The 57,671-nt window shown below is 35.6% G+C and carries 55 protein-coding genes and 1 other annotated feature (2 of these 56 running past the window's edge); of the genes, 40 read left to right on the top strand and 15 right to left on the bottom strand.

The window, feature by feature from the left end; translation table 11 throughout:
• From mutM to MKY04_RS14975, 12 genes are all read left to right on the top strand, one after another.
• Positions 1-716, top strand: the 3' portion of a protein-coding gene (gene mutM / locus MKY04_RS15030; protein ID WP_126295376.1) for a bifunctional DNA-formamidopyrimidine glycosylase/DNA-(apurinic or apyrimidinic site) lyase. The gene continues 157 nt to the left of window position 1, outside the view; the window shows 716 of its 873 coding nt (coding positions 158-873); the start codon falls outside the window, past its left edge; its stop codon occupies positions 714-716.
• A gap of 18 nt (positions 717-734) precedes the next feature.
• A complete protein-coding gene (gene coaE, locus MKY04_RS15025) occupies positions 735-1,328 on the top strand; it encodes a dephospho-CoA kinase (protein ID WP_126295377.1) in 594 nt (197 codons plus the stop codon).
• A 291-nt stretch (positions 1,329-1,619) separates the two neighbouring features.
• Positions 1,620-2,639: a glyceraldehyde-3-phosphate dehydrogenase gene (locus MKY04_RS15020; protein ID WP_126295378.1), complete on the top strand. Its 1,020-nt coding sequence runs from the start codon at positions 1,620-1,622 to the stop codon at positions 2,637-2,639.
• A 216-nt stretch (positions 2,640-2,855) separates the two neighbouring features.
• On the top strand, positions 2,856-3,326 hold the full coding sequence (gene nrdR, locus MKY04_RS15015) for a transcriptional regulator NrdR (RefSeq protein ID WP_126295379.1): 471 nt from the start codon (positions 2,856-2,858) through the stop codon (positions 3,324-3,326).
• 18 nt (positions 3,327-3,344) lie between these two features.
• Complete coding sequence (locus MKY04_RS15010; RefSeq protein ID WP_126295380.1) at positions 3,345-4,715, top strand: replication initiation and membrane attachment family protein; 1,371 nt, start codon at positions 3,345-3,347, stop codon at positions 4,713-4,715.
• Positions 4,716-4,725: 10 nt separating this feature from the next.
• The gene (dnaI, locus tag MKY04_RS15005; RefSeq protein WP_126295381.1) at positions 4,726-5,664 is read left to right on the top strand and encodes a primosomal protein DnaI; all 939 of its coding nucleotides are present in this window, start codon (positions 4,726-4,728) and stop codon (positions 5,662-5,664) included.
• 495 nt (positions 5,665-6,159) lie between these two features.
• Positions 6,160-8,091: a threonine--tRNA ligase gene (thrS, locus tag MKY04_RS15000; protein WP_126295382.1), complete on the top strand. Its 1,932-nt coding sequence runs from the start codon at positions 6,160-6,162 to the stop codon at positions 8,089-8,091.
• 89 nt (positions 8,092-8,180) lie between these two features.
• Complete coding sequence (locus tag MKY04_RS14995) at positions 8,181-9,116, top strand: S-layer homology domain-containing protein (RefSeq protein WP_346234653.1); 936 nt, start codon at positions 8,181-8,183, stop codon at positions 9,114-9,116.
• A 336-nt stretch (positions 9,117-9,452) separates the two neighbouring features.
• Complete coding sequence (gene infC, locus MKY04_RS14990; protein WP_126295384.1) at positions 9,453-9,959, top strand: translation initiation factor IF-3; 507 nt, start codon at positions 9,453-9,455, stop codon at positions 9,957-9,959.
• Positions 9,960-9,990: 31 nt separating this feature from the next.
• Positions 9,991-10,191: a 50S ribosomal protein L35 gene (gene rpmI / locus MKY04_RS14985; protein WP_122971135.1), complete on the top strand. Its 201-nt coding sequence runs from the start codon at positions 9,991-9,993 to the stop codon at positions 10,189-10,191.
• A gap of 69 nt (positions 10,192-10,260) precedes the next feature.
• A complete protein-coding gene (rplT, locus tag MKY04_RS14980; protein WP_126295385.1) occupies positions 10,261-10,620 on the top strand; it encodes a 50S ribosomal protein L20 in 360 nt (119 codons plus the stop codon).
• 205 nt (positions 10,621-10,825) lie between these two features.
• The gene (locus tag MKY04_RS14975; protein ID WP_346234652.1) at positions 10,826-11,095 is read left to right on the top strand and encodes a DUF1294 domain-containing protein; all 270 of its coding nucleotides are present in this window, start codon (positions 10,826-10,828) and stop codon (positions 11,093-11,095) included.
• 197 nt (positions 11,096-11,292) lie between these two features.
• On the opposite strand, the gene MKY04_RS14970 is transcribed toward MKY04_RS14975, so the two are convergent.
• The 3 genes from MKY04_RS14970 to MKY04_RS14960 form a co-directional block, all read right to left on the bottom strand.
• Entirely contained in the window at positions 11,293-12,378 is a 1,086-nt protein-coding gene (locus tag MKY04_RS14970) for a copper resistance D family protein (RefSeq protein WP_346234651.1), read from the bottom strand.
• Positions 12,379-12,384: 6 nt separating this feature from the next.
• The gene (locus MKY04_RS14965; RefSeq protein ID WP_126295388.1) at positions 12,385-12,960 is read right to left on the bottom strand and encodes a copper resistance CopC family protein; all 576 of its coding nucleotides are present in this window, start codon (positions 12,958-12,960) and stop codon (positions 12,385-12,387) included.
• A gap of 142 nt (positions 12,961-13,102) precedes the next feature.
• Entirely contained in the window at positions 13,103-13,648 is a 546-nt protein-coding gene (locus MKY04_RS14960) for a helix-turn-helix domain-containing protein (protein ID WP_126295389.1), read from the bottom strand.
• Positions 13,649-13,759: 111 nt separating this feature from the next.
• On the opposite strand from MKY04_RS14960, the gene MKY04_RS14955 reads away from it, so the two are divergent.
• Entirely contained in the window at positions 13,760-14,377 is a 618-nt protein-coding gene (locus MKY04_RS14955; protein ID WP_346234650.1) for a LysE family translocator, read from the top strand.
• 187 nt (positions 14,378-14,564) lie between these two features.
• Here MKY04_RS14955 and MKY04_RS14950 read toward each other — a convergent pair whose 3' ends face one another.
• Entirely contained in the window at positions 14,565-14,951 is a 387-nt protein-coding gene (locus MKY04_RS14950) for a sigma-w pathway protein ysdB (protein ID WP_126295391.1), read from the bottom strand.
• Positions 14,952-15,043: 92 nt separating this feature from the next.
• Between MKY04_RS14950 and MKY04_RS14945 the strand changes: the two genes are divergently transcribed.
• Positions 15,044-15,526: a dUTP diphosphatase gene (locus MKY04_RS14945; RefSeq protein WP_126295392.1), complete on the top strand. Its 483-nt coding sequence runs from the start codon at positions 15,044-15,046 to the stop codon at positions 15,524-15,526.
• 63 nt (positions 15,527-15,589) lie between these two features.
• Positions 15,590-16,678, top strand: coding sequence for a M42 family metallopeptidase (locus MKY04_RS14940; RefSeq protein ID WP_346234649.1), 1,089 nt, complete (start codon positions 15,590-15,592; stop codon positions 16,676-16,678).
• 84 nt (positions 16,679-16,762) lie between these two features.
• Here the strand turns inward: MKY04_RS14940 and MKY04_RS14935 are convergent, their stop codons facing one another.
• Complete coding sequence (locus MKY04_RS14935; RefSeq protein WP_126295394.1) at positions 16,763-17,008, bottom strand: YkuS family protein; 246 nt, start codon at positions 17,006-17,008, stop codon at positions 16,763-16,765.
• A 381-nt stretch (positions 17,009-17,389) separates the two neighbouring features.
• Between MKY04_RS14935 and argF the strand changes: the two genes are divergently transcribed.
• On the top strand, positions 17,390-18,355 hold the full coding sequence (gene argF / locus MKY04_RS14930) for an ornithine carbamoyltransferase (RefSeq protein WP_126295395.1): 966 nt from the start codon (positions 17,390-17,392) through the stop codon (positions 18,353-18,355).
• Positions 18,356-18,568: 213 nt separating this feature from the next.
• Here the strand turns inward: argF and MKY04_RS14925 are convergent, their stop codons facing one another.
• The 5 genes from MKY04_RS14925 to MKY04_RS14905 all read right to left on the bottom strand — a co-directional run bounded on the left by MKY04_RS14925 (position 18,569) and on the right by MKY04_RS14905 (position 23,387).
• Positions 18,569-18,871 carry a hypothetical protein gene (locus MKY04_RS14925; RefSeq protein WP_126295396.1) on the bottom strand — a complete coding sequence of 101 codons (303 nt, stop codon included), beginning with the start codon at positions 18,869-18,871 and terminating at the stop codon, positions 18,569-18,571.
• A gap of 126 nt (positions 18,872-18,997) precedes the next feature.
• The gene (locus tag MKY04_RS14920) at positions 18,998-20,098 is read right to left on the bottom strand and encodes an S-layer homology domain-containing protein (protein WP_346234647.1); all 1,101 of its coding nucleotides are present in this window, start codon (positions 20,096-20,098) and stop codon (positions 18,998-19,000) included.
• A gap of 80 nt (positions 20,099-20,178) precedes the next feature.
• The gene (locus tag MKY04_RS14915; RefSeq protein ID WP_126293650.1) at positions 20,179-21,558 is read right to left on the bottom strand and encodes an FAD-binding oxidoreductase; all 1,380 of its coding nucleotides are present in this window, start codon (positions 21,556-21,558) and stop codon (positions 20,179-20,181) included.
• A 159-nt stretch (positions 21,559-21,717) separates the two neighbouring features.
• Positions 21,718-21,927, bottom strand: a complete 210-nt coding sequence (sspI, locus tag MKY04_RS14910) for a small acid-soluble spore protein SspI (RefSeq protein WP_126293649.1) — start codon at positions 21,925-21,927, stop codon at positions 21,718-21,720.
• 224 nt (positions 21,928-22,151) lie between these two features.
• Complete coding sequence (locus MKY04_RS14905; RefSeq protein WP_346234646.1) at positions 22,152-23,387, bottom strand: IS110 family transposase; 1,236 nt, start codon at positions 23,385-23,387, stop codon at positions 22,152-22,154.
• Between the two features lie 668 nt (positions 23,388-24,055).
• Here MKY04_RS14905 and MKY04_RS14900 point away from each other — a divergent pair.
• A complete protein-coding gene (locus MKY04_RS14900; protein ID WP_346234645.1) occupies positions 24,056-24,817 on the top strand; it encodes an RNA methyltransferase in 762 nt (253 codons plus the stop codon).
• Between the two features lie 106 nt (positions 24,818-24,923).
• On the opposite strand, the gene MKY04_RS14895 is transcribed toward MKY04_RS14900, so the two are convergent.
• Entirely contained in the window at positions 24,924-26,294 is a 1,371-nt protein-coding gene (locus tag MKY04_RS14895) for a methyl-accepting chemotaxis protein (protein WP_126293647.1), read from the bottom strand.
• A 216-nt stretch (positions 26,295-26,510) separates the two neighbouring features.
• Positions 26,511-26,741: a binding site (T-box leader), on the top strand.
• A gap of 167 nt (positions 26,742-26,908) precedes the next feature.
• Between MKY04_RS14895 and pheS the strand changes: the two genes are divergently transcribed.
• From pheS to MKY04_RS14870, 5 genes are all read left to right on the top strand, one after another.
• Positions 26,909-27,946 (top strand): phenylalanine--tRNA ligase subunit alpha, encoded by a 1,038-nt coding sequence (pheS, locus tag MKY04_RS14890; protein ID WP_126293646.1) that lies wholly within the window; start codon positions 26,909-26,911, stop codon positions 27,944-27,946.
• 12 nt (positions 27,947-27,958) lie between these two features.
• Positions 27,959-30,364 (top strand): phenylalanine--tRNA ligase subunit beta, encoded by a 2,406-nt coding sequence (pheT, locus tag MKY04_RS14885; protein ID WP_346234644.1) that lies wholly within the window; start codon positions 27,959-27,961, stop codon positions 30,362-30,364.
• A gap of 201 nt (positions 30,365-30,565) precedes the next feature.
• Positions 30,566-30,913 (top strand): hypothetical protein, encoded by a 348-nt coding sequence (locus tag MKY04_RS14880; protein WP_246020230.1) that lies wholly within the window; start codon positions 30,566-30,568, stop codon positions 30,911-30,913.
• The gene (locus MKY04_RS14875) at positions 30,914-32,065 is read left to right on the top strand and encodes a sensor histidine kinase (RefSeq protein ID WP_346234643.1); all 1,152 of its coding nucleotides are present in this window, start codon (positions 30,914-30,916) and stop codon (positions 32,063-32,065) included. It begins immediately after the preceding gene.
• Positions 32,066-32,131: 66 nt separating this feature from the next.
• On the top strand, positions 32,132-33,688 hold the full coding sequence (locus MKY04_RS14870) for an ATP-binding protein (protein ID WP_346234642.1): 1,557 nt from the start codon (positions 32,132-32,134) through the stop codon (positions 33,686-33,688).
• 59 nt (positions 33,689-33,747) lie between these two features.
• Here MKY04_RS14870 and MKY04_RS14865 read toward each other — a convergent pair whose 3' ends face one another.
• Positions 33,748-36,723 carry a collagen binding domain-containing protein gene (locus MKY04_RS14865; protein ID WP_246020232.1) on the bottom strand — a complete coding sequence of 992 codons (2,976 nt, stop codon included), beginning with the start codon at positions 36,721-36,723 and terminating at the stop codon, positions 33,748-33,750.
• Between the two features lie 35 nt (positions 36,724-36,758).
• Complete coding sequence (locus MKY04_RS14860; RefSeq protein WP_126293643.1) at positions 36,759-37,880, bottom strand: collagen binding domain-containing protein; 1,122 nt, start codon at positions 37,878-37,880, stop codon at positions 36,759-36,761.
• Positions 37,881-38,252: 372 nt separating this feature from the next.
• Between MKY04_RS14860 and MKY04_RS14855 the strand changes: the two genes are divergently transcribed.
• Together MKY04_RS14855 and MKY04_RS14850 are read left to right on the top strand one after the other, a co-directional pair.
• The gene (locus MKY04_RS14855) at positions 38,253-38,864 is read left to right on the top strand and encodes a class D sortase (protein WP_246020226.1); all 612 of its coding nucleotides are present in this window, start codon (positions 38,253-38,255) and stop codon (positions 38,862-38,864) included.
• A 56-nt stretch (positions 38,865-38,920) separates the two neighbouring features.
• On the top strand, positions 38,921-39,979 hold the full coding sequence (locus MKY04_RS14850; RefSeq protein WP_346234641.1) for a response regulator: 1,059 nt from the start codon (positions 38,921-38,923) through the stop codon (positions 39,977-39,979).
• Between the two features lie 200 nt (positions 39,980-40,179).
• On the opposite strand, the gene MKY04_RS14845 is transcribed toward MKY04_RS14850, so the two are convergent.
• Complete coding sequence (locus tag MKY04_RS14845; protein WP_126293641.1) at positions 40,180-40,635, bottom strand: nucleoside-diphosphate sugar epimerase; 456 nt, start codon at positions 40,633-40,635, stop codon at positions 40,180-40,182.
• Positions 40,636-40,860: 225 nt separating this feature from the next.
• Between MKY04_RS14845 and MKY04_RS14840 the strand changes: the two genes are divergently transcribed.
• The 12 genes from MKY04_RS14840 to MKY04_RS14785 all read left to right on the top strand — a co-directional run bounded on the left by MKY04_RS14840 (position 40,861) and on the right by MKY04_RS14785 (position 53,121).
• Complete coding sequence (locus MKY04_RS14840) at positions 40,861-41,400, top strand: hydrolase (RefSeq protein WP_126293640.1); 540 nt, start codon at positions 40,861-40,863, stop codon at positions 41,398-41,400.
• Positions 41,401-41,532: 132 nt separating this feature from the next.
• Positions 41,533-42,966 carry a sodium:solute symporter family protein gene (locus MKY04_RS14835; protein WP_246020224.1) on the top strand — a complete coding sequence of 478 codons (1,434 nt, stop codon included), beginning with the start codon at positions 41,533-41,535 and terminating at the stop codon, positions 42,964-42,966.
• Between the two features lie 44 nt (positions 42,967-43,010).
• A complete protein-coding gene (locus MKY04_RS14830; RefSeq protein WP_185807665.1) occupies positions 43,011-44,168 on the top strand; it encodes an NAD(P)/FAD-dependent oxidoreductase in 1,158 nt (385 codons plus the stop codon).
• 28 nt (positions 44,169-44,196) lie between these two features.
• On the top strand, positions 44,197-44,460 hold the full coding sequence (locus tag MKY04_RS14825) for a (2Fe-2S)-binding protein (protein ID WP_126293638.1): 264 nt from the start codon (positions 44,197-44,199) through the stop codon (positions 44,458-44,460).
• Between the two features lie 26 nt (positions 44,461-44,486).
• The gene (locus tag MKY04_RS14820) at positions 44,487-45,704 is read left to right on the top strand and encodes an NAD(P)/FAD-dependent oxidoreductase (protein WP_346234640.1); all 1,218 of its coding nucleotides are present in this window, start codon (positions 44,487-44,489) and stop codon (positions 45,702-45,704) included.
• A gap of 1 nt (position 45,705) precedes the next feature.
• The gene (locus MKY04_RS14815) at positions 45,706-45,954 is read left to right on the top strand and encodes a (2Fe-2S)-binding protein (RefSeq protein WP_126293636.1); all 249 of its coding nucleotides are present in this window, start codon (positions 45,706-45,708) and stop codon (positions 45,952-45,954) included.
• A gap of 579 nt (positions 45,955-46,533) precedes the next feature.
• The gene (locus MKY04_RS14810) at positions 46,534-47,745 is read left to right on the top strand and encodes a CaiB/BaiF CoA-transferase family protein (RefSeq protein ID WP_346234639.1); all 1,212 of its coding nucleotides are present in this window, start codon (positions 46,534-46,536) and stop codon (positions 47,743-47,745) included.
• Between the two features lie 81 nt (positions 47,746-47,826).
• The gene (locus MKY04_RS14805) at positions 47,827-49,017 is read left to right on the top strand and encodes a CaiB/BaiF CoA transferase family protein (RefSeq protein WP_126293657.1); all 1,191 of its coding nucleotides are present in this window, start codon (positions 47,827-47,829) and stop codon (positions 49,015-49,017) included.
• The gene (locus tag MKY04_RS14800) at positions 49,014-49,961 is read left to right on the top strand and encodes a hydroxymethylglutaryl-CoA lyase (protein ID WP_126293633.1); all 948 of its coding nucleotides are present in this window, start codon (positions 49,014-49,016) and stop codon (positions 49,959-49,961) included. The genes MKY04_RS14805 and MKY04_RS14800 overlap by 4 nt, the downstream gene beginning before the upstream one ends.
• Positions 49,962-50,006: 45 nt before the next feature.
• Positions 50,007-51,071 (top strand): tripartite tricarboxylate transporter substrate binding protein, encoded by a 1,065-nt coding sequence (locus MKY04_RS14795; protein WP_185807664.1) that lies wholly within the window; start codon positions 50,007-50,009, stop codon positions 51,069-51,071.
• A gap of 46 nt (positions 51,072-51,117) precedes the next feature.
• Positions 51,118-51,606, top strand: coding sequence for a tripartite tricarboxylate transporter TctB family protein (locus MKY04_RS14790; protein ID WP_126293631.1), 489 nt, complete (start codon positions 51,118-51,120; stop codon positions 51,604-51,606).
• A 12-nt stretch (positions 51,607-51,618) separates the two neighbouring features.
• A complete protein-coding gene (locus MKY04_RS14785) occupies positions 51,619-53,121 on the top strand; it encodes a tripartite tricarboxylate transporter permease (protein WP_346234638.1) in 1,503 nt (500 codons plus the stop codon).
• A gap of 246 nt (positions 53,122-53,367) precedes the next feature.
• Here the strand turns inward: MKY04_RS14785 and rnhC are convergent, their stop codons facing one another.
• Positions 53,368-54,324, bottom strand: coding sequence for a ribonuclease HIII (gene rnhC, locus MKY04_RS14780; protein WP_346234637.1), 957 nt, complete (start codon positions 54,322-54,324; stop codon positions 53,368-53,370).
• 184 nt (positions 54,325-54,508) lie between these two features.
• Here rnhC and zapA point away from each other — a divergent pair, with 184 nt between their 5' ends.
• From zapA to MKY04_RS14760, 4 genes are all read left to right on the top strand, one after another.
• Positions 54,509-54,769, top strand: coding sequence for a cell division protein ZapA (gene zapA / locus MKY04_RS14775; RefSeq protein ID WP_126293629.1), 261 nt, complete (start codon positions 54,509-54,511; stop codon positions 54,767-54,769).
• A 5-nt stretch (positions 54,770-54,774) separates the two neighbouring features.
• Positions 54,775-55,314, top strand: coding sequence for a CvpA family protein (locus MKY04_RS14770; protein WP_126293628.1), 540 nt, complete (start codon positions 54,775-54,777; stop codon positions 55,312-55,314).
• 220 nt (positions 55,315-55,534) lie between these two features.
• A complete protein-coding gene (polX, locus tag MKY04_RS14765; RefSeq protein ID WP_126293627.1) occupies positions 55,535-57,244 on the top strand; it encodes a DNA polymerase/3'-5' exonuclease PolX in 1,710 nt (569 codons plus the stop codon).
• Positions 57,245-57,284: 40 nt separating this feature from the next.
• Positions 57,285-57,671, top strand: partial view of an endonuclease MutS2 gene (locus MKY04_RS14760; RefSeq protein ID WP_126293626.1) — the 5' end (the start) only. 1,980 nt of this gene lie beyond the right edge of the window; 387 of the gene's 2,367 nt are visible here — the first part of the coding sequence; the start codon lies at positions 57,285-57,287; its stop codon lies off the right edge, out of view.

Here is a 57,671-nt window from a genome sequence, read left to right as displayed (position 1 = left end):
AAGAAGTATTTCAAGGAATGACTATCGATAAAATTAACCGTCGAGCAAAATACATTTATTTTTATTTAAAAAAGGACGAAGAACATTTTCTTTTTGTCAATCATTTAGGAATGACGGGGGCATGGTTTGTTGTAACAAAAATAAATGAAATAACTGAAGAGAAATTTCGCAAGCATATCCATGCTATTTTTTACTTAAAATCTGGGGAACTTCTTATTTATGCCGACATTCGCCGTTTTGGAGAAATGCGATTCATTTCGAACGAAAACGAGCATCCTCCACTTTTGCAAATGGCGCCAGAACCATTTGATGATGCAGCTTGTCAGTATTTTATTGAAAAATGCGAGCTTCCAAAATATCGCAATAAGGCGATTAAAGAAGTTATTATGGATGGTCAAGTAATCTCAGGATGCGGCAATATTTATGCAACGGAATCTTTATTTAAAATGGGGATTCATCCTGCAAGAAAGGTAAGTCGTATTAGTAAAAAACGTAAAATAGAATTGTTTGAAGTAATCCGCAATATTTTGCAGCAAAGTATTGAAATGGGAGGCTCAACAATTTCTGATTATCGAAACATTAACGGGGAAGCTGGCGGCATGCAGCATCGTTTAAAAATGTACGGCAAAAAAAGCTGTCCACAATGTGGAACTTCTACTAAATCGCTTGTCATTGGCGGGCGGACTTCGGTCTATTGCCCACAATGTCAACATTAAAAGGGTGTGGGATGAAAAGTGATTATTGGGTTAACAGGGAGTATTGCAAGTGGAAAAAGTACAGTTGCAAATATGTTAAAGGAACATGGATTACCGATTGTCGATGCGGATTTAGTAGCTCGCCTCGTTGTTGAGCCTGGAACACCTACTTTAAAAAAAATTGTTGCTGTCTTTGGGGAAGACATTTTAACTGAAGATGGTGCAATGAATCGGCAAAAAGTTGGATCCATTATTTTTCATGATGAAGAAAAACGAAAAGCATTAAATGCAATTATTCACCCCGCTATTCGTCAAGAAATGCTTAGACAGCGAGATGAGTACCTTGAAAATGGTGAAAAAACAGTCGTGATGGATATTCCATTATTATTTGAAAGCAAATTACAGCACTTTGTTGAAAAGATTTTAGTCGTTACGGTAACAGAACAAACACAATTAAAACGCTTAATGGAAAGAAATCAATTAAGTGAAGAAGAAGCGAAAGCTCGAATCAGCTCACAATTGCCTTTAAAAGTAAAAGAACAGGGTGCTGATGCTGTCATTTATAATAACGGTACGATTGAAGAGACAAAAGAGCAGTTAGAGAAAATTCTAAAAAAGTGGAATGTCATTTGAAAGTAACTTATTAAAGAACTCCACCTCTACAAATAATATTTGTAGAGGTGTTTTTTTACTTTTCGATGAGGATAATTTGTTTGACATACGACGTGGCATAACTCGCCGGCAAGCCTATTTGTGACGAAAGTACAGCGTCAGTAATAGGGGGTTTACACAGTTCTTATTTTCAGAAAATAAGAACTTTTTTATTATCGAAAGAATGTGTTCACCTTTTTAATAAATGTGCTATACTATTTGGGAGAATGGATGACATAATTAAACTCTAATTATCAGGAGGATATATATATAATGACAGTTTCTATTGCTATTAACGGTTTTGGCCGCATTGGCCGTATGGTTTTTCGCCAAGCAATCGTTCAAGAAGACTTAAGTATTGTTGCTATTAATGCAAGCTACCCAGCAGAAACGTTAGCACATTTAATAAAGTATGACACAAATCACGGGAAATTTGAAGGAACAATTGAAGTTGAAGAAAACGCTTTAATTGTGAACGGGAAACGCATCGAACTTATTAGCGAACGTGATCCTTTAAAGTTACCGTGGAAACAAATGCGTGTAGATATCGTAATTGAAGCTACTGGTAAATTTAACGAACGCGATAAAGCTGCGATGCATTTAGAGGCTGGTGCTAAAAAGGTTATCTTAACTGCTCCAGGTAAGAATGAGGATATCACAATCGTAATGGGAGTTAATGATGAATTGTTAGATGTTTCAAAACATGATGTAATTTCAAATGCATCTTGTACTACAAACTGTCTAGCACCTGTAGCGAAGGTTTTAAATGATACATTTGGTATTGAAAATGGTTTAATGACAACAGTTCATGCCTATACAAATGATCAAAAAAATATTGATAATCCACATAAAGATTTACGCCGTGCCCGTGCATGTGCGGAAAGCATCATTCCAACATCAACAGGCGCTGCAAAAGCATTATCATTAGTGTTGCCTGAATTAAAAGGCAAGCTGCATGGAATGGCTTTACGTGTACCAACACCAAACGTATCTCTTGTTGACCTTGTTGTTGACTTGAAAAAAGATGTAACTGTTGAAGAAGTAAATGCAGCATTCAAGGCAGCTGCAGAAGGATCCATGAAAGGCATTTTAAACTTCACAGTTGAACCACTAGTTTCAACAGACTATAACACAACGACTTACTCATCAACTGTAGATGGACCATTAACAATGGTTATGGGTTCAAGAAAAGTTAAAGTTTTAGCATGGTATGATAATGAATGGGGTTATTCTGCACGCGTTGTAGATTTAACTAAAAAAGTTGCGAAAGCTTTAGAAGTAGTAGTAGCTTAATCATTTTGAGTTATGCAGGTAGGAGTTTTTACTCCTGCCTTTTTTTATTTGACCGAAAAAACAAAAATTTTGAAAGAGATGTGTTTTTCTAATTTCATTATTTCACGAATTGTATTAAAATGTAGATTTGCATAAACAATAAAGTGCTGTTTTTCTAGTTGAACTAGTTTTGTTATAATAAGATTACCAAATAGAGTGAACCAGGAGAAAATTTTTATGAGATGTCCAGCTTGTCAATTTAATGGAACACGTGTCGTAGATTCTAGACCCGTTGATGATAATAAAGAGATTCGAAGACGTCGTGAATGTGAATCATGCGGCTTTCGTTTTACAACTTTTGAAAAAATAGAAGAAACACCTTTAATCGTTGTTAAGAAAGATGGTTCGAGGGAAGAATTTAGTCGTGAAAAAGTATTGCGCGGTTTAATACGAGCATGTGAGAAACGGCCAGTATCATTAGAAACATTAGAGGGAATAGTTATTTCAATTGAAAAGGATTTAAGGAGAATCGGCAACCCCGAAGTAAGATCTGAGGATGTTGGGGAAATGGTAATGGATCGACTTGCGAAAGAAGATGAAGTTGCCTACGTTCGTTTTGCCTCTGTTTATAGACAATTTAAAGATATTAATGTGTTTATTTCCGAGCTGAAAGAATTGCTTCATCGTCAAACGGATATTAAAAAATAAACAGATGGAGGGATGAAAATGGTTCATTTGTACAAGGAAATACAGCCAGCGGATCATTTTGAAATTAGTCTCCCTCACTTCCTTTCAACGAATGAACGTCAGCTATTAACGCTGTTTTATCAACCGTTAACTGGGGCAGAGCCTATTAGTCTTTATTTAACTTTATGGGCTGAGGGAGAAGACATACATTCAAGCCCAATGACCCACTATCACTTAATGAACGTATTAGATGCACCGATTGGAAAAATATTCGAAGCACGTATAGCGCTTGAAGCAATCGGTCTACTTCGAACGTGGCGAAAAGATGAAGGAGAAAGCCGCCACTTTATTTATGAATTAAATCGACCACTTGATGCGCATACGTTTTTCCAAGATCCATTATTATCAATGTTTCTATTTTCAAAAATTGGCGAACAAGCCTATCGAAAATTACGAAAGCGTTTTGTAAAACAAATAAATAAAGATGCCTATAAAGAAATTTCAAGATCCTTTATTGATGTTTATAAGCCAGTTCATACAAACGTACCAAAAGACTTTTTTCATACTGACGTAAAAAGGTCAAATAAGGAATATCCTTTTTATTATGAACAATTTGATTTTAATCTTCTAATGTCAGGGCTATCAGAACAGCTTATTCCTTCAAGTAGTATTACATTAGAAGTGAAGGAAGTAATTGCAAAGCTTGCGTTTCTCTATCAATTATCTCCTTTAGACATGCAAAAGGTTGTCATTTTAGCATTAGATGATAATATTCACATTTCAAAGGAGCGCTTAAAGAAGGCGGCTGCTGACTATTATAAGTTGACTGTTTCAAAGGATGCACCCAAATTACAAAAGACATTTATACAAACCGATGCACCAATTATTCAAGAAAAGAATTCTAAGGAACAAGAGCTTCAGCATTATCTCGAAACGACTCCGCCGATTCAAGTGTTGCGAGATATAAATAATGGGAAGGAACCTTTGCCATCCTCTGTTCAAATTGCTGAAGATTTAGTTGTTAAACACGGTATGCCTGTAGGGGTAGTTAATGTGCTTCTCGAATATGTTATGCTTACAACTGATATGAAGCTTCCGCAAAAATATGTCGAAAGAATAGCCGACCACTGGATGCGTAAAAATTTAAAAACCGCAAAAGAAGCTATGGAATTAGCTCGAACAGAACGTGATAAGTATACAAAATGGAAAAATGAAAACGAACAAAAAACTACTACATCAACAAGTAGTTATAAAAAGAAAAATGCTGCTAGCAAAGAGATTGTTCCTGAATGGTTTTATAAAAGAAATGAACAAAAAAACGAGAGTACCCAATCAAAAGAAACAACAGCTATTGATTTTGAACAAGAGCGTCTAAAAATATTAAAAAAACTTGGTGTACAAGACGGGTAGGTGACCTAAAATCGAACCGATTAACAATTCATTAAAAAGAACAATTAAAGTTCCATCATTTCAGGAGCGGTATAATTCCATTCGACAAGAAATTTTAGAAAATGGTGCTGTGCAAAGATTTCTAGCTGAGAACGACCAAATAGTAAATTTAGAAATGGTTGAGCGAAGTTTACCAAAGTTATATGAATATATTAGTCAGTCGACTGAATGCTGTAACTGTGGAAATACTGAACAATGCACGAATTACTTAAAAGGATTTGTTCCGAAATTGTATATTTCACAAAATATGATTGATGTGCAGTACGAAAAATGCCAGCAGAAAATTATAGAAGATGAAAGACGTGTTATTGAGTCCATGATATCAAGCATGCATATGCCAAAGGATGTTCTTAGGGCTACTTTAAAAGATTTGCAAATTGATAACACATCACGGGTAAATATTGCGAATAAAGCTGCTGATTTTATTGCACAATATAAAAGTACCGGGGAGCTTCCAACAAAAGGTTTTTATCTATATGGAGAATTTGGAGTCGGTAAATCTTTCGTGCTTGGAGCAATAGCTAACGAATTAGCGAGTTTAAAAATTCAAACAGTTGTAGTATTTGTTCCTGAATTTTTACGGGAAATGAAAAATTCAATTCATGACCAATCATTAAATGAAAAAGTTGACTATGTGAAACGTGCACCAGTGTTAATGCTTGATGATATTGGAGCGGAAACGTTATCCAGCTGGACGAGGGATGAAATATTAGGAACGATTTTACATTATCGTATGAGTGAGCAGCTTCCAACATTTATTACTTCAAATTTCGATTATGATGGATTGGAACATCATTTAGCACAAAGCTCACGAGGGGATGTAGAAGTCGTTAAAGCCGCTCGAATTATGGAACGAATCAAAGCAATCACCACTCCTATTCAAATGGGTGGGAAAAATCGACGCCATTAACTTTTAAAAATTCTGTCGATATTTAGTTGCATTTCGTAATAATCGAGCGTATACTTTCAATGTAAATAATCCAAATAAAAAGCTATGAAGAGGACAACAAGTTTGTGAGACGACTTATAGAGAGGGAAGCCTTGGCTGAAAGTTTCCTAGTACGACGCAATCTTTACTACCTCAGAGCCTTAGCGGGGAATAATCCGCTAACGTTTACCGGTGCGTTAACCGACCTAGAGCTTCGTCTGATAACATTTTATCGGAAGGAAGAAGGGTGGAACCACGAGCATATGCGTCGTCCCTTTTATAGGGACGGCTTTTTTATTTTCTCGAGGGTTTGTATTTTTAGGGATTTAATGGGTTATGTGCGGTTTTTTGAGATTTATGTGCGAATTTTAGAAAGTTATGTGCGGTTTTTTAACTTTTAAGTGCGAATTCTAAAATTTTAAGTGCGAATTTCAAAAAACGTTCAACCCATAAAATAAAAAAGAAGGAGAATTAAACATGTCAGAAGTAATTAAATTAACTTTTCCAGATGGTGCAGTAAAAGAATTTCCACACGGCACATCAACTGAAGAAATAGCAGCTTCGATTAGCCCAGGACTTAAAAAACAGGCTTTAGCTGGTAAAATTAACGGTACACTTATCGATTTAAAAACACCTATTGAAGTTGATGGTGCAATAGAAATTATCACACCAAAATCTGAGGAAGCTCTTGAAATTTTACGCCACTCAACAGCTCATTTAACAGCGCAAGCAGTAAAACGTCTATTCCCAGATGTAAAACTTGGAATCGGTCCAGTTATCGAAGGCGGTTTCTATTATGATATCGATTCACCAACTCCAATTTCGGCTGAGGACCTTCCGAAAATTGAGAAAGAAATGAAAAAAATCATTTCTGAAAATCTTGAAATTGAACGTAAAAACGTAAGCCGTGATGAAGCGCAAGCAATTTACGAAGAAGTTGGCGACGAATATAAATTAGAACTTTTAGAAGCAATTCCTGCTAATGAACAAGTATCTATTTATTATCAAGGAGAATTTTTCGATCTTTGCCGTGGAATTCACGTACCATCAACAGGTAAGTTAAAAGAGTTCAAGCTTTTATCTTTAGCCGGTGCTTACTGGCGCGGTAATTCGGACAACAAAATGCTTCAACGCATTTACGGTACAGCATTCTTTAACAAAGAAGATTTAAAACATCATCTTCAAATGCTAGAAGAAGCAAAGGAGCGTGACCACCGTAAAATTGGTAAAGAGTTAGAACTATTTACTCTATCTCAAACAGTTGGTCAAGGGTTACCACTTTGGTTGCCAAATGGTGCTACAATCCGTCGTATCATCGAACGCTATATCGTTGATAAAGAAGTACGTCTTGGTTACAAACATGTCTATACACCAGTACTAGGATCAAAAAAATTATATGAAACTTCAGGACACTGGGGCCATTACCAAGATGACATGTTCCCGCCAATGGAAATGGATAACGAAACATTAGTGCTTCGTCCAATGAACTGTCCTCATCATATGATGGTATACAAATCATCGATGCACTCATATCGTCAGCTTCCAATTCGTATTGCTGAATTAGGAACACAACACCGTTATGAAAGTTCTGGTGGTTTATCTGGTTTACAACGTGTACGCGGGATGACTTTAAACGATGCACATATTTTCGTACGTCCAGATCAAATCAAGGATGAGTTCAAGCGTGTTGTTAATTTAATTCTTGATGTCTACAAAGACTTTAACTTAAACGAATATAAATTCCGTTTATCTTATCGTGACCCAGCAGACACAGAAAAGTATTATGATGATGATGCAATGTGGGAAAAAGCGCAAGGTATGTTAAAAGAAGCGATGGATGATCTTGGCTTGGAATATTATGAGGCTGAAGGCGAAGCTGCATTCTATGGACCAAAATTAGACGTTCAAGTAAAAACAGCGATTGGTAAGGATGAAACATTATCAACTGTACAACTTGACTTCTTACAACCAGAACGCTTCGATTTAACTTACGTTGGAGAAGATGGAAAGCAACATCGTCCAGTCGTTATTCACCGTGGTGTTGTATCAACAATGGAACGCTTTGTGGCATTCTTAATAGAAGAATATAAAGGGGCATTCCCAACTTGGTTAGCACCTGTTCAAGTTCAAGTTATTCCGGTATCAAATGAAGTTCACTATGACTATGCACAAAAAGTAGTTGCAGAACTTCAAGCAGCAGGAATCCGAGTGGACATGGATGATCGTGAAGAAAAATTAGGCTATAAAATCCGTGAAGCACAAATGCAGAAAATCCCTTACATGCTTGTGCTTGGAGATAAAGAAGTTGAAGATTCAAGTGTGAACGTTCGTCGTTACGGTTCTAAGGACTCTGAAACAGTTGCGTTTGAAGAGTTCTTAAACAACATAAAAGCAGAAATAACAAAATAATTTTAGATGACGCATCGACAAAAAGTCGGTGCGTTTTTTTATAAGGTCGTCTAAGCCGTGAAATGGTAAAATAAAGGGGGGTGAGAAAAATGAAAAAAATTATTTGTAGTGTTGCATTAGGGTTAAGTTTATTAGTTGCTCTACATTCTGCAGAAGCAAGCGTACATTATAAGGATGTTAAGCCGACTGATAATTTTTATCCAGCAGTAGAAAGTATGATTGAGCAAGGAGCAATTAGTAGCACGCTACCTTATTTTAATCCGAATGAAAAGGTAACTCGTGGTCAAGCTGCTAAAATGATTGCTATTGCTGCAGGCTTAGATTACGAGAATGTTTCACAATTTGATAACTTTAAGGACGTACCGAAAACACATCAATTTTATCCCTACATTGATGAAATGCATAGTAAGGGCATAATTAGTGGATATAATTATTATGAATTTGGTGTAAATGATTATTTAACACGTAGTCAGATGGCGAAAATTTTGGTAAATGCTTTTAATGTACCGCTGTTAGCAATTGAGTCACATGAAGACCCGACGCCGCAGTTTAAAGATATTTTTACATATAATTACGGTGACATCCTTTTTAAACAACATGGTTTAGAAATTATGTCTTTAAAATATTTTAATTTGCTCTCGGGGTTATCTGAAAATGAATATGGGATAAATAAGCATGTAACACGTTCTCAACTTGTTCTATTAATTGATAAACTTCAGAAGAACAAAGAAAGTTACTCCAATATACGAAAGCTAACTTTATCTCAATACTTTGAAAATTATATTTCAACTGCTGCACCTATTATTATTGAAGATACGTCTATCGTAAAAGTAATAGCATATATACCTAACAACATATCTATACGTTATCGTCCTAGCAGCCCACAAAAATTGCAATTTGCACTTTTAAAACCTTTAAAAGAAGGAACAACAACAATTACTTCAAATAATGGTGAAAAAATTAGTGTAACAGTCTATAAAAAAGACGGGGTATTAAGAACTTCTTTTGAGAAATTACCACAGTAGAATTTATTTAATAAAAAATTAAATACAAATAATATTGTTGACATCTTATTTTATTGATGATAATATTAACTAGGTTATGAATACAAGTTTGTGGTTGAAGTAGAGGCTGCCCGCTTCTCACCTGTAAAGACGCGCATTTGCTGTTATCAGGTATGACACGTTGAATTATTTAAGCGCTACTTAAGCGTATGCAAATATAGCGGGCGGACATCTTCTAACATGTCCGTCCTTTTTTTATGGACATACTTAGGAAGTGTACCGTTCAACCGGGCGTTTTTGCGAAAAACTCATGTATTCGCGACACAACCTTGGAGGTGGATTCGTATTAGCAAAGACATGTATGTAAACGAAGGCATTCGCGCACGTGAACTTCGTTTAATCGATCATAACGGTGATCAGCTTGGAGTTAAATCTCGTAATGAAGCTTTAGAAATTGCCGCTCGTGTAAACTTGGATCTTGTCCTTGTGGCCCCTCAAGCTAAGCCACCAGTCGCACGTATCATGGACTATGGTAAGTTTAAGTTTGAACAGCAAAAGAAAGATCGTGAAATTCGTAAAAATCAAAAAGTCATTAATATGAAAGAGGTTCGTTTGAGCCCAACAATTGATGAACATGATTTTCAAACGAAATTACGCAATGCTATCAAATTCCTAGAAAAAGGCGACAAAGTGAAATGTACTTTACGTTTCAAAGGTCGTGCAATTACACATAAGGAAATTGGTCAACGCGTGTTAGATCGTTTTGCTGAAGCTTGTGCTGAAGTATCTACGGTAGAACAAAAACCGAAGATGGAAGGCCGAAGCATGTTCTTAGTTCTTCAACCAAAGAACGAGAAAAAGTAATACAGACGAATAGTTTAGGAGGAAATTCGAAATGCCAAAAATGAAAACTCACCGTGGCGCTGCGAAGCGTTTCAAAAAAACGGGCAAAGGAAAATTAAAATTTGACCGTGCTTACGGAAGCCACTTATTCGCAAACAAATCTACAAAACAAAAACGTCACTTACGTAAAGCAAAAGTTGCTTCTTCAGGTGACTTCAAACGCATCAAATCTTTACTTACTTACATGAAATAATTTTTAAGTAAAATAGATACGGATTGTAATCAATTAAACATTCGAAAGAATTAGCAGGAGGTAATTAGTATGCCACGCGTAAAAGGCGGAACAGTAACGCGCAAGCGTCGTAAAAAAGTATTAAAATTAGCAAAAGGTTATTTTGGTTCAAAACATACATTATATAAAGTTGCTAACCAAGCAGTAATGAAATCAGGTCAATATGCATACCGTGACCGTCGTCAAAAGAAACGTGATTTCCGTAAATTATGGATTACACGTATCAATGCTGCTGCTCGTATGAACGGACTTTCTTACAGCCGTTTAATGCACGGTTTAAAAGTAGCTGGTATCGAAGTTAACCGTAAAATGTTAGCTGACCTAGCTGTAACTGACGCTCAAGCATTCGCACAATTAGCAGAAGCAGCGAAAAAAGCAGTAGCGAAATAATCATTTTCGCCAAGCGAAAATGATTATTTCTGTGGCGAAAGCGAAGCGACAGCCACAAAATTATTTCTGCACCGAAAGGCGAAGCCGACAGTCGCAAAATCTCTGCGGCGAAAGCTTGCGACAGCCGCAAAATACTTAATTATAATAAAGACTGGTAGGAAATCCTATCAGTCTTTTTGTATATGTGAAGGATTGGGGTGACACGATGGAACTAGCGTTATTAACTTATATTGTTGTCGTATCTATCATTCTATGTATTTTCATGTATATTGATAAATCGCGGGCAAAAAAACATGAATGGCGTATTTCAGAAAAGTCGTTATTTACATTGGCAATTCTTGGTGGAGCATGTGGTGGTGTGTTAGGAATGTACCTATTCCGTCATAAAACAAAGCATAATTCATTTGCGTTTGGTTTTCCGCTCCTTGCAGCTATCCAACTATTTATCCTAGTAAGAGCTTTTAATCTATTTTAATAGATCTATAAGTACTTCTAATTCAATTTGCGCATAAGCTTTGTTGTATGAGCAAAATTTTCCATAGCAGCATGCAAGAATTAATTTAGTAGTATTAATTAAAATACATATAAAGACCAACTCAAGTGAAATTTGAGTTGGTCTTTATGTTAAGGCGACATCTTATAATAAGAATTGCAAGTTTGTAATAATTATATTTATACAATGCTTAACATTAATGAAAAATAAGCACAAACGACGAGCAGAACGCTCATTAAAAAAGACATAATCGCAGGCGCTTTCTTTAAAAACGAGATTACCATTAACATTGCGAATAAAATCGCTAAAGCAATAAAAGATGCGCTTGTCGGGTTTAATGCAAGCTGTACTGTCATTTCCTGCTGAGCTTGCCCGTTATAAATGAAATCAAATAAATTAGAAACATTGTCCGGTAAAACGCCTGATTCCTTAGGAGGCGATTCCTGTCCTAATACTGCCGTAGCAGAAAAAATTAAAAGAATAATTATACTTTCCATTTTAGCCCACGGTCTTGGATTAAAATCTGTAGAATCGTGTAATCGCTTTTTAATAAAAATACTATTAATCACTGCATAAAGGAGTAAGGGAATAATTAATAAATGTTTTATTAATAAAGCTTGTCCATATGGAACCAACCATGAGTTTGTATATTCAGGAACAACAAAATTCATTAAGATAAGTCCAGTGATTATAGTACTTCCGAAACAAGCAATCGCTACTGGTGTAAACCATTTTAAGAAGTTCAGCCAATTGACATGATTTGTTGAAAACCAACTGATGACAATTAATATTCCCACCCAAACACTAACAGCTGTTAAATGCAGAGTATCACTTATAAAACCCCACACATGGTCGATAGAGCTGGCATGGCTGGTCCAGCCTATTGACAAAATCAATAGTAGAATAAACAAAATGCCGATATAACTATTGATTGCTTTCTGCTGATAATCGAATAAACAAACAAAAATTAATAAAATAATCGATATAATCAGAGTGAAGACCCAAGCTTTTCCTACTTCGAAAGTTAAAAGTATTGACTGTAATGCTTCAAGGACTCCGATTCTTGGAGCCAAATACAAAATAATTTCTAGTACAGGAAAAAATGAGAAAATAGCAATTCCTGCTATTCCAGCAATAAGACCCTTCTGCGGGAAATTAATGTTAGGACGATGGGTTTTTGGAACGAGAGAAAGTAGAAAGCTTCCTAAAATAAAAGAAAAACATAAATACATTAAAATCTGACTTATGATAATAAGAACAAACATAATATATTATTTCTTTCTTTTCAACATAAATAGGAAGCTTGCGATAACGATAACTATGAGTACCCCAATAATAATTGGTACTGCATTTGATGATGTCGATGCATCTTCTTCCATTTCCGCTTGATTACCTTCATTCACTTTACTTGTTTCATTTTCTTCAATATTTGTTTGTGGTTCAGTTTCTTCAGTTGATTGTTCTACCGTATTTTGTTCTTCTGTAGTTTCAGCAACTGGTAAGTCATAAGTAAATGAAATGTCATCTTCCATTACATGACCATCTGCTCCAATAATGTTCCATTTAACTTGATATTCTCCATTGTCTAAAGGAGTTGTAATATCTCCTAACAGTTGATTTTCTGATATTGAAATATTTTCAACAGGTATGGATTCACCATTTGAATTTTGAAGGGTAAATTCACTGCCTTGTTCGATTTTAGTACCAAAAGTTAATATTATTTGTTTTAATTCTTCTTGAATCACTTCACCATCTTGAGGTGTTGAACTTTCAAGTGTAGTGTGTGCAAAGGCATTGCTCGTACATGCTAATAAGAAGATGAATGATAAGAAAAATATTTTTTTCATTTATTTTGCCTCCTATAAATAGTGTCCTTCAAAAGTGTAACATATAGTGAATGGAAGAATAGGTGAATAACCTTCTACAAATCCGTGAAATTTATGAAAAGTATTTTTTACAATTAATCGATAGTATGTGTTTAATGCGCTCCTAAAATGAGGGAGGTGTTACAGAAAAAAGAATACTAACAGGCTTGTCAGATAAATTACGCCACATATGCATAGCGTGTGTAGGGATTTTTACACTGTCGCCTGTTTCAAGCATATATTCATCATCTAGTAGAGTTAGGTGTATAGGGCCATTTAATACGTAAGCAACTTCCTCTCCTTTATGTGATAGTGGTGTTTCTGAAGACGACATGCCTGGCTGTAAATGCATAATTGCAGTAGCTAATTGACTAGTAAAATCTGGAGAAATTAATTCATAAGCTAATCCATCAATTACCATCTGTTTTCTTTTATTGCTTCTTACCACTAATTCCTTTGTATCGATTTCTTCCATTAAGAATGTAAAAACAGGAACATCCAATACCTTTGCTAATGACTTTAGTGTTTGAATTGATGGATTCGCTGTGCCTTTTTCTATTTGACTTAACATAGATGGTGTAATATTAGCCCGCTTCGCCAACTCTCTTAATGAGAGCTCTGCATTTTTGCGGTATTGTTCAATTTTTAAACCGATAAATGTTTGATTCATTTTTTCCTCCATTAATTATTATTTAATTAATTTATTTGTATTGAACATTTGAACGTCTAATGTTAAATTAAATTTAACATATTAAATGAAATCGTACAATGTGGAGGGGCTATGATTACTTTTATTTTAATGACATTATTTGTTGTTATGAGTCCGGGAGTTGATACTGCTTTAATTACAAAGAGGACGATTGGGGATGGTAAAAAAGACGGTTTGCAAATGGCTTTAGGCATTACAACAGGCTCACTCGCCCATACCCTTGCAGCAACACTAGGTTTATCGACTTTAATTCTCCAATCAGCAGTTGCCTTTACCATTTTAAAGTGGGCAGGTGCTATCTATTTAATTTACTTAGGTATTCAAGCGTTTATCAACAGGAAATCTCCAGCAACTGCAACTGATTCAGATAATATTTTAGAGAAGAAAGGATCAGCCTATAAGGAAGGTTTTTTATCAAACTTACTCAATCCAAAAGTAGCGGTTTTTTTCATTACTTTTTTGCCACAGTTCGTTACGACAGCAGAGCGTGCAATGATAGAACTATTCTTTATGGGAAGTATATACGCTCTTCTTTCAATACTTTGGTTTGTTTTCTATGTTTTCTGCTTGCATTATATTCGTGAGTGGCTGTTATCAACGACTGTTCAAAACTATATGGAAAAGTTAACGGGTATAGTCCTAATTGGATTTGGCATAAAATTGCTTTTCACCCAAAACGAATCACATTAGAAGATGTATAAGAGGAAGTAGGGGAAATTTACGGTTAGGTCAATAGTAATATTTTTTAGTTATAGACGTTGGCTAAAACTGTATAGAATTAAATGTCTAATAAAGTTTCACATCAAATAGGATAGTCTATCATGCATATTTCAAGCATTGTTAGACTATCCTTATTTTGTTCCTTTTATTTTTGATATTATCGTTCCTTCATAAGTTGTTCGATTGGATTTTTCCAATTTATTTTTGCTTTTGGGTAATTCATTAGGATTTCTTTTTCCAAAAATAAAAAATCCTCTTTAGTGAGTCCTTGAAGCCTCATTGCGTCATGCACCCAAACAAATATAGAAACAACCTCAAATGAATCATCTGTTGTACCTAAATATTTCTCCCCTTCAAAAAGGGCACCTTTATAAGAAATGAAAAAGTTTTTTCTAACATTTTTCACATCATCATAAAAATAATATTGTCCTTTTTCATAGGCTTCATCTAGTTTTCGTTTTGGATCTGTTAGGAAACGTACAGCCTTATAGAATATGTAAATGATTAGTACAATAATGAGTATGCGGAATAATAGAAGAGCCAAGTAAGTTCCCCCTTGTAAAGACATTGTAGTTTCCTTTACGATTAAGTAGGACAATAAGTTTCATTTTTTATAAAGAAATTGAGGGATATTTTATGGAATTTAAAGAACTTTTTGAAATGCAGAGACAACTAGATGCATTTATTGAAAAAACACAGAACATTGAACGCGATGTATTCAAAGAAAAAGGACTAGCCTTAATGATTGAACTTGCAGAGCTGGCAAATGAAACAAGATGTTTTAAATTTTGGAGTACAAAAGGGCCATCTGAACGTGAAATTATTTTAGAAGAATTTGTTGATTCAATTCATTTCTTACTTTCGCTTGGAAATGAAAAAGGCTTATCTCTAGATGCATGGCCTGAAATTCAAATGAGAGAAGATTTAACAAGTTGGTTTTTACGGACACAAGATGCAATATTAACTTTCATACAGCATCCAACCGAGGATTTATATCGTAGTGTTTGGCAGCATTACGGTGTATTAGCGTACAATTTAGACTTTTCATTTGATGATATTATCGGTGCATATATTGCTAAAAATGAGAAAAATTATGAACGCCAAAGAACTGGATATTAAATATTTCATAATCCGAAATAATAAAGGTATAATAAGGAACAAAATCGTTAGGAGGGTGAATTGATGGCTGAGTTAGATAGTACGTTAAAAATGTTGAAAGAATTAACAGATGCAAATGGAATTGCCGGCAATGAACGAGCACCTCGTGAAGTAATGAAAAAATATATCGAGCCATTTGCTGATGAAATCGAATACGATAATTTAGGAAGTTTGATTGCGAAAAAAGTGGGCGATGCAAATGGTCCAAAAATTATGATTGCTGGCCATTTAGACGAAGTGGGCTTTATCGTATCACAAATTGATGAAAAAGGTTTCATTAAATTCCAAACAGTAGGTGGTTGGTGGAGCCACGTGATGCTTTCTCAACGTGTAACGATTACAACTCGCAAAGGTGAAGAAATAATTGGTGTAATCGGGTCAAAACCACCACATATTTTGCCTGCTGAAACACGCAAAAAAGTAGTTGATATGAAAGAGTTATTTATTGATATCGGTGCTACATCAAAAGAGGAAGCTATTAACTGGGGAATTCGCCCCGGTGATATGATTACACCATATTTTGAATTCAACGTCATGAAAAATGAAAAAATGCTGCTGGCAAAAGCATGGGATAACCGAATTGGTTGTGCAATTGCAATTGATGTTTTACGTGAGTTAAATAATGTGAAACATTCAAATGTTGTATATGCCGTAGGAAATGTTCAAGAAGAGGTTGGGCTGCGCGGAGCAAAAACATCCACATATAAAATTCAGCCAGATATCGGCTTTGCATTAGATGTTGGTGTTGCTGGCGACACACCAGGAATTACACCGAAAGAATCAACTTCTAAATTAGGAGATGGACCGCAAATTATCATTTATGATGCTTCAATGGTTGGTCATAAAGGTCTTCGTGATTTTGTAGTAGATATTGCAGAAGAAAACAACATCCCTTACCAATTTGATGCAACTCCAGGCGGAGGGACAGATGCTGGCTCAATTCATCTGACTGCTAATGGTGTTCCAGCGATGGCAATTGGTATTGCAACGCGCTACATCCATTCACATGCATCAATTTTACACCGTGATGATTATAAAAATACTGTAAAATTAGTTGTAGAAGTTATTAAAAGATTAGACCGCGATGCAGTGGATAAAATTATTTTTGGATAATTCAATAACCAATTATTTCAGTTTTTGCAGATAGAAAAAATTAAAAGATGCTGTCCAAATCTGTGGCAGCATCTTTTAATTATTTTAGTGAAACATTTTGTCTACACGTTCTAAAACCTCATCAGCAGATAGACCACGAGCATCTATTATAGGTGCTGTTGTTGTAGTATCGCTAATCCCCATCATGTTTTCATCTTGGCCTGTAATTACACAACAATCACATTTGCTTGCATCTTGTTCACTGCGAAGCTGAACAACTTCATATCCTTTTGCTTGTAAAGCAGCTTCAACGTTTGATAATGATTGTTCAACACCAATTACTTTAGACATAACTTCCACCTCCTATATGTAATGTGTCATATAGCAATGCTAATTATTCACTTCGCTTACTTTTTTGTTAAGGCTCTTATCAAAAGTATGACAATATAAAAAAATGATAAAATATCATAACTAATATTTAACTCTTTGCATATACATAGTAATGGTCTGTTGGTTTTGAATTAATTTTTAAACTTATATACGAATATTTATAAGTGTCATTTATCTAAATATCACAATTATATTAGTATTTTCGACGTTTTTTTAATTTTATACATGTATATTTTATTGCTTTGAAAAGATGGTAAAAAATAATAAAAATACACTTGATTAAATAAATATGCATATGTATAATGAAATACATCATCAATCGAAATAAGGGGCGTTCGTTATATGAAATTATTAGAAGAGGTTCAGCTCAAGCTAGTATCGAGCATAAAAGGGAAAGATCTATTGACTCTACTTGATTATTCAAGCGAGGAAGTACAAGATTTAATTAGCTTGGCCACACAATTAAAAAAAATTACTAAAGCTGGCAGATGTCCAAAATTGCTTGAAGGCAAAACCCTTGGAATGATCTTTGAAAAACATTCAACACGTACACGCATTTCTTTTGAAGTTGGTATGAATCAGCTTGGTGGAAAAGCGATGTTTATGCATTCTCGCGATATGCAAATTGGACGTGGTGAACCGATTTCAGATACTGGCCATGTTTTATCAGGTTATCTTGACGCAATTATGATTCGTGCAAACTCGCATGAGATGGTAAAGGAATTAGCTGAACATGCTTCTATTCCAGTTATTAATGGATTAACAGATTTGTATCATCCTTGCCAAGCGTTGGCTGATTTAGAGACAATCGCTGAAAATAAGGGAAGTCTAAAAGGGTTGAAAATTGCTTACGTTGGAGATGGAAATAATGTTGCGCATTCTTTAGTAGTAGCTGCTGCTCATGTAGGGATGGATGTTGTTGTTGCAACGCCGGTTGGCTATGAACCTGATGCAAATATTATTTCGAAAGCGCAAGAAATTGCAAAAACAAATGGAAGTTTAGTGACGGTTACAAATGATCCAATTGCTGCCGTAAAAAATGCTGATGCAGTTTATGCCGATGTATGGACTAGTATGGGGCAGGAAGAGGAAACTGCGAAACGCTTAATAGATTTCAAAGGCTATCAAATAAATGACGATCTTGTTAGCCATGCAAAGCCTGATTATATGTTCTTGCACTGCTTACCTGCTCATCGTGAGGAAGAAGTGTCGTCATCTGTTATCGACGGACCAAATTCATATATTTTCGAGCAAGCAGAAAATCGTCTACATGCACAAAAAGCAGTACTTGCTTCAATTTTAGCTTAATGTAATCAAATCAGTAAATTTATACGGGAGTATATCTTTACTTGATAAAATATCAACTAATCATTTACGGGGGACTCGCTGTAAATATTAGAACTCGATGCTTATTTCAAGATGGAAAGAAGCATCGTTACATAATTAAAGCAACCTGGGAGACGCTGGGTTGCTTTTTTAATGATCGGATTACTATTAAATCTAAGTTTCTTTAAACAATTCTCAGAATCCTGATTGCCAGGCGATAATAATAAATGTGGTCCAGAGTAAAGACAGAATTATTATAATGGTACTGATTAAATGCAAAATTTTTTCTCCCGTGCTAAGATTTTTTCTCCTAAATGACATAAGGACTATAGCTATAATTGAACAAAAATATGACAAAATTGCCCCAACCCAGTACCACTCCATAGTTAATGTCCCATCTGCTCCCCAATATGCCATTGATTGAAACATCATACTAAATATAAATCCAGTAAGTGAAAAAACAAATACAGCTATCCCCCCATAATTTATTTTCCCCATAATAGCCTCCTTTAAATTATCCTTAACATACAGTTCAAATTGATAAAACAATAGCCAAAAATCATCTCATCTTTAGAAATCTATAGAGATGAGATGATTATAATCAATACTTTTTCAAGCTCTTAACTAATTCTTTTTAAGATCAATTAATTCATAAACGACCTGATCATTATCCAAATCGTAAGTCAAAATGTGACCATATTGTTGATCGAAATAATATAGATAGCCGTCCGTACTTTCTACTTCCATTACCTGATTAAAGGTGCCTGCTTCAGTATCAACACTCTCTGACATACTTGTTACGGTATAGCGAACCGAAAGATAGGAATCGTTATAAGCATAGCTCCAGGTTGACCCCAATTTAACAGGGGAGGGGATAGAGAATTTTAAGTATTCATCTAAATTTCCTTGTTTAGGTGCGAAAAATTTAAATCGGCTATCAGTTAAAATACTTTGATAGTTTCTACTAGAACCGCTTTCGTCTGTAACGCTCCATAGGTCAGTATTTTTGTCCGATTTCTTATACGTATAAACCTCTGTACCAATTCTTCCGTTATTTTCAATGTATTCAAAAGTATATTGATAATTCTTATTGAACTTGAATTTCCCGGTAACTGGAATATAATCAGGCACTAAAACACGGGAAAGAAAAGCAGAAAAATGTGAACGAGTTAATGGACTTTTTGGTTTAAATGTTCCATCAGTATATCCGGTTGTAATATTATTTGCTGCAAGTGTACTAATTGCAGCGTAATAACTGCTTTTTGTAGAAACATCTTTAAATCGAACACTGCTTTTACCAGTTAAATCAAAAGCATTTACTAGCACGTGCGCCATTTTTTCACGGGTAATTGGTTCATTCGGATAAAACATTTTCCCTTTTGGAAAAATTCTCTCGTCTACAACTGCTGCAATTGCATCGTATGCACCATGATTTTTTGAAACGTCTAAAAAATTAGGATTAGGTCTATTTTCTAAATCAAGATTTAACGTTCTAGCAATCATTGTAGCAACTTGAGCATTTGTTACATTGTTATCCGGTTTAAATGTAAGATTGTCATATCCTTTAATAATTCCTTCCTGTACTAAAAATTCAATTTCGGAAGAATTTGGATGTTTTGAGGGTACATCTTTAAATGTTGCAGCCTGGCTACTCCCAATATTCATAAATAGAAAAGTAAAAAGAGCGAGGCTATTCAGTATAAAAAACTTCCATTTTCCCTTCAAATCTAGGTCCTCCATTTACTAGTTAAATATCAAAATTAAATCAAAAAACAAGAGATCCAATAATGATAAGTTAAATATAATTAAGAAATGAATATTTTTCCAGGGTTTAGAATATTATTTGGGTCAAATAATTTTTTAATAGCCTTCATCACTTCTAGAGAATTCCCATGCTCAGTTTGTTGGTATTTTGCTTTGCCAATTCCTACACCATGTTCACCTGTACAAGTTCCACCGTTTTTTAAAGCAAAATTCACTATATTTTCGTTGAACTTTGTCGCGCTTAATTTTTCTTCATCGGATTGTGGGTTATACATGACGAGAGCATGGAAATTTCCATCACCAACATGGCCAACAATTCCGCCAACTAGACTTGTGACTTCTATTTGTGAACGGGCAAAGCGAATTGCCTCCGCAAGTTTCGATATTGGTACACAAACATCCGTTGTCATCATTTTTTTCCCTGGGAAACCGTGGATGAACGCATAAGCAATACTATGTCGGACCTCCCAAAGTTTGTTGCGGGAAGCAGTATCTGTTTCAAAAGCAAAATTAGTACAACCATATTCTTCAAATATATCTTTTGTAAAAGATACATCCTCTGCCATACCAGACTGATTACCATGGAATTCTAAAAATATAGTAGGCTTTTCTTCATAATTCGTATCATTATAGATGTTAGCTTGACGGACTGAAGCTTCGTCTACCAATTCTACTCGACCAATTTGAATTCCTGCTTGCCTAATGGCAGTAACAGCCTGTACGGCAGAATCAATCGTGTCAAATAGTGCACGACCTGCAGTAACGAATTCTGGAATACCGAATACACGAAGCGTAATTTCTGTAAAACACCCTAAAGTACCTTCAGAACCAACAAATAAGCCGTTTAAATTGTAGCCGGAGGAAGACTTAACAGCTAAGTTTCCTGTATGCATGATTGTGCCATCAGCAAGGACAACTTCTAAATCACGAACTTGATCGCGCATTACACCGTAGCAAACTGCGGTAGTACCGCTTGCATTTGTGGCAGTCATTCCACCAATTGTTGCATCAGCCCCGGGGTCAACGGTAAATTGAAGCCCATATTTTTTTAATTCTTTATTTAATTGTAATCGTGTAACTCCTGGCTGAACTTTTACTAATAAGTCATCTGGTCGAATTTCCAATATGGAATTCATTAGTGAAAAATCGATCGAAATTCCTTTATTAACTGGAATTACATTTCCCTCTAAGCTTGAGCCGACGCCAAATGGAACAACTGGAATTTTAAATTCGTTTGCGATTTTTAAAATGTTTTGTACATCTAATGTCGAGCGGGGATAGACTACCACATCAGGTAAAACTGGCTCATGGTGTGATTCATCTTTTGCATGTAATTGTCTTACAGTTTCGTTTGTAGTAATTTGATCTTGTTCTAAAACTTCTAATAATTGATTAATAGCATCTGAAATACTTACTTGCATTTTTACACCTCATTATTTATTAGTAACTATTATTTTAGATTAAATGAGAATTTTATGAAAGGTTGAAATATTATGTAAATGGGAATGTTGAAAAAAGGAACCATCCAAAAGTATTTTGGACGGTCCCTAAATTCATACCAAGTAAGTAGACATCTGATATTAAGATTGAAAAGCTTTTGATAATTTTTCTGTAAATGCTTCCTGTTCTGCAGCAGACGATGCTTTCCACCATTTCTCTAAAAATACACCTAAACCAGGTAGTAAATGCTCTTCACCACGAGAAATAGCATCCTCTACAGTATCACGGAACTCGTTAGCACTGTCGCCTTGAACGTTTGCTGTAATTGCATCTCGAATTTGAAAATTCATAACAATCTCCTCCTCTAAGAGTAGTCTGCTTCAACATAGAAAAACTATACATAGTAAATAATTTTATAAATGATGAATTTAAACAATTCACAAAACCAGCTAATAGATTGTCAATAAAAATCTTTTAAATTAAAAATCGCTTCATGCTATACTAAAAATGCACAACTCAAGTAACCCTCCGAATCTAATTTGGAAGGTTTTTGTTTTATTTTCAAATAATGTTACTAATTAGTTTCTTGGAATGGTGTTTTTGATTTTAACATCGCATAAATCCAGTGTAAAAGCTTATTAGCGCAAGCGATAATAGCTACTCTGTATGGTTTACCTTCTTCGCGTTTCAAGTCGTAGAAGGCTCGTAATCTTTTATTTCGTGCTATAGTTTCGTCAGTTGTTTTCTTTTTACGGCTATCACGAATAGAGCAGCGAACCGCTGTGTAAAGCATACGGCGAAGCCGAGCTGAGCCACGTTTGGTAATATGATTTTTTGTACCTTTAAAGCGTCCTGATTCAAACACACTTGGATCAAGTCCTGCAAAGGCAACTAACTTTTTTGGATGACTAAACCGATCAATTTCACCGATTTCAGAAATAATCGTTGCAGCGATTTTTTCACCTACACCGGGAATTGTTTGGAGTAGTTCATATTCTTCAAGTTGTACCGCTAAATCATCAATCTCTCGTTCTAACGTAGAAAGCTGTTGGTGGTACGCTTGAAGTAAATCTATATACATATTCAGACTGACAAGAAGACTATGATAAAGGGTTGACTGAAATGGATTGCGTTCTCCAGCAGCGATTAATTCCTCTGCTTTTTCATGCGCCCAATCAAATGAACGTGCTTTACAATGCATATTAATAAACTGGGCAATTTCTTCTACACCTGCTTTTAAGACAGACTCGGAGGTAGGGAAGGTTTGTAAAGTTTTTAATGAAATTTCGGCATATAAATTCCCAAAAACTCCTTTGTATTCAGGGAATACTTGATCTAATACTGCTTGGAATTGGAGCTTAGTTTGAATCATAATTCCTGTCATGTTTTCATGTTGCCTTGTCAGATGCCGAAGGTTTAATAACTGAATACCACGTTTCTTCTGAGGTTCTAAATCCTCTTTGTAATATAGTTCACCTAAGTGATAAGCATCAATGGCATCTGTTTTCGTTTTCCGTAAGCTAGAGCTTTTCGCTCGGTAAGATACCAACGGATTTACGATAATCACAATATACTCTCTTGCTTCTAAAAACTGAACAACTGGGGCATGATAATGGCCAGTTGATTCCAAAACCACAGGTGGTTTCATCCCTGTTTGACGCTCTAAATCTAGTAAATAAGAGTGTAACTCTTCTAATCCTTCTACCGTATGTTCAACCTTCACACTGTTTTTATAGGGCATTTTTTTATCCAAGAACATTTGAATCTGACTTTCACCTTTTGCGACATCCAGACCGACAACTGGATTCATTTAAATCTCCTCCTTATGTAGTGAATTGACCGGTAACCTCCATCTATCTTGTCATTCATATCTTCGCTTGTTATACGGGATCGCTATAGTCCCAACCAGCCTAATCATGTGTTAACAAGTAGAGGGCGAACAGTTTTGTGGACGGGATCAAGTCCCACGGGCCAGAACGTTCTACCCCGGCTACTATCAATCTATAAATTGAATAAAAAATAGTCAACCAGATTTCTCTGGCTGACCTTATAATACGAAAGGGTTGGATAACAGCAGTAAAATTCCATGCCACATTCGATTAAAAGATAGCGAGTTTCCATTGCAACTTCTTCTACACTTTTATAATATTTCCTTTTCCACCGTTTTCATTAGTTTCAGAAACAATGCAGAATGATTCATTGTTAAGCATGGAAACCTATTTTTGTTTATCAGGATGTTGTGCAATAATGCGTTTTACTAAATTCATTTCTATACGAGCTCATTTGAAAACTTTGGTGAACATACTACTGAGGAGCATATAAAAAGGCTTAGTACACTTTTAAAAACCAATGGAATTGAACAAAACTATTCTGTTAAGAAATAGGTTGACCTTTTCAAGAAGAAGATTTTTACACTGTCCAACTTTTCATGTAAAATTAGGCTTTAAGAACGAAAGGGAAAAGGCGGTAACTGTATAAATGAAACGAATTGAATCAACACAAAATGCTTTAGTAAAGCATTGGAAAAAGCTTGTAACAACTCGTAAAGAACGTGAAAAAACAGGAGAATTTATCGTAGAAGGCTTTCATTTAGTGGAAGAAGCGTTGAAAAATAAAGAGCAAATTGTTCAGATTATTGTGCGTGAAGGTGTGGAATTACCTTTATTATGGGCAATTGATAATGTCGTGATGGTGGAGGTTACGGATTCCGTTGCAAAAGAAATTGCGGAGACAGAGACTTCTCAAGGTGTCTTTGCCCATTGTAAACAACAACAGGCAACAAATGAAGATCAGGCAAATTGGCGAAAACTTTTACTTGTTGATGCAGTGCAAGATCCAGGCAATATTGGTACGATGATTCGTACAGCTGATGCAGCTGGTATTGATGCAGTCGTATTAGGAAAAGGTTGTGCAGACGCGTACAACCCGAAAACATTACGTTCAGCTCAAGGCTCCCATTTCCATATCCCGGTTGTGCGGGGTGAATTAATGGATTGGATTGAAGATTTACAAGAGCGTGATGTAAAAGTTTATGGAACTGCTTTACAAGATGCCATTGATTATACTGAGGTTGAAGGTTCGCAAAACTTTGCATTAATCGTAGGTAATGAAGGCAGTGGTATTCATCCACAGCTGCTTGATAAAACAGATCAAAATGTCATTATCCCGATTTTGGGCCAAGCCGAATCACTAAATGTTGCTGTAGCAACTGGAATACTGCTCTATCAATTTATTCGTTAATTTGAATTAAAGAAGAGAATGAAAAGAGGCTAGCGCAAGTCCTGCCCTGTTTGGGTGAAAATAACCTAAAAGGCCAAGCAGAGCAGGGTACTTGCGCATTTATTATTTATTCAATCAGTAAATCAGCTCCCAATACACCAATAATATGATCTCCATCTAATATAGGCATTGACAGTGAAATACAATTTTTCTTTGTTAAAGCAGAAATATAAACCTCTGATACATAGACTTGTCCAAGTGAAGCTTGAATAAACCAAGGACGCATTTTTGCGTTAACAAGACCAGCTGTAGGATTCGAATAAACGAATGTTCCATCCAGTCGATTAGACCATATTGCTTCTAATTGTTTGTTTGATGAAAGAATATCATCCAATACTTTCTTGTGTACTTGTGTATTCATTGTTACTAGCTGTCTTGTTTGGTTTAGTTGTGAAAGAATTTGTGTCATGTTATTGATTAAGGAGTGATCCATTTCTATTTCATGTGCGGATAAATCTTGTTGAACGATTGTTTGTAATTCTTCGGAAGTTTGAATTAATGAATGACTTATTGCTCGTATCTCTTCTACATTTATGTGCTGCTTATCTAAATCGTTTGATACGTGATAAACATTCTCTTTGTTTTCAAACGCCAATTGAGATATTTCCTGAAGCAGCTGTGCAATCTCCTGGACGCTTTCTCGTTGTCCCTCCACAGCATCAGTAGATTCGGAAACCATTTTTGTTATAGAACTTAATTTCAATTGGAATGATTTTAAATATTTCAGAATGTCATTTAATTCGTTTGAACCCTCCTGAATTTGCTTTGTTTCAGTTTCCACCATATGTGTAGATTTATTAATCTCGTTTAAGATTAAATCAATATTTTCTCGTGTTTCTTCCACTGCATTTGAGGTTTGGTTTGCTAGGTTCCCAACTTCATTCGCTACTACTGCAAATCCTTTTCCGTGTTCTCCTGCTCGAGCAGCTTCGATGGATGCATTTAAAGCTAAAATTCGCGTCTTTTGGGAAATGGATCCGATTGTATGGACGATATCAATAATTTTTCTTGAGTTATTTACTAGCTGATTCATTTGCTGTAGGAGAGTGTTGTGACTATTGCTTAAAGTTTCAAACTTTTTTTGAAGTGAATGAAAAGATTCAAAAGATATCATTAATTCTTCATTTGAAGTTTGACTGTTTGAAAGAATTTCTTGTGAAAAGGCAGAAATATGTAAGGCGGATGATTCAATTTCAGTCATTTTTTTAGAAACTTGCTGTGCATGTTCAGCAGTTTGTATACTATGCTCAAGTAAACTATTTGATTTTTCTTTACTAGAAGCAGATGTTTCCTCAAGTGCTATTGAAGCGATTTTCATTTGTTCAACTACTGCTTTAAGTTGGTCAATTGCAACTTGAATTTGTCCATTGATATTTAGAGATGCGTCTTCGAAACTTGATTCTGTTTTTATTTCTTCTCGTCTTTTTATAAAAAGCATAAAATATCCCTCCTTTTTTGATGTTACAAAATCTAACGTTAATATAATATAAAATATAACATATTAGTTAAAAATTCCATATACAAATGTTTAAAATGTACTATTTTTTACGTATATTAAAAATGTAATATTTTTAAATGAGAATGTGATTGCTGTACTTGAAACGATTTCCGTTTTGAAGTAAAATAATGAAGAATTTAGAAATACAATAATTTTAAATGCGTTATGAGTGGGAAGAGTAAATATTTATAGACCTTTTAGGGAGCATAGGCCGTAGACTGAAAGCATATGTATTGTCGTAAATATTGAAGTTCACCCCACGAGCAGCTTCCGGGATCAAGTTTATTTGTGAAAGGAAAGCCGGCTGAGTTAGCCGTTATGTTAATGAAGTGATTGCATATTTGCAATAACTAGGGTGGTACCGCGAAATTAGTCCTCGTCCCTTTTTAGGGGCGGGGTTTTTTGTTGTGAAAAGAGGTTAATTGGTTATTCGCACATAAATCTGTGAAAACCGCACATAAACCGATGAATTTCGCACTTAAACATTCCAATACCGCACATAACCCATTAGTCACATCACTACAAAGCCAAATTTTTTAAGGAGGTATATAAAAATGGAACAACAATTAAAGCAATTAGAGCAAGAAGCATTAGCTAAATTAGCAGCAGCTTCGAATTTAAAAGAATTAAATGATGTTCGTGTTGCGTATTTAGGTAAAAAAGGTCCAATTACTGATTTATTAAAAGGAATGGGGAAATTATCCCCTGAAGAGCGTCCGAAAATGGGTGCACTTGTCAACACGGTTCGTGAGAATGTAACAGCACAATTAGAAGCAAGAGCTGCTGTATTAGAAGCGCAAGCCATTCAAGAACAACTTGAAAAAGAATCAATTGATGTGACGTTGCCAGGACGTAAAATTCGCCAAGGAAATCGTCATCCTTTAACACGCGTAGTCGAAGAAATTGAAGATTTATTCGTTTCAATGGGATATCAAATTGCTGAAGGTACAGAAGTTGAAAAAGATTATTACAACTTTGAAGCACTTAACTTGCCTAAAGGGCACCCTGCTCGTGATATGCAAGATACATTCTATATTACAGAAGAAACACTTTTACGTACACATACTTCACCAGTGCAGGCACGTACGATGGAAGCGAAAAAAGGTGAACCAATTCGAATCATCTCGCCAGGTAAAGTGTTCCGCCGCGATAATGATGATGCAACACATTCACATCAATTCATGCAAATTGAAGGGTTAGTTGTTGGTGAAAACATTCGCATGAGTGATTTAAAAGGTACACTTGATGCGTTAGCGAAAAAAATGTTCGGTGCAGAACGTGAAATTCGCCTACGTCCAAGTTTCTTCCCATTCACTGAGCCATCTGTTGAAGTTGATGTTTCTTGTCATAAATGCGGCGGTTCTGGCTGTAACGTATGTAAGCAAACAGGCTGGATTGAAATTTTAGGAGCTGGAATGGTGCATCCAAATGTACTAGAAATGGCTGGATATGACTCTAAAAAAGTATCAGGATTTGCATTTGGAATCGGTGCTGAACGTATTGCAATGTTGAAATATGGAGTGGATGATATTCGTCATTTCTATACGAATGACAATCGTTTCTTATCACAATTCCACCGAACAGAAGAGTAAGGGGGCGCAAAAATGTTAGTATCATTAAATTGGTTAAAACAATATGTTGACATAGATAGCTTAACACCAGAAGAATTAGCTGAAAAAATTACACGTTCTGGTATAGAAGTAGATGCAGTAATCGATCGTTCGCAAGGGATGACAAATGTAGTTGTAGGATATGTTGTTTCAAAAGAAAAACATCCTGATGCAGATAAATTAAATATTTGCCAAGTTGAAGTTGGAGAAGGTGATGTGCGACAAATTATTTGTGGTGCACCGAATGTTGCGCAGGGTCAAAAAGTTATCGTAGCATTACCTGGAGCTCGTCTTCCAGGGGGCGTGAAAATTAAAAAAGCTAAAATGCGCGGCCAGGAATCAAACGGAATGATTTGTTCATTACAAGAGCTAGGTATAGAAGGACGTGTTGTTCCGAAGGTCTACGCTGACGGAATTTATGTACTGCCTGAAGATGCAGTGCCAGGAAGCGACGCATTGGAGCTTATCGGCTTACGTGATATTGTATTAGAACTTGGCTTAACACCAAACCGTTCCGATGCACTTTCAATGCTTGGAGTTGCTTATGAAGTGGCAGCTATTCTTTCACAGGAAGTAAAATTACCGAAAATTAACTATGAAACTTCATCTGAAAAAGCTCAAGACTACTTAAAACTCCGAGTGGAAGCTAAAGAAAATCCATTGTATGGTGCGAAAGTTGTTAAAAACGTAAAAATTGCCGAATCACCACTTTGGCTGCAGCATTATTTAATGGCTGCTGGTGTACGCCCACACAATAATGTTGTTGATATTACAAATTATATTTTAATGGAATATGGTCAACCGCTTCATGCATTCGACTATGATTCATTAAAAACAAAGGAAATTGTTGTACGTTTAGCAAACGAAGGTGAAAAAATTGTTACTTTAGACGATCAAGAACGTACATTGAATTCTCATAACCTTGTTATTACTAATGGCATCGAGCCAGTTGCAATTGCAGGGGTAATGGGTGGTGCAAACTCTGAAGTGACAGATTCTACGACAACAGTTGTAATTGAAGCTGCTTATTTTGATGGCCTTTCAGTTCGTCGTACATCAAAAGAATTAGGGCTTCGTTCTGATTCATCAGCTCGTTTTGAAAAAGGAGTAGATCCAAATCGTGTCCTTCTAGCTGCTGAACGTGCTGCTCAAATGTTAGAAGAACTTGCTAGTGGAGAAGTGTTAGATGGAACAGTGTTAATTGATGAATTAGACAAGACACCTGCAAGAGTCGTTGTATCTCCTGATTTTATTAATACTCGACTAGGGATGAAAATATCGTTAGAGGAAATGTTGTCAATTTTAAATCGTTTAAAATTCGACGTAGAAGCAGCAAATGGCTTACTAATTATCGATGTACCAACTCGTCGTCAAGATATTAAAATTGAAGAAGATATTGTAGAAGAAATCGCTCGTTTGTACGGCTATGATGAAATACCAATGACGCTTCCAAGTGGAGGGGAACAAGTTGGTGGTTTAACACCTTACCAAGCGAAACGACGCGTTGTTCGTAATTTATTAGAAGGTTCTGGCCTATATCAAGCAATTACTTATTCATTGACTTCTGATGAGTTAGCACAAAAATATGCTTTAAAAGCAGAAGATACAACAAGATTATTAATGCCAATGAGTGAAGATCGTTCTACATTACGTCAAAGCTTAATTCCTCATTTAGTGGAAGCAGCAAGCTATAATGTAGCTCGTAAAGAGGAATCTGTTGCATTATATGAAATCGGGTCTGTTTTCTTGGGTCAAACAGAAGAAAAACTTCCTTATGAAGAAGAGCATATTGCCCTTATTGTAACTGGAAAATGGGTAGACAATGCATGGTTGGGTGAAAAAGTAAATGCAGATTTCTTCGTTGCAAAAGGAATCGTAGAAGCTTTATTCGAAAAACTCGGCTTATCAGAACGAATTTCGTATGAAAAAGCGGTTGTTGAAGGTTTGCATCCTGGTCAAACGGCAAATATTTTGCTTGATGGAGAGAAAGTCGGAATAATTGGTGGTCTACATCCAGTAGAGCGCAAAAAGTATGACTTAAAAGAAGCGTTTGTAGCTGAATTAAACTTACAAGCGATTATTACAGCGTCTGTAGAAGAGTTAGTGTATAAACCAGTTCCTCGTTTCCCAGCGATGACTCGTGATATCGCATTAGAGCTTGATCGTTCAAAACCAGCTGGAGAAATTGTTGAAATAATTCGTAAAGCGGGAACAAAACTTTTAAAAGAAGTAAAAGTTTTCGATGTATATGAAGGTGACAAAATGACAGCTGGCAAAAAATCAGTAGCCTTCTCTTTAACATACTTCGATCCAGAGCGTACGTTAACAGATGAAGAAGTAGTAAATGCTCATGAAAAAGTGCTAAAAGCATTGGCTGAGGCTGGAGCGGAAGTACGATAATTTAATACAAATTAGATGGTGGTGAAAGGCTATTTACTTTTCACCACCTTTTTTATTGTTACTTATAAGAAGATAAGAAGAAAAAGTTTTATGAGGTATATAAAACTACTTTTGTTAAATTTTTGATAAAATATTTTTAAAAAGTGTGCTAAAATTTTATTATAAGAGTGAAAATATAACATTAAAGGAAATTAACAAAGTATGTTAAGTTTTAAAAAAGCAACAAAAAGTAAGATACTAATTGTTATTACTTTTCTTATTATCATTACTATTTTCCGTTTAATATGGATGAACTTCTTATCAACGCTTAATTATACTGAAAGCCCAAGTATAAATAATGGTGTTTTAGATTTACGTGGATGGGAGTTTTCAGATAAAAAGACGCTCCCGTTAAATGGAGAATGGGAGTTTTACCCATCTACTTTAATCAATCCTGATGAATCTCTACAATCGGTCGAGGGAGATAAAACGTATATACAAGTTCCAAGTAAGTGGAATGATGTTTTTATTAATGATCAGGATCATTCTTTTCACTACGGTACATATTGATTGCGAATACTGCTTGATGATGAAAGTCCCCATACATTTGGTTTAAAGATTTCAGAAATTAATACTGCCTCTGCAATATATGTGAATGGAAAATTAGTAGGGGGAGCTGGACTACCATCATCAAATTCCGACTTACATGAAAATAATAAAATTCCATATTCTGTTTCATTTGGACCTAAAGAAAATGAAGTTGACATACTAATACATGTATCTAGTAAGTTTAATGAGGGGGGAATTATAAAACCCTTACGCTTTGGAACAATAGAAGCAATTACTTATCGAAATAACCTTTCCATTGGAATGCAGCTATTATTTTGTGCAGTCTTAATAATACACGGTGTTTATGCGTTAATCTTATATGTTATTGGCGCTAATCCAAATAAAGGATTGTTATACTTTTCCTTAATATTATTCTCTGCTCTTATTACTGTTCTGGGAGCAGATGATAAATTACTGTATAGAGTATTTGAAATCAACTATGTATGGGGGGCAAAATTAACTTTTCTCTCATATATTGGTGTTGCAGCATTTATTCCACACTTGATTAAGAATTTATTCCCTATTGAAGGTTATTTAAAAATTCTAAGATGGTACTCGTTATATTGTGCTCTTTATGCTATCTTCATTCTACTAGCACCTTTGGAATATGCTTTACATACAATTACCATACTCGGTACAGTCCTTTTATTATCAATCATTGTTTCGGTGATTTTGCTTAAAAATACAAATAAGGAGATAGAAGAAAGTATCTATCTTTTAATTAGTTGTTTAAGTATTGGAGTAAACATTGTTTGGGTAATAATACACGGTCGTTTGTCGCTAGAATATATACATTATCCTTTTGATCTTATTTTCGCAATACTAGCTTTTGCAGCACTTTGGTTTAAACGCTTTTTCCTCGTTACATCAAAGGCGGAACAGCTTGCTGAAAAATTAAAGCTCGAAAACACGCGCAAGGATGACTTTTTAGTTAATACCTCTCATGAATTGAGAAATCCATTGCACGGTATAATCAATATTATTCAATCAATTTTAGATGACCGAAAAACCCCGCCTAGTGAAGAGCATAAAAAACGCTTAGGAATTATAATGAAAGTCAGCAAGCGTATGTCCTTAATGTTAAATGACTTGCTGGATGTCACTAGATTATGAGAAAAAACGATTCAGTTACAACTAGGGAGAGTACAGTTACATTCTGTTGTAGCTGGTGTTGTGGATATGATAAAACTTATGCTGGATGGGAAACCAATCCGTCTGCAAGTTTGTATTCCTGATACATTTCCTGCTGTTTTAGCAGATGAAAACAGAATTATTCAAGTCTTATTTAATTTAGTTCATAATGCAGTGAAATTTACTGATGAAGGAACAGTCACAATTCATGTGTATATTGAGAATAAAAAAGCTTATATTGTTGTTGAAGATACTGGAATAGGAATTGAAAAAGAGGCATTGCAAACTATTTTCCATCCCTATGAACAAGCTTCTATTAATTCATCAAGTGAACGTGGTGGATTCGGACTTGGACTTAGCATTTGTAAGCAATTAGTAGAATTGCATAACGGAACATTAACAGTTGAATCAACTCCAGGTAAAGGCTCTGCTTTTACATTTACACTTCCTCTATTCGAAGTTAGTGAAGTTGAAGAGGAAAATTATATAATTAATCTGCTGAAAGAATCAATCAATACTATTGCTGCAACAACTGAGCTTTCAACACAGATTGAAACGCGAAACGACTATAATGTTAATCAAGAATTGAAACCAAAAATTTTAGCAGTAGATGACGACAATATTAACTTAAACATATTGATTTCCCTTCTTGGAGAGGAATATGAAGTGACCGCTGTTAGCAGTGCAAAACAAGCTCTTGAAAAACTCAAAGTGGAACAATATGATCTTGTTATCTCAGATGTGATGATGCCGCATGTTTCAGGCTTTGAGCTAACGCGTATTATCCGCAAACAATTTACTCTTTCGGAGCTACCTATTCTGCTACTGACTGCTCGAACTCGGTCTGAGGATATGTTGACCGGCTTCCATGCAGGCGCAAATGATTACGTAACGAAACCTATCGATTCATGGGAATTAAAGGTGAGAGTGCAAGTACTCATAAAACTAAAACAATCCATTGAGGAACGTGTAAGAATGGAAGGTGCTTGGCTGCAATCACAAATCAAACCACATTTTTTATTTAATGTGTTAAATTCAATTTCTGCACTTGGAACGATAGATACAAATAAAATGCAGGAGCTCCTTGAAGAATTTAGTAATTATTTACGTTTCAGCATTGATTTTAATAATGCAGCACCACTTGTTTCTCTTGAAAGTGAACTTTCTCTTGTTCGTTCCTATTTATATATAGAGAGTGTACGTTTTGGTGATCGCTTAAGAGTTCGATGGGAGATTGATGATTCAATTGAAATTCAGGTACCTCCGTTGTCAATTCAACCACTTGTAGAAAATGCGGTAATACATGGTATTTTAGATCGCGAAGATGGGGGAGAAGTTTGCATTCGGGTTCGCAGGCAGTTAGATTGTATTGAAATTTCGATAATTGACGATGGCAAAGGTATGACTGAGGCTGAATTTGAGCAGCTCTTCATGAATAAAAGTGACTCGAAAGTTAGAAAAAGTATTGGGTTGAAAAATATCGACCGCCGCTTAAAACAGCTATTTGGTAAAGGGCTGCAAATCGTTAGTTCATATAATAAAGGGACAACTATTACTTTCTATATTCCAATTAAGAAAGAGATAGGGGAAATAACCTTCCCTTAATGCTAATTTGTACTAACATAAAATGAGCCAACCACAATATGTGATTGGCTCATTTCCTTTTAAGAGTTTCTTAATTTAGTTACAAACATAATTGAAAATGCTGAAAGCAGCAATAATAACCCAATTACTAACAAGGAGTACATGTTTGTTGCAGTTTTTGGCAATTCATAGTTTGTATCACTGTTAGAATTATTTGAGTTTCCAGCAGCGACTTCTCCATTGGAATTACCTGAATTATTATTGCCGTTAATGTTGCCATTAGGTTTTCCAGGGTTCTTTCCACCATTGTTGCCATTAGTGTCCCCGGAGCTACCGCCGCCATTATTGCCGTTAGGTTTTTCAGGATTATTACCGTTATTGTTGTTGCCGTCAGATCCTCCAGGATTACTGCCGCCATTGTTGTTGCCGTCGGTATCTCCAGGGTTATTACCGCCGTTGTTGTCGCCATCAGAGTCCCCAGGGTTATTACCGCCGCCGTTGTTGCCGTCAGAGTCCCCAGGATTATTGCCGCCATTGTTGCCGCCGTTGCCTCCTCCTGAGTTGCCTCCGCCACCGCCGCCAGATCGAATCACTTCATTTTCAAAAGTGACTTTTACTGTTTCTTTTTGATCATTTTCAATAATAAAATTAAGCGGGTCCTTACTTAGGCGATATCCGGATGGTGATTTTGTTTCAATGAATTGGTAGTTTCCTGGTTGTAAAGCAGGGATTATGATTTTGCCTTCATTGTTTGTCGTTAAGTCTTTAGAAATTACATTGCCATATTCATCTAGTAAATCAAAAACTGCCCCTGCTAAAGTTACAGAGTGATCACCTTTTTTAACCTTTGTTAATTCTACGGCATCGATATGTTTTTTATTTACGTGACTAACTTTTACGATTTCAGTTTGAATTTCGGTAATAGTGAATGGAATCGGTGTTGCATCCAATTCATAACCAAGGGGAGCAACTGTTTCGATTAACTGATATTCACCAGGCTGTAAATTTGGTATAGCTAATCTTCCATTAGCATCCGTTTTAAGATCCGTCAAACCGATATCCACATATTCTGTTCCGTTGTATCGTAAAAGCTTGAATGTTGCATCTGCCAAAGTAATTGACTCATCATCAGCATCAAGCTTTGTCAGTTCAACTGCTTGATGCAATTTTTTATTTGTAACCGTTACAGAAACTTGTGGTTCATCGATTGTCACTTTTTCTTCCCCTTGAATTTCGATAAAGTAGCCTTCAGGGGCAGCAGTTTCCTTCAAAATATAGTCATCATATAATAGACCATCAAAGATTGCTTGTCCTTTTTCGTCTGTTGTAACGGTTTTTATTGGTATTTTTCCTTCGCTATCATAAAGTGTGAATTTTGCACCAGGCAGTAGCTTTTCAGTGTTGTCGGCATCTACTTTTGTTACAACAAGTTGGCCTGTTTCACCAGAACCACTGCCGCCGCCTCCAGAAAGTCTAACAACGATGGACTTACTAGTTTCTGTGACTTCAGTTGTTAAACCAGCTCCATTAAGCTTCACTTTATTTGATACAGTAGCGCCATGTTGTGCATTAATATAAGTTTGGTATTCTAACATATAAGCTGTTTCGATTGTATTATTGAAGCTTAGTTTGAAGGTTGGTTTGCCCTCATCATTTTCAGTAAACTCAAGTGTATAGGCATTACTATCTAGCACGTCGCCTTTAGATATCGTACCGTCTTGGTTAACCTCTGTTTTATATACAACAAAAGAATCCTCTACTAGTATTAAATTTTCACTTGGCGTATCAGAAATTGTTGCATCTGCGATAGTAGATTGACCACGGTTAATGTAAACGGTCCAATCAATTACCTTGCCATCCTGCAAACCATCCTTGTTGACATATTCTCCACCATGCTTCACTGCAACACCTGCATTCAAATCTGTTAGCTTTTGCGTGTCATCATATAATGTAGCAGTGTTGTCATACTTTTCAACGATTAATTGATTGTCTAAAGTAGTTTTATAGGTAATAATATATCCACTATTGATAGATTGGTTAAAGGCAAGTTTAAACCCTAGAGTTTCACCATTTTCAATAGTGTCGACAGTAAATTGGTCTTCAGAAAGTTTTGCACCCTTACTAAATTCATTTTTGCCACCAAGAGGCTCTGCATGGAATACCTCAATAGAACCATCTACTAATTTTTGCCCTTGTAAAATATAGTCTTCAATAATGGCTTTTGAAATTGATTTTAAATTATAGTTTATGCCAATTTCCCAAGTAATTTCTTTTGTAATTGGGTTGTAGCTTCCGTTTTTGTAGCCATTATTAGTAGTATATTCATCAGGTTTAAACTCAGCAGTAGTAGTTTTTTCTTTTGGTGCTCCTTCTTCTATCCAGTGAATTTCCGCATTATTAGTGAAATTCGGTTTTGAATCATCTTCTTTCCAATCATTGTTGAATTTTGTAGTGTATGTGATAATTAGTTTTTCTTCAACTGGATTTAGGAATTTAACGGTAAATCCTTTTTCTTGAAGTACAAGTTCATAATCAGTGTTCTTTGTTAAAACCTCTTGATTTGCCTTTGTAATCTTAAAAGAATCTTCCACAAGTTCGAGCCCACCGTTAACAAATGAATCAGTTAACACAAGGTCTTCCATTTTAAAGGAGTTTCCGTTTAGTTCAATCTTCCAATCTACCGTTTTCTCTTTATAGTTAGGGTTTTGCGAATTTTTAATTAAAACAACTTGTTGTACATATCTTGTAGCTGTTTTTTCTGTTTCTACTGACTTCACCTTATTTTCGGCATTCCCACTATTGAAGATTGGTTCAATTGGGTTTGTACTATATTCAATTTTGTAAGCAGACGATATTTCTTTATTGAATTTTACTGTAAAACCATGTGAACCATCTATAGTTTTATCTGCTAAGGTGTATTCCGAGGAATCCACTAGTTCGCTTTTAGATTCCTTTCCATCAGCATCTAATGTAACTTTATAAATTTTAAAAGTATCTTTTATAAGCTGATGTCCAGCAGGTAAGAAGTCCTCTAAGACAGCGTTATCCTTTGAAATTGTTTTTTCATTATAATTATATTTTATCTGACAATCTATCTCTTGCTTTGAAGAATTGTAGTCATAAGTTCTTTTTCTAGATGTACACCACGTCGTACAGAAACAGTACTAGTCGCTTCGGCATTACTGATATTATCTCCACTTAATGTAGCAGTGTTGCTATAAGTTGTTTTATCTACATCAGTAATATTTGTTGTGTAGGCAATACGATAAGCTGCATTAATTTCATCAGATACAAAGTGAATTTCAAAATCTTTCCCATCTTCAGTCTTCACAATGTTATAAAGACTTGAATCTAGTTCTCCACTTATTTCAGCAGTACCATCTAACTGCATTTCTAATGAGTAAATTTTAATTGATCCGCTCACCAATTCCTGTCCCTCTTCAATTGGATCTTTAACCACAGCTTTAGCTATAGTGTCTAGATGTTTGTTGACATCAACAGTCCAGTCAATTGATGATGCATTATAATTTGTATTAGGTTTCCCTGATTTTTCAATAGTTTTTCCCGGTTTTTCTTTAAAAATTATTGGTATTTCAAGTTCCCCTGATTGAATTGGGAATTTAATGACTTGATGAGTACTGCCAGTAATAGTCGTTTCACTGAAAATACTCCAAACTTCAAATGTTCCACTTATATTTGAGTGTGTTTCTACATTGCCGTTAAAGATAAAAGTAACTTTCCCATCTTTTGTAACAACAAAAGTACCTACAGTTCCGAAGCCTGCAACTAAATCTCCATCAAACTCATTGTAAAGTTCAAATTGTTCTGGTAGTTGGAACTCAAAAATATCCCCATCTTTATAATTGTGCCCATTTTCCAGTTTCCACTCGTATTTGATAATTACTTCTGAGCCTAGCAATGGTTGGTTGGTAGGATTCTTATCAGCATCTATTAATTCTCCCTCTGTTGTCTCTAAAGTAACGTTCGTTATTATAGTTGCTGAATCACCTGTTGTTGGAGGAATAATGACTTCAACAGTATCTCCTGTGGTGTTCTTTGTATCCATTTCCTCTTGAACAGAATGATCCTCAGTAACAGGTTCCTCTGAAGGTATATTCTCTTCCGCACTGGCAGATAGAGGAATCCCTAAACTAAAAAAAATGCTATTAATCACTAAAACTAGGACTAAGCATAAAGAACTGATTTTTTTCATTCTACATTTATTACCTCCTATTTGATTAATTTTTTACCAGATATCCTTTGTGTTTCCCATCCCTCAACTTTCTACATTATTTAGATGAATGCATTGATAAGTTTTTGAAACTAGTAATGAATTACATATTTTTGCAGTTCATCCTAAATCATTATTGAAGAAAGTTCTCTACACTTTCTCCACAAAAGTTGTAAAACTCGGAGAATTTAAAATAATTGAATTTTTGGCAGTAGAATATTATGATAATCAAAGAATTTTGTGTTAAAATATGTAAATCTATGATAAAAATAGTAATAAATAAGTGACTTTTTCCTAATCTTTTTCTATAGTTTTTTAAAATAATTCTACTAATAGGAATTTAGAGGTGGTCTTTTGCTTAAAATAATTCAATATACATTACTTATTGCAGGGGTTGTTTTTGTCAGCTTATTTTTTGCCCAGTACTCGCAAACTATGGAAAAGCAAGATGCAGCACTAGAAGAAGCAGTTGAAAAGGTCAGTAAAAGCGAGGTTTCTTTTGCAAAAGAAAAAGAAAAAGAAGAAGAAACAGAATCAGAGATCAAGAATTTTACGGCCGCAATGAATGAAGCCTTTGCTACACTTGAAATTCCAAAATTAAATAGGACTCTTCCAGTCGTTGAAGGAACAGATGCTGACTCATTGGATAGAGGGGTCGGCCATTTAACCAAGTCTGTTTTTCCAGGGCAAGGGGAACAGATTGTCTTATCTGGGCATCGTGATACGGTTTTTAGAGATTTTAACAAGATAGAAATAGGAGATCTTTTCATTGTAAATATGCCTTATGGAACATTCACTTATCAGATTAAAGATACGGAAATTGTCAATGAGGATGATACGACCGTTATAAGGAAAATGGGCGAAGAAGTTCTTGTTGTAACAACCTGCTATCCATTTGATTTCCTAGGCAGTGCCACGCAGCGTTTTATTATTTATGCTTACCCGTATGACAAAGAAGTTTCATAAAATTATTCCATAAAGTTAACAGAACAATTAAATGCAGGAGAAGGCGGTAGAATAGTTTGAGAGCACTTGTTATTGATGATGAAGAATTAGCGATTTATCATTTAGTTAATTTACTAAAAAGATTCTCTTTCATAACAGATATTGTGACATTTCATGTTAGTGTTGAAGCATTGGACTATTTAAAATTACATCAGGTGGAGATTGCCTTTATTGATATAGAAATGCCTGAAATGAATGGAATAAAATTAGCAGAAGAAATTCAAAAATTAAATCCAGCATGCAAAATAATTTTTACTACTGCTTATGACCAATATACGGTTAAGGCATTTGAGCTGCAAGCAACAGATTATTTAGTAAAGCCCGTAACATATAAAAGACTGCAAATTACAATAGAAAGGGCATCTAAAAAAATAAAGAAAATAAAACCTAGGCTTTGTCTTTTAGGTGATTTAAAAATACTTGTTCAATCAGAAGCAGCGATTGTTTTTGATAAGTGGAGAACACAGAAAGTGAAGGATGTATTCCTTTTCTTATTGCATGAACGAAACAAAAATATTCATAGGGACACCTTGATAGAATTATTTTGGCAAGAGAAGGAAATCAGTAAATCGATTGCTAGTCTGCATAGGATGGTCTATTATCTCAGAAAAATGTTGGAGTCACACCAGTCTATTTTAAACAATGCAATTGAAATCATAAGAACAGATATTGGCTACCAGCTAAAGGTGAAAAATATCGAAGTTGATGTGGAGTTGTTTGAAAAGAAAGTAAAAGAATTATCGGATATACGAAAAGTAGATGCAACAAATTATAAACAAATTGAAGTATTAGTATCATTATATAGCGGGAATTATTTGGATAACGCTGATTATTGGTGGATTGAAGGGGAGAGAAATAAATACCGGGAAATATGGATTTACTATTCCAGTCTATTATTAGATTACTATTATAATGAAGAAATGTACCAGGAAGTAATTACATTGGCAAACCGTATTCAAAAATTAGATCCACTAGAAGAAATGTCATACCGAATGTTAATTCAGCTTTATAAAGAAACTGGGAATAAGCAAGGAGAAAAGTTTCAAAAATCGATGCTTGAACAAATTTTCCGTTGATGGGAAATAAAGGTTCCCTATATACCTAATGATATGTTGAAAATATTACAAAACGAAATATTTTTTGTAACATTCAGAAGTATATGGGGTTTACACTACGGTTTTATTTCTTTTTAAGATTGGTAATTAAATAGGAATATACGAGGTTATACCCTATGCTTTTAAAGTGGTTTTACCTCGTTTTTTGTGAACAATGAAGTTTATTCGCCCATAGTATTTCTAGGTCTAGCTAGTCCTATTATTGCTCCCAGGACGCCCAAAATTGTATGTATAAGGCCGAATGTATAAAAATTAAAGAAAATTTTATGTGTATATTCATTTAATAATGGTAAATTTGGATCAGTAGTGATCTCTCCTAAGGTTGAAAGAACATTCTGTTGGAAATCGATTGAAAAATAAACGAAAACGCCGATAAGTAGAACTCCTCCAACAATTGAAACTGCCCTTAGCATGTGGTCACGGGAATTTCTAGATAATGTAAGAAAATATCGAAATGTCGTAAACAAACTTAGTATTAAAAAAGGCATTACAAATACAACGCCAATAAAACCGAAGTTTCCTGAGTTATCTTGAGGCTTCATGGTAAACAATTGTCCTATGAGTAAAAAGCCCAGCAACGAGATTCCTAAACTAATCAACCAGCTTAGTCTTAGCAAACTAATCATCCTTTCTATAAAAATACTATACATTGAAATAATGAATTTGTGTGGGAAATGTTAAAAAAATAGGGGTATTAAAGGTTAAGCAGGTTTATAAATAAGTTTCTTCTATATTAATTGAAAGTTTAAGAATTAAGCGGTCAGTTTTAATGGCAATTTTCTATAAAATGCTGTTACCATATAGTTGTAAAGAAAAATTTTTAGAAAAAAGGGGAATTGGTTATGCTTCAAAAAGATGAAACAGTGCTGGTGCTCATTGATATTCAAGGAAAATTAGCAGAAATTGTAGACAATAGTGAATTTGTCATTGAAAATATTGCAAAGATGACACAAGGGGTGCAACTTTTAGGTTTACCTATTCTTTGGCTAGAACAATATCCAAAAGGTTTGGGGAAAACTGTTGAAGCGATTGCTCAGCATTTAACAGACCAACAGCCGATTGAGAAAATCACTTATAGTGCTTACGACACACCTGAATTTGTTGAAAAACTAGAAGCAACTGGACGTAAAAAAGTGCTTCTTGCAGGTATTGAAACACATATTTGCGTATATCAAACTGCAGCGCATCTGTTGCAAAATGGCTATGAAGTAGAAGTTTTAGCGGATTGTGTTTCATCTCGCACAGCAAAAAACAACGAAATTGGTCTTCAGAAAATTACTCAAATTGGTGCTAAAGTGACAAGTGTTGAAATGGCGTTATTTGAAATGCTTCAAATCGCAAAAGGAGATACATTTAAAGCGATTAGTAAACTAGTTAAATAAAAAATATAATATTAAAACCATACTATCATTGGGCTTTTCAATGGGGAGTATGGTTTTTTTATGTAAGAAATTTTTATAAAATGAGAGATTTTAGCATAAAAATTAAAATAACTATTTAAAAGGGGGGATTTAGTGTTAGCAACATGGACGTGGATTGTAACAATTGTTTTAAGTTTATTCTTTATTGGCATGTCTTTAAGATTCAGAAAAAAGTCGAACGAAAGCTTTTTGCAATTTGCAATAGCTGGTGGAACACTTCCGTTTTTCTTAATTTTATTTACAGATATTGCAACGATAATGGGGGTAGGGAATTTTGTAGGCCATTCTTCCAAAGGTTTTGAAATTGGAATTGCCAATATTCCTTTTATCATCGGTGAACAAGGTGCAAAAATACTTTTTGCCCTCCTCTTTGCAGGGTTTGCTGCACGCTTTACGTATAAAAGTATTGCAGAGCTATTAAATGACTTAATATTAAGAGATAAAGTATCGAGAGCACTTGTTGGTATTTTAACTTCTGCTATTATGATTGCGTGGATTGGTGGGCAAGCAAAAGGGATGGGGCAACTATTTTCCGTATTTACAGGGGCCGATCCTTTGCCGCTTATCTTTTTCTTCTCTGCGGTATTTATTATTTATACAACAATAGGCGGTATGTATTCGGTGGTTTGGACTGATTTTATACAAGGTGTATTTTTACTAGGACTTGCAGTTTGGTTTTATATAAAAGTTTATGCAAAAATCGATTTTAGTTACACGAAGTTAAAATCAATGCTTGTTGATGTAGGTGCAGCTTCTTTGACAGAACTCAACATTTCCGGTTGGGAAGTATTAACACTATTTGTGACAGGCTGTTTTGGGGTTTTAGCAGCTCAAGTATATTGGCAACGGTGTTTTGCAGCAGTTAATCCGAAAGCGGCTAGCCGAGCGATGTTATATAGTGGCATTGTTGCAATTATATTTACTATATTAGCTTCTGTATCAGGAATGATTGTAAAAGCGTTGAATCCTAATGTTGAATCAGGCAATGCAATTTCGTGGTTAATTTTAAATGAAATGACCCAATTGGTTGCATTACTATTCTTTATCTTAATTTTCCTCGCGGCCATTTCGAGCGCCTCCTCTCAATTACACTCAGCTGCTATAGTTATTGTAAACGATCTAATTATTCCATTTTCAAAGGAAGTCAAGGATAAATCATTGATTTCTATATCGAGATGGTTAGTTGTAATTGTAGGGATATTTTCAATTACTGCTGCCGTTTATTCAGAATCCATTATTAGTTTATTTTCTTTTGCCTACACAATGACTGGTGGGGGAGTAGTACCCGTACTGATTGTTGGTTTGTTATGGAAAGCTAGAAGATCAGAGCGTTTTGAGATGGGTTTCCATAATAGTAAAGTATCCGTTTGGGGTGGTCGAATCGGTTTGCTTTCGGGTGCTATTATTTCTGTTGTATTTGGAATTCTATGGGGAGTTTTAATATCAACTATTCTAACAATTATTGTTTCATTAATACTTCCAAATAAAACAGATTCAAATAGAACGATAGAAATTAAACATGCATAAGATGAAGTAGTTATTTATTTTACCTATTGATGGAGGATAAAACCTTGAAACAAAAAGTCGTCGTCATCGGCGCAGGGATTATTGGAACTTCAGTAGCATATTTTTTATCAAAAAAGAATGTCAATATCGTCCTTGTTGACGCTAAAGATATTGCTTCAGGTACTTCAGGTGCTTGCGATAAAGCCATTATGCTGCAGTCAAAAAAGTGGGGTCCTGCACTTGAGTTAGCTATACAAAGTGCAACACTATATAAAGATCTAGAACAAGAGCTCCAGCAGGATTTAGAATACCGTCAAGGTGGCGGACTGATATTAATCGATAATGAACAAGATCTTAAAGTATTACAGCAAACGGTGGAGAAGCAAAATTCTATCGGTTTAAATGTCAAAATACTAACAGGTGATGAAGTAAGAAAAAAGAATCCGTATCTTTCCGAGAAAATTATAGCTGCTTCATGGTGTGAAGAAGATGCGGAAATTAACCCGATGCTTACAGCCTTTGCTTTTGCAAAGGCAGCTCATAAAAATAAAGCAATACTTCGATTAAATTGTGAAGTACTTGATCTTGTTACAGAGAATAACAGAATATTAGGTGTTCAAACAACCCATGGGAAAATCTATGCTGATAGTGTTGTAATTTGTAGTGGTGTTTGGACAAATCAAATTTTAAAAACGGTTCAACTTGAAGTCCCAATCATCCCACGAAAAGGCATTATTCTAGTAACAGAGAAACTACCAAAAATCATTGATTGCAACATATTAAGTGGTTCGTATATAGTGTCTAAATTACAGAAAGAACAAAATTCTATCCCTTATGGAATCGGGCTTGCGATTAGTCAAACTAAAAGCGGTACGTTGCTAATAGGTGGTTCGAGAGAGTTTGTCGGATTTGATGAGTCTATTAAAACTAAAATTATTCGTGATATTGCAAAGCAGGCGATACACGCATTTCCGTGTTTAGATAATATACATTTAATCCGTTCATTTGCCGGTTTTCGACCATATACCCCAGACAATATGCCGATACTTGGAGAAATCCCTTCAGTTCAAGGCTTGTATATTGCTGCGGGACATGAAGGAGATGGGGTGGCTTTAGCACCTATTACAGGGAAGTTAATGTCGGAATTAATCACTAATCAAAAAATTGAATTTGATTTATCGCCATTTAGTATTGAAAGGTTTTTAGAGAGTACTATTTCTTAAAGATATCTCATAATGCGAGGAGTTTCGTATGGAGAATCAAAATCATGAAAAAGAAATTTCGTTTACTTTTAATGGCAAGCGAATAAAGGGAATTGAAGGGCAGCCTATTGCGGCAGCTTTAATGGCAAATGGAATTCGAGCTATTCGAACATGTACAGTAACCGGAGAACCTAGAGGGATTTACTGTGGTATTGGACATTGTTATGAATGCAGAGCAACCGTTAATCAAAAGCGAAATATCCGTACATGTCTAAAGTGTTTAGAAGAGAATATGGACATTAAAAGTGAATGAGAAATTGACATAGGAGCTTTATCTAAATGAAAGTTGATGTGGCCATTGTTGGTGCCGGACCTGCTGGACTTATAGCCTCAATCGAGCTCGCAAAAAATGGCATGAAAGTAGTTGTAATTGATGAATATTACCGCTCGGGCGGACGGCTATTGGGACAGTTGTACGAAGATACAAAATCAGAGAAAAAACGGATGTGGGATGGAAAAGAAATTGCAAATCATTTGATGGACGAAGCGTTATCTCTAGGTGTACAAATCCTTTGTAAAACAACTGTGTGGAAAATTGAGTCAAATTGTCTTTTTATATCAAATAGTGAAATAAAAGAAATTCATTCAAAGGCTATCATCTTAGCAACAGGAGCAATAGAAAAAGCACTTCCTATACCAGGCTGGCAAAAGGTAGGAGTCATAGCAGTTGGAGCAGCGCAAACTTTTACAAATTTACATCGTGTAAAAATCGGTAATCGTGTTCTTTTTGTTGGTATTGATCCTCTTTCAATTTCGGTTGCAATGGAAATGAAAAAAGCGGGTATTCATGTAGTTGGAATGATGCTGCCAGCGCCTTCATTAATGACAGGTGAAAAAAGCAATCCACAAGACGTACTAGAACAATTACTGATGGTTGCTCATATGGCACCTAATTACTTTTTTCGTATAGCTGGAAAACTAGTTAAAGGGAAAATCAAAAAATTGATTGTAAACTTATTAAAATTTAATTTAATTCAAATCATGGGAATACCTCTTTATTTCAGAAAAGCGGTTACACAAATAAATGGTCAAAGGGAAGTAGAAAGTGTAAGTGTTAGTAATCTATCGACCAATGGCGAACTTTCTCGTATAGAAACAAAGCTTGAAGTAGATACAGTTTGTTTATCTGGAGGTCTATTACCTTTAGTTGATCTTTCACAAGTAGCTAATTGTATACTTGTTGATATACCAGAATTAGGTGGCATCGTGCCATTACATAATAAATATTTAAAAACATCTGTTGAAGGAATTTATGTAGCCGGAAATATTACAGGAATTGAAGGAGCAAAGGTTGCGATGGCTCAAGGTAAACTCGCGGCGTTTAGTTTGTTGCACGATTTTAAAATAGTAAGTGAACAACAATTACAAATGGCATTTAATGAAGTCGATATTGCTAGAAAATCTTCTCCAATTTCATTTCTTCCAAATATAAAAATAGGAAGAAAGATTATGGAAGAGAAATGGAAAGCTTATTCCATCCCGATAGGAGAAAAATGAATTGGAAAAAACATGTATTTGTCGATGTGAAGGTGTTTTTCTGGAAGAAATTCTTCAAGCAATTGATGAGGGAGCAACAAGCTTTCAAGGAATAAAAAAAAGAAATCGTATTGGAATGGGGCATTGTCAAGGAAGAACGTGTCAGCCGATTGTAAGAGATATTTTAAGAAAAAAGGTAGGAGCCAATTCATTATTCGAATTACAAAAAGCGCAAGCACCTGTAAGACCTGTTCCATTGGGGAAATTATAATTATAGAGAGTGTTAGTTAAGAAACTTCTCCTTCTTTCATGTAGTTTTCCATTGTATTTCTCGTATTAGTAACAAATTAATATAAAATCTTATGTTAGGGGCTGTACCAACAGTAAATGATAATTCACTGTTGGTCAGCCTTTTATAATTTTATAAAGAGTAATATTCAGAATAATTAAAAATATGATAACTATAAAAATTAATTAACGACATATATTTTTTGAAATGTTCATACCATTGAAATGTGTACAATTTTTAACATTGTATCCAAACCGCTCATTGAATATGAAGTTGATGCATATACGGTGAAATTATTGGTTTCTTTTTTACTTAGAATATCTAGCGAAAGCCATCCAGTCACCGAGGCAGCGCTGCTTTTCCTCGAAGGCAATAAGCGCTCCATTGTTTTAGAAATAGCTAAAGGGCTGAGCAAGGCGTTAGCGTTTTTCATATGGTGATTGCTTTAAACAACCACTTTATTGTAATCGCTTACTAATTTGAAGAAAGAGGGCTTGCCGCAATGAATAGATTACTAAATTTAGAGAGTATAGAGCTGCAAAATGTTAATGCTAAGGGAGGATGAAAGAGTTGCCAGAAAAAAAATACCCTTTAGAAGGAGTTAAAGTTCTTGAAATGGGCTCATTAATTGCTGGGCCCTTTTCTACTAGAATATTAGCTGACTTTGGAGCAGAAGTAATAAAAATTGAACTGCCAAAAAAGGGGGACCAAATAAGAAATTGGCGAGTTCTGCATGAGGGGACTTCTCTCTGGTGGTATGTTCAGTCAAGAAATAAGAAAACGATTTCTCTAGATTGTCGTACTGAAGAAGGAATGGAAATTACAAAGAAATTATTAAAGGATTGTGATGTTTTAGTAGAAAATTTCCGTCCTGGAACTATAGCAAAATGGGGGCTAACTCCTGAGAGGTTAAAAGAAATTAATCCTAAACTCATAACTTGCCATATTTCTGGTTATGGACAAGATGGCCCGTATAAAGACCGTGCAGGATTTGGTGCAATTGGTGAAGCGATGGGAGGTTTAAGATATTTAACAGGCTATCCAGATCTTCCTCCAACAAGAGTAGGAATTAGTATTGGAGATTCCGTAGCATCTCTTTATTCAGTCATTGGGGTATTAATGGCTTTATATCATCGTGATGTAAATAATGGTGAAGGTCAAAGTATTGATGTTTCACTATTCGAATCTATATTCAGTTTAATGGAAAGTTTATTGCCTGAGTATGATGCAGCTGGAGTAAAGAGAGAAAGGACAGGCTCCTCTATGCCAGGTATAGCACCATCCAATATTTACAAAGCAAATGATGGAAAGTATGTAGTTATCGCAGCGAATGGGGATAATATTTTCCAGCGCTTGCTAAAAGTAATTGGAAGAAATGACTTGGTCGGGGATGAACGGTATACAACAAATGAAAAAAGAGTTGCTAATCTCGAATTTATTGATGGCATTATTCAAGATTGGACATTGCAGCATTCATTAAAAGAATGTGTAGATCTTTTAAATGATAATGGAATTCCTGCTGGTGCCATCTATAGTATTGAAGATATTGTAGAAGATCCACAATATAAAGCGCGGGATATGATTGTAGAGGCGCCACATCCAGAACTTGGTACGTTAAAGGTACCTGGTATTGTTCCGAAATTAAGTGATACGCCGGGTGAAATCAAGTGGTTAGGTGCAAAAGAAATCGGAGCATTTAACAATCAAGTCCTAAAAGAAATTGGGCTGACAGATGACCAAATCCAACAATTGTGCGAAAAAGGGATTATCTAAAGTTGGAAATCTAGTCATCTATAAAAGTAAATATTACTCGTTATAGAAAACAGAAACTATTTTTTGAACAGAGGTGAACAAATGTCTGGTCCACTTACTGGATTGAAAGTTTTGGATATTGCAACGGTCTATGCAGCCCCATTTGCAGCGGCTTTATTAGGGGATTACGGTGCAGAAGTAATAAAGGTAGAAATTCCGGGAAAAGGTGATCCTGCTCGAGGGTTTCAGCCGATGAAGCTTGATGAATCGATTCCTTGGGCTACGATATCACGCAATAAAAAGACGATTACTCTGGACTTGCGGAAAGAAAAGGGACAAGAGATATTTTTGAAATTATTAGCCGATCAAGATGTTCTATTCGAAAATTTCCGTCCAGGAACACTTGAAAAGTGGGGAATAACGATGGAGCGAATTCGTGAAGCAAATCCCAATATTATCGTTGTGCGTGTCAGCGGCTATGGACAAACAGGTCCAAAGCGTGAACTAGCAGGTTTTGGGACTTCGGCTACAGCATTTAGTGGTTATACCTATATAACAGGTGAACCAGATCGTCCCCCATTATCACCACCGATATCACTTGTAGATTATGTAACAGGTTTATTTGCAACAATTGGGGCAATTGTTGCTCTCTATCATCGGGATGTCTATGGAGGGGAAGGACAAGAAATTGACGTCTCCCTTTATGAATCGATGTTCCGAATGATGGAAGTACTTGTCGCTTCCTATGACCAACTAGGAATAATTATGGAAAGACAAGGAAGGGATAATAGTTTGGCTGTTCCAGTAGGAATTTTTCAAACTGCTGATAAGAAATGGATGGTTCTTACGACAAGCACAGATAGGACATTCTACCGCCTCGCTGAGCTCATGGGGAGAGCAGAAATGGTTACTGATCCAAGATACTCTACAAATAAAGCGAGAGAAGAAAGACGAGCAGAACTAATGAGTTTAGTTGAGGAATGGATAGGGAGATTTAATGCAAAAGAACTTCAGGAGCTTTGTGACCAAAATGGTGTTCCAATTTCACCGGTCTATTCGATTAAAGATATATTTAATGATCCTCAGTATCAATCACGTCAATCTATTATCGAAGTGGAACACGCAACTCTTGGAAAAGTAAAGCTTCCGAGTGTGGTACCGAAATTTTCTAAAACTCCGGGTACAGTTAGGAAAACAGGTGCATCATTGGGAGAACACAATGTGGAGGTATTTTCGCAGCTTGGTTTTTCTCTTGAAGAAATTGAATTATTACAAAAGGAGGGAATTATATGAGTTGGCAGCATATTGATTTAATCAAAGTGAAGGATGTAGGACCACGGGATGGTCTCCAAATGGAAAAAGCTTTTATACCGACAGAAGAAAAAATTAAATTGATTAATGCTCTATCCAAAAGTGGTGTAAGTGCTATTCAAGTGACTTCTGTTGTTCATCCAAAAGCTGTACCTCAATTAGTAGATGCAGAGATTGTAATGAAAAACATAGAACGTCAATCTAATGTCAAATATAGCGTCTTAGTGCCAAATGAAAGAGGAGCTGAGCGAGCGGTTCCAATGCAAGCAGATGAATGGGAATTGATGCATTCGGTCACAGAAGCCCATTGCAGAGCCAATTCTAATAAAAGTGTAGACGAAAGCTTGAAAGAACACGAAAAAGTCGTGAAGATTGCTAGGCAAAATAATATAACGGTACAAGGAGGAATGGCAACTGCCTTAGGTTGTCCTTTTGAAGGAAGAGTTTCTTTTGAACGAGTGCTTTATACCGCCGAAGCTTATTATTCTATGGGAATTCGCCATATTGGAGTTGCGGATACAATAGGCTGTGCAGATCCAAAGCTTGTCTATACGACAATGAAACAGCTTATCGATAAGTTTCCAGATGTGGAATTTAGTCTTCATCTTCACAATACAAGAGGAATGGCTCTTGCCAATATTTTAGCAGGCATTAATGCAGGGGTATTTAATTATGATGCTTCGATTGGTGGACTCGGAGGTTGTCCATATGCACCAGGTGCTACAGGAAATATAGCAACAGAGGATCTTGTACACATGCTTGATTTAATGGATTTGCATAGTGGTGTTAATTTAAATGAGCTTCTTTCTATTTCAAAGGATGTTGAAAGATTAGTAGGACATGAACTAGAAAGTGCCATTCATCGTGCTGGACCGTCCTATCAACTACATGCCGCACCAGATGCACAGGTGAAGCTGGACCATTAAGGTAGAACAAGGCGATTACGTTTTCAAATAAAGGGGGAAGATTACGTGAAAATATTAAAATCTAAGGGGTCATCATTATTCATTGTGTTTTTATCGGTGCTGCTTTTATTGGTTGGATGTAGTTCGAATTCAAGCTCATCTACAATTACAACAACTGCATCAACTTCAAATGAAGGTTCAGCAAATACTAGTGGAAATGATGAAAGTGTATATGCAGACGGAAAGCCGGTAACTCTTGTTGCACCTGCCTCTCCTGGCAGCGGTTGGGATTTAACCGCACGTGCATTGGTAGAAGTTTTTACAAAAGAACAATTAGTTGACTTCCCAGTACCTGTAATAAATGAGGCAGGTGCAACTGGAGCTGTATCGTTGTCACAACTTGTTACAGCGAATAAAGGTGGGGTTGATAAAATCAGTGTAACATCAACACCTATTATGTCCAATTATCTTCGCGGACTGTCGGACTATTCATATGAAGATGTGACGATGATTGCAAGGCTTATGACAGAATATTACACAGTTATTGTACCGAAGGATTCAAAATATCAAACACTTACAGATTTATTAAATGAAATAAAAGAAGATCCAAAATCAGTTGCAATTGGAGCATCTGGCGATGATCAGCTGCCATTTGCACTATTAGTAGATGCAGTTGGCGGTGATGCATCAAGTATTAATTTCATCTCTTATGAGGGTGGCGGTGAAATTACAAATGCTGTATTAAATGGAGACATTAAAGCAGCCATGTCAGGTATAAGTGAATTTACAGCACAAATTGAATCAGGCGAATTCCGAGCACTTGCTGTAACAAGTGAAGAAAGACTTGGCGGTGTCATGGCAGAAGTTCCAACAGCTGTTGAACTTGGCATCGATGTTACATTTGGTAACTGGCGTGGACTAATGGGTCCTCCTGAAATGCCGCAAGATGCTGTAGCATATTGGCAAAATGTTATTGAAAAGACTCTGCAAACTGAAACTTGGAAAGATTTAGCTGCAAAGAATCAATGGGAAACAACCTTTATGAAAGGGGAGGAATTCCAGAATTATTTAGATGAAGCGAATGACGCATATATAAAAGGATTAGAAACAACAAACCAACTGAAAAAATAATAACTAAATCAAATCGTTTACAAAAATCGGAAAAAGAGGTGTTCATTTGAATAAGAATATCATTTCAGGAATGGTAGTTCTAGTCTTTTCCATAACGTATACGATTTTGGCTTTTCTCTTACCACCGCCTGCATCAGGATCTGTCGTTATTGGACCCTCCGTTTTTCCAGGAGCTATAGGAATACTATTAATCGTCCTAGCGATAATTCTTATTATTTCTGGTTTAATAGAGGTGCGTCAAAAAAAAGCCAATTTGATTAAAGAAAAAGGTACGCATGGTACACAGGATGAAGGAGAACCACAAGATAAGAAAAAGGTATTTATTCTTTCACTAATACTTTTTGGGTATATGATTTTATTCGTTCCATTGGGATACCTTATTTCTACTGTGTTGTTTATCTTAAGTATAACAATGTATTTGGACCGAAAGCATTGGATTCGAAATGTTATTTATTCATTTGCCTTTCCAATTATCGTATATTTCGTATTTGATCGTTTGCTTTCAGTTTATTTGCCATTAGGACCATTAGGATAGGGGGTGGCTGAATTGGATGTTTTTTCTAATATCATGACGGGATTTAGTGCCGTATTAACACTAGAAACACTTGCTTTTGCTTTTCTTGGGGTTTTAATCGGTACGTTAACAGGGATTTTACCTGGTATTGGTCCGATTACGGCCATCGCCCTGCTAATTCCGTTATCGTATGGAATGGAGCCAATGAGCGGTCTGATTATGTTAATTGGAATTTATTACGGTTCGATGTATGGCGGTTCGACAACAGCCATCCTTATTAAAACACCTGGGGAAGTAGCTTCTATCGTTACCACGTTAGACGGATATGAAATGGCCAAACAGGGAAAAGCAGGCAGGGCTTTATCCGCTGCGGCGATTGGTTCTTTTATTGCAGGAACACTTTCAACTTTAGGTTTAATGCTACTATCACCTATTTTAGCTAAGTCAGCCTATTATTTTGGTTCGGCAGAATATTTTCTTCTTATTGTTTTAGCGATGTCTATGGTATCGAGTTTAACAACAGGCTCACCTTTAAAAGCCTATATTTCAACTTTATTCGGTCTTTCGATTGCTATGGTAGGAATTGATTTGCAAACAAGTGTACCTCGATTTACTTTTGGCATCCCGAATCTTTTAGATGGCATCGACTTTGTTTTAATTGCGATTGCACTTTTTGCCATACCTGAGGCAATAGAAAATTTGGCAAGGAAGGGCAGCTCACACAAAGCAGATATACAAAAAATTAAAGGCTCACAATGGATGACGCGCGAGGATTGGAAAAGATCGATTGGTCCATTTGGCAGGGGTTCTGTATTAGGGTTTCTTATAGGAGTTCTTCCAGGAATTGGACCGTCTTTAGCATCCTTTTTATCTTATGGGATGGAAAAAAAGTTATCAAAGCATCCAGAAGAGTTTGGGAAAGGTGCAATTGAGGGAGTATCTGGTCCAGAGGCTGCAAATAATGCTGGAGTGGGAGGGGCATTAGTGCCATTATTTACTCTTGGCATCCCTGGCTCAGCCACAACAGCGCTCTTAATGTTTATTTTTATGATGTACGGACTACAGCCTGGCCCAGGAATGTTTGATTCAAACCCAACTCTTCTTTGGGCAATTATTGCCAGCATGTATATCGGTAATGTCATGCTATTAATATTGAATTTACCATTAGTAGGTGTATTTGCATCTCTATTAAAATTACCGGCTGTGCCGCTTTTTGTGGGAGTGGTTGCTCTTTCGGTACTAGGTGTATATGGCATTAACTTTAATCAGTTTGACCTTATTTTGTTATTTGTATTTGGAATGGTTGGCTATGCGATGTCGCGTTTTGGTTTTCCGTTAGCACCAGCAGTAATGGCTTTAGTATTAGGGCCATTATTGGAACAGAATTTCCGTAGAACGATGGAAATTACGAATGGTGACTTGCTAACTTTCGTTCAAAGACCAATTTCTCTTGTTATTTTGATTCTAATAGTCTTAATGATTATTTTACCTATCTTAAAAAGGGTGTTTATGAAAAAGCGTAATAGTAGAGGTTAAGATGATATAGAAACTAATAATTAAAATATATGGGTAAAAAAGGGTCGTCATTTAGTTAGCTTGAGACGGCCCATTACTTCTGTAGAGGTGCCGTTTTTAGCGACTGCCATTGGAATAATGTTGGAAGTGAAACTAATAAATAATTAGTAATGAAGACGGATACTGTTTTGTAAAATAGACAACTTGTTGTTGTGAAAGATTATGTGACTAGGGTAAAACGAAAAAGAGGCATAATTACCTCTTCTTTCATTTGCGTTTTAAATTGACAATTTTCTTCGCTTTTTCCGTATTGGCAAAATGCCATTTAGACAACGTACGTAATGTTTCCTCTCCATGCTCCAACCAGATACGGGCAGCCATTTCATCAACTTTTCCACTCGCCCCTTTTTGCAATGGAAATCCTACTGTTTCCGAAAGTCTATCCATTTCGTTTAAAAATGCATAGCGTGCGAGTATTGAGGCGGCGGCAACCGCTACGTGCAGTTGCTCTGCTTTTGTTGAGAATAAAACATTTTCACGTACAATTTCTTTTACATTTTTTAAATGATTGTAGTATATATTTCGTTCAGCAAATTGATCGACTAAAATATAATCTGGTTGTTCAGGGGCTATTTTCTTTAAAACATGTCTTAACGCTTGATTATGCAGCATAGCTTTGATTTTCCCCTGCGAATAACCTTTAGCTTGAAGCTCGTTATACTTTTCATTGCGCAATGTTAAAATGCTATGTGTACAAACAGACATAATATCAGGAGCCATTCTTTTCATAATCGTGTCGTTTAACATTTTAGAATCTTTAACACCTAATTCGTAAATTAACTCAATTTTATCTTGAGGAACATAAACAGCTGCAACAGTCACAGGGCCGAAATAGTCGCCTGTTCCAGTTTCATCTGAGCCAATTACAGATAACTCAGCAAAATGTTCAGGTAATTTATCACCTTTTGTTTGAATCGGCTGGTTATTGGATGTTGCGGAAGTGGATGGACTTTTAGCCTTTATCTCTCCCCAGCGGCTTGCCTCTCTTTTTGCTCCAATTCCTTGAAACATTACTTTTCCTGATTTATATATAGTAATTGCTGTATCAGGCAGCTTTGCAGCAAAAACTACACCGGGTGCATTGCGTTCTATAATCGATGATGCATAATATGATTTTACTTTATCCTGTATTTCTGTAGAAAGCTGTAACACAATATTCGACATAAGTTTATTCCTTTCTTCGTTCGTTGTTCACATGAAAAACAGTTTCATGATATGATATGTATTATAAAATTTCCAAATATATTCTAATATTATAGAAATAGTGCAAGTAAATGTAACTTTTAGCTTGTTTGTAACGTTTATAAAAAATATCTGGTTTGTTGCTTACGCTTTGGGAGGTATTGCATTGGCTGAACAAGAAAAAAATCGAATATCGGTGGAAATATATGGTCATACTTATAAAATGGTTGGGACTGAATCTACCGGTCATATGCGATTAGTTGCATCAATAGTAGATGATAAAATGCGGGAAATACATGTACATAATCCTTCACTAGATAGTTCCAAGCTTGCAGTACTTACAGCTGTCAATACCGTACATGAATTACTTAAATTAAAAGAGCAAGTTGAAAAGCTTGAAGATGAATTGAAAAAATTAAAGGGTTGAAGTTAATGTTAGACATATTGTTAATTATTATATTTATTGCTAGTTTACTAGTGGGGCTAAAACGCGGCTTCATAGTGCAAGCCATCCACCTTACAAGCTTTTTCATTGCACTTATTGTAGCGTATATTTATTATAAACCATTGGCAGAGAAGTTTGTACTTTGGGTTCCGTATCCAGGTATCAGTGAAGATACATCGATGATGCTTATATTAGATACGTTGGATGTTGATCGAACATTTTATCGTATTATAGCGTTTGCAGTTATTTTCTTTGCAGTAAAAATAGCACTACAAATTCTAGGTTCTGTTTTTGACTTTTTAACATATTTGCCAATACTAAATTCTATTAATCGACTTCTTGGTGCGATTCTTTGTTTTTTAGAATTTTATTTTATTTTATTTATTGTTATGTATGTTCTTGCAATGCTTCCAATCGAGGCCATTCAAAGCTTTATGGGTAGTTCGATTATAGCCAATCTAATGCTTGAGCATACGCCGATTCTCACAGGGATGTTCCAAGATTGGTGGTATATCTATAAAGAATAAAATAGACAAGAAATTGTATGTGTCGTTATGATTTAAAGTTAGTAGTAGTATTAATAATTAGAAGGCATCACTTTACTTTCGTTGGTAGGATAAATTGCGCCGACAATACGGAGTACCAAAGTAGCAGGACTTTATAGCATATATTTAGTACAGAAGGAGTGGGGATGTTCAGAAATTATTACTTTCTGGACACCTCCATTTTTCACGAGGAGGTACGAAATTGAATAAAAAAATTGTTATTAAAACTCTCGAAAAAATTGCCCTATACTTGGAGCTTCAAGGAGAAAATCCATTTAAAGTGTCAGCCTTTCGAAAGGCAGCAAATGCACTTGAATTGGACGAACGTAGTTTAAGTGAAATAGATGATATTACGAAACTTAAAGGTATTGGGAAAGGCACTGCCGCAGTTATTAATGAGCTAATTGAGACAGGTGAATCCTCCCAATTAAAAGAGCTTGAGGATGCTGTTCCAAAAGGATTAATTCCACTCCTAAAACTTCCTGGTTTAGGAGGCAAAAAACTAGCGAAGCTTTATAGCGAGCTAGGCATTGATAGTGCAGAAAGCTTGAGAGCAGCATGTGAAGCAAAAGAAATCCAAAAACTAGCTGGATTTGGCCCAAAATCTGAAGAAAAAATATTAAAAGAGTTGGAGCAGCTAGGAAATCGAAGTGAACGTTTGCCTATATGGTATTTGCAGCAAATCGTCATTGATATTGAAGAATTGCTAAAAACCATTCCAGAAGTGCAAAAGTTTTCTGTTGCTGGTAGTTTTCGGCGTGTAAATGAAATGAGCAAGGATATAGATTTTATTGTAGCAACAGAACAGCCAGAAAAAATAAAGGAACAGTTGCTTGAGGAACTATCAGTTAAAGAGGTTGTAGCAGCTGGAGATACAAAAATTTCCGTTGTTTTAGATATTGAAGATGTAGTTAATGTCGATTTTCGACTTGTTTCTTTAGCAGAGTTTGCAACTGCTCTACATCATTTTACTGGTTCAAAAGACCATAATGTCCGCATGAGGCAGCTTGCAAAAGAGCAAGGGAAGAAAATAAGTGAATACGGTGTAGAGCAGCCTGATGGTACAGTTTTAACGTTTGATTCCGAAGAGCAATTTTTTGCACATTTCAATTTGCCTTTCATACCTCCAACTGTTCGAGAGTCAGGTAAAGAATTAGAGCGTTTAGATGAATTAAATAATCTTGTTACACTTGAAGCGATTGTGTCAGATTTGCATATGCATACAACTTGGTCAGACGGTGCCCATACTGTGAAAGAAATGGGTGAGGCGTTGATTAAACGTGGCTATACACACGGAGTTATTACTGATCACTCGCAATATTTAAAGGTTGCCAATGGTTTAACTCCAGAGCGTTTAGAAAAACAACGATTAGAAATTTATTCATTTAATGAGGCCCATCCGAATTTCCGATTATTTGCAGGTACGGAGATGGATATTTTACCAAATGCAACACTTGATTTTGAAGATGATGTATTAAAAGAGCTTGATTTTGTAATTGCATCTATTCATTCAAGTTTTTCACAGCCCCAAGAAAAAATAATGGAGCGTTTATATACAGCTATTCAAAATCCATATGTTCATATGATTGCACATCCAACAGGTCGAATTATTGGTCAGCGTGATGGCTATAATCCTGATATACCACAACTAATTAAATGGGCAGCCCAATTTGGAAAAATTTTAGAACTAAACGCAAGTCCGTACCGCTTAGATTTATGTATAGAGCATTTAATGATGGCAATGGAATACAACGTTCCTATTGCTATTAATACAGATGCCCATGCGATTGAGCAATTATTGTTTATGGAAATTGGAACAAAGTATGCTCAAAAAGCCTGGGTGAAAAAAGATTTAGTTGTAAATACATGGTCAGTAAAACAATTTGAAACTTTTATACAACAAAACAAGTAAACAATATGTATGGAAATGATTTAGCAGGAGGTGTTCGGGAGTGATCGCAGAACGAGCATTAAGAACATTAGAATACGATAAAGTACGTGAACAGGTAGCAGCCTTCTGTACATCTTCTTTAGGAAGAAATGCCATCGAGCAACTAATTCCCGAAACAGATTTTGATAAGGTAATTGAGCTATTAGAAGAAATGGATGAAGGGCTTTCTATTCTACGTGTTAAAGGGAATGTACCAATGGGTGGAATTTTTGATGTACGTCCACATGCAAAACGCGCCCAAATCGGTGGAATGTTGAGTCCGATTGAATTAATGGAAATTGCAAGTACGATACGAGCAAGTCGTATTCTTCGTAATTTTTTAGAAGATATTGAGGAAGAAGGGAATATTCAAATTCCTCATTTTATCGAAAGAAAAGAGCAAATGCCG

This window comes from Lysinibacillus telephonicus, assembly GCF_039654155.1.
Taxonomy (GTDB): domain Bacteria; phylum Bacillota; class Bacilli; order Bacillales_A; family Planococcaceae; genus Ureibacillus; species Ureibacillus telephonicus.
Note: the sequence above shows the minus strand (reverse complement) of the source record. Positions and strands in the feature narration are given on the sequence as shown.

What these genes read in the sequence shown, in the direction of transcription:
- MKY04_RS15020 (WP_126295378.1), top strand. Translation starts at nt 1,620, where the DNA reads ATGACAGTTTCTATTGCTATTAACGGTTTTGGCCGCATTGGCCGTATG.
- nrdR (WP_126295379.1), top strand. Translation starts at nt 2,856, where the DNA reads ATGAGATGTCCAGCTTGTCAATTTAATGGAACACGTGTCGTAGATTCT.
- MKY04_RS15010 (WP_126295380.1), top strand. Translation starts at nt 3,345, where the DNA reads ATGGTTCATTTGTACAAGGAAATACAGCCAGCGGATCATTTTGAAATT.
- thrS (WP_126295382.1), top strand. Translation starts at nt 6,160, where the DNA reads ATGTCAGAAGTAATTAAATTAACTTTTCCAGATGGTGCAGTAAAAGAA.
- MKY04_RS14995 (WP_346234653.1), top strand. Translation starts at nt 8,181, where the DNA reads ATGAAAAAAATTATTTGTAGTGTTGCATTAGGGTTAAGTTTATTAGTT.
- infC (WP_126295384.1), top strand. Translation starts at nt 9,453, where the DNA reads ATGTATGTAAACGAAGGCATTCGCGCACGTGAACTTCGTTTAATCGAT.
- rpmI (WP_122971135.1), top strand. Translation starts at nt 9,991, where the DNA reads ATGCCAAAAATGAAAACTCACCGTGGCGCTGCGAAGCGTTTCAAAAAA.
- rplT (WP_126295385.1), top strand. Translation starts at nt 10,261, where the DNA reads ATGCCACGCGTAAAAGGCGGAACAGTAACGCGCAAGCGTCGTAAAAAA.
- MKY04_RS14975 (WP_346234652.1), top strand. Translation starts at nt 10,826, where the DNA reads ATGGAACTAGCGTTATTAACTTATATTGTTGTCGTATCTATCATTCTA.
- MKY04_RS14970 (WP_346234651.1), bottom strand. Translation starts at nt 12,378, where the DNA reads ATGTTTGTTCTTATTATCATAAGTCAGATTTTAATGTATTTATGTTTT.
- MKY04_RS14965 (WP_126295388.1), bottom strand. Translation starts at nt 12,960, where the DNA reads ATGAAAAAAATATTTTTCTTATCATTCATCTTCTTATTAGCATGTACG.
- MKY04_RS14960 (WP_126295389.1), bottom strand. Translation starts at nt 13,648, where the DNA reads ATGAATCAAACATTTATCGGTTTAAAAATTGAACAATACCGCAAAAAT.
- MKY04_RS14955 (WP_346234650.1), top strand. Translation starts at nt 13,760, where the DNA reads ATGATTACTTTTATTTTAATGACATTATTTGTTGTTATGAGTCCGGGA.
- MKY04_RS14945 (WP_126295392.1), top strand. Translation starts at nt 15,044, where the DNA reads ATGGAATTTAAAGAACTTTTTGAAATGCAGAGACAACTAGATGCATTT.
- MKY04_RS14940 (WP_346234649.1), top strand. Translation starts at nt 15,590, where the DNA reads ATGGCTGAGTTAGATAGTACGTTAAAAATGTTGAAAGAATTAACAGAT.
- MKY04_RS14935 (WP_126295394.1), bottom strand. Translation starts at nt 17,008, where the DNA reads ATGTCTAAAGTAATTGGTGTTGAACAATCATTATCAAACGTTGAAGCT.
- argF (WP_126295395.1), top strand. Translation starts at nt 17,390, where the DNA reads ATGAAATTATTAGAAGAGGTTCAGCTCAAGCTAGTATCGAGCATAAAA.
- MKY04_RS14925 (WP_126295396.1), bottom strand. Translation starts at nt 18,871, where the DNA reads ATGGGGAAAATAAATTATGGGGGGATAGCTGTATTTGTTTTTTCACTT.
- MKY04_RS14915 (WP_126293650.1), bottom strand. Translation starts at nt 21,558, where the DNA reads ATGCAAGTAAGTATTTCAGATGCTATTAATCAATTATTAGAAGTTTTA.
- sspI (WP_126293649.1), bottom strand. Translation starts at nt 21,927, where the DNA reads ATGAATTTTCAAATTCGAGATGCAATTACAGCAAACGTTCAAGGCGAC.
- MKY04_RS14905 (WP_346234646.1), bottom strand. Translation starts at nt 23,387, where the DNA reads ATGAATCCAGTTGTCGGTCTGGATGTCGCAAAAGGTGAAAGTCAGATT.
- MKY04_RS14900 (WP_346234645.1), top strand. Translation starts at nt 24,056, where the DNA reads ATGAAACGAATTGAATCAACACAAAATGCTTTAGTAAAGCATTGGAAA.
- MKY04_RS14895 (WP_126293647.1), bottom strand. Translation starts at nt 26,294, where the DNA reads ATGCTTTTTATAAAAAGACGAGAAGAAATAAAAACAGAATCAAGTTTC.
- pheS (WP_126293646.1), top strand. Translation starts at nt 26,909, where the DNA reads ATGGAACAACAATTAAAGCAATTAGAGCAAGAAGCATTAGCTAAATTA.
- pheT (WP_346234644.1), top strand. Translation starts at nt 27,959, where the DNA reads ATGTTAGTATCATTAAATTGGTTAAAACAATATGTTGACATAGATAGC.
- MKY04_RS14880 (WP_246020230.1), top strand. Translation starts at nt 30,566, where the DNA reads ATGTTAAGTTTTAAAAAAGCAACAAAAAGTAAGATACTAATTGTTATT.
- MKY04_RS14870 (WP_346234642.1), top strand. Translation starts at nt 32,132, where the DNA reads ATGATAAAACTTATGCTGGATGGGAAACCAATCCGTCTGCAAGTTTGT.
- MKY04_RS14860 (WP_126293643.1), bottom strand. Translation starts at nt 37,880, where the DNA reads ATGAAAAAAATCAGTTCTTTATGCTTAGTCCTAGTTTTAGTGATTAAT.
- MKY04_RS14840 (WP_126293640.1), top strand. Translation starts at nt 40,861, where the DNA reads ATGCTTCAAAAAGATGAAACAGTGCTGGTGCTCATTGATATTCAAGGA.
- MKY04_RS14825 (WP_126293638.1), top strand. Translation starts at nt 44,197, where the DNA reads ATGGAGAATCAAAATCATGAAAAAGAAATTTCGTTTACTTTTAATGGC.
- MKY04_RS14820 (WP_346234640.1), top strand. Translation starts at nt 44,487, where the DNA reads ATGAAAGTTGATGTGGCCATTGTTGGTGCCGGACCTGCTGGACTTATA.
- MKY04_RS14810 (WP_346234639.1), top strand. Translation starts at nt 46,534, where the DNA reads ATGAAAGAGTTGCCAGAAAAAAAATACCCTTTAGAAGGAGTTAAAGTT.
- MKY04_RS14805 (WP_126293657.1), top strand. Translation starts at nt 47,827, where the DNA reads ATGTCTGGTCCACTTACTGGATTGAAAGTTTTGGATATTGCAACGGTC.
- MKY04_RS14800 (WP_126293633.1), top strand. Translation starts at nt 49,014, where the DNA reads ATGAGTTGGCAGCATATTGATTTAATCAAAGTGAAGGATGTAGGACCA.
- rnhC (WP_346234637.1), bottom strand. Translation starts at nt 54,324, where the DNA reads ATGTCGAATATTGTGTTACAGCTTTCTACAGAAATACAGGATAAAGTA.
- MKY04_RS14770 (WP_126293628.1), top strand. Translation starts at nt 54,775, where the DNA reads ATGTTAGACATATTGTTAATTATTATATTTATTGCTAGTTTACTAGTG.